The sequence below is a fragment of the Falsirhodobacter sp. 20TX0035 genome (genome assembly GCF_028307215.1).
Taxonomy (GTDB): Bacteria; Pseudomonadota; Alphaproteobacteria; order Rhodobacterales; family Rhodobacteraceae; genus Falsirhodobacter.
This window is the reverse complement of the sequence record NZ_JAQMHV010000011.1, coordinates 1-55,289: the sequence shown is the minus strand read 5'-3', so window position 1 is coordinate 55,289 and position 55,289 is coordinate 1. Positions and strand designations below refer to the sequence as shown.

Below are 55,289 nucleotides of genomic sequence, written 5' to 3'. Positions count from 1 at the left end.
GCCGGCCAGTTCGAACGCCTTGAACATGATCTCCGGCTTGTGGTTGCGGATCCCGCCCGAGATCAGTTCATACCCGTTGCAGGCAAGGTCGTACTGATAGGCGTGGACCGCCAGCGGGTCGCCCATCAGCGCCTCCATCCCGCCCTGCGGCATGGAGAAGGGGTTGTGGCTGAAGTCGATCTTGCCGTCGTCCGTCTTCTCGTACATCGGGAAATCGACGATCCACGCAAAGCGGAAGCAGTCCTTCTCGGTCAGGCCCAGTTCCTCGCCGATGACGTTACGGGCGCGGCCCGCCACCGCCTCGAACGCGTCGGGCTTGCCGCCGAGGAAGAAGGCGGCGTCGCCCTCGCCCAGACCTAGCTGCTGACGGACGGCTTCCGTCCGCTCCGGCCCGATGTTCTTGGCCAAGGGTCCAGCGGCTTCCATCGACCCATCCTCGGCCTTGCGCCAGAAGATGTAGCCCATACCCGGCAGGCCCTGCTGTTGGGCGAAGGCGTTCATCCGGTCGCAGAACTTGCGGCTGCCGCCCGTGGGCGCCGGGATGGCGCGGATCTCGGTCCCCTCCTGCTCCAGCAGTTTGGCGAATATGGCAAAGCCGGACCCGCGGAAATGCTCGGACACGTCCTGCATCTTGATCGGGTTGCGCAGGTCCGGCTTGTCCGACCCGTACCAGGCCAGCGCGTCGCGATAGGCGATCTTGGGCCAGTCGGCATACACGGTCTTCGTGGGCGCGAACTCCTCGAACAGCCCTTGGATCACCGGCTGGACGGCGTCGAACACGTCCTGCTGCTCCACGAACGACATCTCGATGTCCAGCTGGTAGAAGTCGGTGGGCGAACGGTCGGCGCGCGGATCCTCGTCGCGGAAGCAGGGCGCGATCTGGAAGTAGCGGTCAAAGCCCGCCACCATGATCAGCTGCTTGAACTGCTGCGGCGCCTGCGGCAGCGCGTAGAACTTGCCCGGATGCAGGCGCGACGGCACGAGGAAATCGCGCGCCCCTTCGGGCGAGGAGGCCGTGATGATCGGCGTCTGGAATTCGTTGAAGCCCTGATCCCACATGCGGTTGCGGATGGACCGCACCACGTTCGACCGCATCATCATGTTGCGGTGCAGCTTTTCACGCCGCAGATCCAGGAAGCGGTATGTCAGACGCGTTTCCTCGGGGTAGTCCACGTCGCCGAAGACGGGCATGGGCAACTCGGCGGCCTCGCCCAGCACCGTCACGGCTCGGGCATAAACCTCGATCTCCCCCGTCGGCAGCTTGGGGTTGACCAGCGACGCGTCGCGGCCCTTCACGGTGCCTTCGATGCGGATCACCCATTCAGCACGCACCTTTTCCAGATCGGCGAAGGCCGCGCTGTCGCTGTCGCAGATCACCTGCGTGATACCGTAATGGTCGCGCAGGTCGATGAACAGCACGCCGCCGTGGTCGCGCACGCGGTGCACCCAGCCCGACAGGCGGACATCGTTGCCGACATTCGCGGTGTTCAGATCGGCACAGGTATGGCTGCGATAGGCGTGCATCACGCTCCCCTTTCCACGAGGCTTTGGTTCGCGTCGGAGGAACACCGCCTGCGGCGAGGAGTCAAGTCGTCAAGGCGCTGTCACACTTCTATGTTCAAAGGCTCCGACCTTCAGGAGATAGTGCACATGGACGACACCTCTGCCCGCGACTGGCTGGAAGCCGAACTGGCCGACACCTTGGCCGAGGATTACGAGCTGGAGCTGGAAGACGCCCAACTGTCGGAAGAGATCGCGAAGATCTACAAGAAGGTCCATCCCGCCGGGATCGAGCGGATGGACTACTTCCGCAACCTGATCCGTCTGCAATCGGAACTGATCCGGCTGCAATCCTGGGTGCAGCACACCAAGGAAAAGGTCGTCGTCATCTTCGAAGGGCGCGATTCCGCCGGAAAGGGCGGCGTCATCAAGCGCATCACCCAGCGCCTGAACCCCCGCGTGGTGCGGACCGTCGCCCTGCCCGCTCCGTCCGACCGCGAAAAGACGCAGTGGTATTTCCAGCGCTACGTCCCCCACCTGCCGGCAGGTGGAGAGATCGTGCTCTTCGACCGCAGCTGGTACAACCGCGCCGGCGTGGAACGCGTGATGGGCTTCGCCTCCGAGGAGCAGGTGGAGCAGTTCTTCGAGGACGTCCCGGAGTTCGAGCGGATGCTGGTCCGGTCCGGCATCAAGGTGGTGAAATACTGGTTCTCCATCACCGACGAGGAGCAGCAGATGCGTTTCCTGATGCGGATCCACGATCCGATGAAGCAGTGGAAGCTGTCGCCGATGGACCTGCAATCCCGCGTCCGCTGGGAACAGTACACCATCGCCAAGGAACAGATGTTCGCCCGCACCAACATCCCCGAGGCGCCGTGGTACATCGTGGAAGGCAACGACAAGAAGCGCGCCCGCCTGAACTGCATCGACCACCTCCTGACGCTGTTCCCCTACGAGGATGTGCCGCATGAGGAGATCACGCTGCCCGAGCGCGTCTTCAACCCGGATTACGAGCGCAAGGTCCTGCCGCAGGAGCTCTACGTTCCGTCGAAATACTGAAGTTCCGGTGCGCCCTCAGAAGGGGCGCACCACGTTCCCGGCATAGAAGTAGATGCCAAGGCCCGCGATGAACACGATCACGCCGGCCACGCTGTGCATGACCCAGGCCATCGGAAAGCTGCGCCGGACGGCATGGGCCCAGGCAAAGGCCAACCCGCCCACGAAGGTCATCGCGACGACGATCCCGCTCCAGTACATCAGGTGGGCCAGCGCGAACAGCGCGGCGTTCAGCACCACGCCGCGGTGGCCCTTCGGCACCAGCCCGCGATAGCGCCGGAAGTACAGCGCGCGGAACACCACCTCTTGCGGCAGGGCCGACAAAAGGGGGTAGAGCACGGCGATCAGCAGCAGCCGTTCGGGGTGATCCAGCAGCGAGAACATCGATTGCGGCGCCATGACCTGCATCACGGCAAGGCTGGACACGAAGGTCAACGCCGCCAGCCCCGCCACCGCGAGCCAGCGGATCGCCCGCCATCCGCGGGTCAGTTCGCGCCAGCGAAAGCCAGGGGTGGCCGACAGAAGGCCAAGGCCCACCAGCATGAACAGGAACAGCCCAGCCAGCAGGCCCTCGGGTGGCAGCAGGCAGGCGGTCACCACGGGCGTCACGACATAGAACAGGACGAACTCGATCCTCAGGCGGCGCCCGCGGGCACCGGTCTTGGGCAGGGCAGGCATGGGACGTCCTTGAACGGGATTTCGGCGGGGGAGGCGACCGACAACGGCGCTTTTCCCAAGGAAGTTCCCGCCGGGATGCGTTCAGGGTTGCGCCAGCCCGCCGCTTCACGATAAACCGCGTCAATTTGCGAAAACCCTGCCCCGAATCCACCGCGTCCGCATGGGCTTCGGGTGCAGCCATATGGGGCCAGACATGCCGAAAAGAACCGATATCAAATCCATCATGATCATCGGCGCAGGCCCCATCGTCATCGGTCAGGCGTGCGAGTTCGATTATTCCGGCGCACAGGCCTGCAAGGCCCTGCGGGAGGAAGGCTACCGGGTCATCCTCGTGAACTCCAACCCCGCGACGATTATGACCGATCCGCAGCTGGCGGACGCCACCTATATCGAACCGATCACTCCCGAGGTCGTGGCCAAGATCATCGAGGCCGAACGCCCCGACGCGCTGCTGCCCACGATGGGCGGGCAGACCGGCCTGAACACCGCCCTGTCGCTGGCCGACATGGGCGTGCTGGAAAAGTTCAACGTCCAGCTGATCGGCGCCAACCGCGAGGCCATCGAGATGGCCGAGGACCGCAAGCTGTTCCGCGAAGCGATGGACCGTCTGGGGATCGAGAACCCCAAGGCCACCATCGTCGCCGCCCCGAAACTGCCGAACGGCAAGTACGACATCAACGCGGGCGTGGCCCAGGCCATGGCCGCGATCGAGGAGATCGGCCTGCCCGCCATCATCCGCCCCGCCTTCACGCTGGGCGGCACGGGCGGCGGCGTTGCCTACAACCGCGACGATTACGAACGCATCTGCCGGTCGGGGCTCGACGCCTCGCCCATGGCGCAGATCCTGGTCGATGAATCGCTGCTGGGCTGGAAAGAGTACGAGATGGAGGTCGTCCGCGACCGCAAGGACAACGCCATCATCGTCTGCGCGATCGAGAACGTGGACCCGATGGGCGTCCACACCGGCGACAGCATCACCGTGGCCCCGGCCCTGACCCTGACCGACCGTGAATACCAGGCAATGCGCAACGGATCGATCGCGGTGCTGCGCGAGATCGGGGTGGAAACCGGCGGATCCAACGTGCAGTGGGCGATCAACCCCGCCGACGGTCGCATGGTCGTGATCGAGATGAACCCCCGCGTGTCCCGCTCCTCGGCGCTGGCGTCGAAGGCCACGGGCTTCCCCATCGCCAAGATCGCGGCGAAGCTCGCCGTCGGCTACACGCTGGACGAGCTGGACAACGACATCACCAAGGTGACCCCCGCCAGCTTTGAGCCCTCCATCGACTATGTCGTGACCAAGATCCCGCGCTTCGCCTTCGAGAAGTTCCCGGGGAGCAAGCCCGACCTGACCACCGCCATGAAATCGGTGGGCGAGGTCATGGCCATTGGCCGGACGTTCCACGAATCCATGCAGAAGGCGCTGGCTTCGCTGGAAACCGGCCTGTCCGGCTTTGACGAGATCGCCATCGAAGGCGCGCCCGACAAGGTCGCCGTGGTCAAGGCCATCAGCGCACAGACCCCCGACCGTATCCGCCTGATCGCGCAGGCGATGCGCCACGGCCTGTCGAACGACGAGATCCAGTCCGCGACCTCCTTTGATCCGTGGTTCCTGGCCCGCATCCGCGAGATCATCGAGGAAGAGGCGAAGATCATCGCGAACGGCCTGCCCACCAGCGCCGAAGGCCTGCGCCGCCTGAAGATGTTCGGCTTCACCGACGCTCGTCTGGCCAGCCTGACCGCCCAATCGGAAACTGCCGTCCGCAAGGCGCGCCGCAACCTCGGCGTCACCGCCGTCTTCAAGCGCATCGACACCTGCGCGGCCGAGTTCGAGGCCCAGACCCCCTACATGTATTCGACCTACGAGACGCCCGTGATGGGCGAGGTCGAGGACGAGGCGCGCCCGTCGGACGCCAAGAAGGTCGTCATCCTTGGCGGCGGTCCGAACCGGATCGGTCAGGGGATCGAGTTCGACTATTGCTGCTGCCACGCCTGCTATGCCCTGTCGGACGCGGGCTACGAGACGATCATGGTCAACTGCAACCCGGAAACGGTGTCGACCGACTACGACACCTCGGACCGGCTGTATTTCGAACCGCTGACGCTGGAACACGTGCTGGAAATCCTGCGCGTGGAACAGGAAAACGGCACCCTGCACGGCGTGATCGTGCAGCTGGGCGGCCAGACGCCCCTGAAGCTGGCGCAGGCGCTGAAGGACGAAGGCATCCCGATCCTCGGCACCACGCCCGACGCCATCGATCTGGCCGAGGACCGCGAGCGGTTCCAGCAGCTGCTGAACGATCTGGACCTGAAGCAGCCGGTGAACGGCATCGCCTCCTCGGACGCGCAGGCGCTGGAGATCGCCGAACGAGTGGGCTTCCCGCTGGTGATCCGCCCCTCCTACGTGCTGGGGGGCCGCGCGATGGAGATCGTGCGCGACATGGATCAGCTGAAACGCTACATCACCAGCGCCGTGACGGTGTCCGGGAAAAGCCCGGTCCTGCTGGACAGCTACCTGTCCGGCGCGATCGAGGTGGATGTGGACTGCCTGTCCGACGGCCGGAACGTCCACGTCGCCGGCATCATGGAGCATATCGAGGAAGCGGGCGTTCATTCGGGCGACAGTGCCTGCTGCCTGCCGCCCCATTCGCTGAGCGCCGAGGTGATCGAGGAGCTGAAACGCCAGTCCGTCGCCATGGCCCGCGCGCTGAACGTGGTCGGCCTGATGAACGTGCAGTTCGCGATCAAGGACGGCACGATCTATGTGCTGGAAGTGAACCCCCGCGCCTCGCGCACCGTGCCCTTCGTGGCCAAGGCCACCGACAGCGCCATCGCGTCGATCGCCGCACGCCTGATGGCGGGCGAGACGCTGGACGCCTTCCCGCTGCGCGAACCCTATCCCGCGGGCGTCGGCCCCGACACCGCGCTGCCGCTGGCGGATGCGATGACGCTGGCCGACCCGATCACGCCGTGGTTCTCGGTCAAGGAATCGGTGCTGCCCTTTGCACGCTTCCCCGGCGTCGACACGCTGCTGGGCCCGGAAATGCGGTCGACCGGTGAGGTGATGGGCTGGGACCGCACCTTCCCGCTCGCCTTCCTGAAGGCGCAGATGGGGGCGGGCGTGCACCTGCCGGAAGAAGGCCGGGTGTTCCTGTCCGTGAAGGACGCCGACAAGACCGAAGCGCTGGCCGAGGCCGCACGCGGCCTGATCGCGCTGGGCTTCGAGATCCTGGCGACCAAGGGCACCGCCGGCTGGCTGACGGCGCAGGACGTGCCGTCGACGCTGGTGAACAAGGTCTATGAGGGCCGTCCGAACATCGTGGACCGGCTGAAGAACGGCGACATCGCGCTGGTGCTGAATACGACCGAAGGCGCGCAATCCGTGGCCGACAGCCGCGACATCCGGTCAGTCGCGCTGTACGGGAAGATCCCCTACTTCACGACCGCGGCGGGTTCCATCGCCGCCGTGGCCGCCATGCAGGCGCGGGACGAAGGGATCGGCGTCCGCACGCTTCAGGGTTGATCGGGAACCCCTCCCTTTCCGGCGCGTTGCCGCCGAAAGGGAGGGTTTGCCATGGCCTCGCGTCCGGTCTGGAAAGGCCAGCTTCGCATCTCGCTCGTCTCCATCGGGGTGGAGGTGCACAGCGCCACCCAGTCGGGGGCGCGCGTGTCGTTCCGCCAGATCCACGGCCCGACGGGCAAGCGGGTGAACTATGAAAAGACCGTGCCCGGCGTCGGGCGCATCAAGACCGACGACATCCTGAAGGGCTACGAGCTGGGGGACGACGAATACCTCCTCCTGAAGCCCGAGGAGATCGACGCGATCCGGCTGGAAACGAAGAAGACCTTCGAACTGGTGCAGTTCGTCGACAGCGCCGAAATCTCCCCCCTCTACTACGACAAGCCCTACTACGTGGTGCCGACCGACGATCTGGCCGAGGACGCCTATCGCGTGGTGCGCGACGCGCTGCGCAAGGCGGGCAAGGTGGGATTGGGCCAGCTGACCATGCGCGGGCGCGAATACCTTTGCGCCATCCGTCCCTGCGGCGACGGTCTGCTGATGGAAACCCTGTATTATGCGGACGAGATCAAGTCCGCCCATCCTCTGTTTTCGTCAATCGAGGATGAACCGGCCGACAAGGAACTCTTGGCCGTGGCCACCCAACTGATCGACCGCAAGACGGCGCCCTTTGACGCCAAGGTCTTCACCGACCATTACGACGCCGCCCTGCGCGAGCTGATCGAGAACAAGCGCAAGAACCGCAAGACGCCCCGCGCCACGGTGGGTGACAAGGCGTCGCCGAAGGGCGGCAACGTGGTCGACCTGATGGAAGCGCTGCGCCAAAGCCTCAAATCCGACGAGGCGCCGAAGAAGAAGACCAGCGCCCGCGCCAAGCCCGCGGCGAAACCCCGCAAGTCGGCCTGATGGACGCGCTGCGGACCTATCGCGAAAAGCGCGATTTCACCCGCACGTCCGAACCGCAGGGGGGAACGGGGGGCGGCCCGGCGCTGCGCTATTCCGTCCAGATGCACGATGCGACCCGGCTGCACTGGGATCTGCGGCTGGAATGGAACGGTGTTCTTCTGTCTTGGGCCGTCACGCGCGGGCCTTCGGCGAACCCCAAGGACAAGCGGCTGGCCGTCCGGACCGAGGATCATCCCTTCGACTACCTGACTTATGAGGGCGTCATCCCCAAGGGGGAATATGGCGCGGGCACCGTGATGCTGTGGGATCTGGGCTGGTGGCAGCCCTTTCACGACGTGGAGGAGGGCCTCGCCTCGGGCCATCTGCATTTCGCGCTGCACGGACGGCGGGGCATGGGCGGCTGGTCGCTGGTGCGCATGAAAGGCCGCGAAAAGCGCGAGAACTGGCTGATGATCAAGGAGGAGGACGCGGCGGCCTCGACCGCCCAGCCTCCCTTGGCCGAGGCTTTCGGCCGCAGCGTCCTGTCGCGCCGCACGCTGGCGCAGATCGCGGCGGACGAGGATCCCCCGCCGCCCGACCGGACCCGCACCGGCCCGGCCCCCGATTTCCGCAGCCCGCAACTGGCGCAACTGGTGGACGCGCCGCCCGAAGGAAAGGACTGGCTGCACGAGGTGAAGCTGGACGGCTACCGCGCGCAGATCGCCCTTGGCCGGGAAGGCACCATCATCCGCACCCGCAGCGGGCAGGACTGGTCCGACCGCTTCGCCGAGCTTCTGCCGCCCTTGTCCGAGATCCCGTGCGACACCGCGCTGATCGACGGGGAGATCGTGGCCGGTGCCGGGCTTCAGGGCTTTTCCGCGCTTCAGGCGGCGATCAAAGCGGGCGGGCCGTTCCTTTTCTACGCCTTCGACCTGCTGGAGCGTGACGGCGAGGATCTGGCCGACCGGCCCCTGACCGACCGCCGCGCCGCGCTGGAGGATCTTCTGGCCACCCTGCCCCCGCGCGGCCCCGTGCGCCTGTCCCCCGCCATCGACGGCAACGCGGCCGACGCGCTGGCCACGGTGTGCGAGGCGGGGGGCGAGGGCCTCATCTCGAAGCTGCCCGATGCGGGCTATCAGGGTGGCCGTTCCCCCGTCTGGCAAAAGGCAAAATGCGCGCGGCAGGCGGAGTTCCTGATCTGCGGCTGGCAGCCTTCGGACAAGCGGAACCGGCGGTTCGCCTCGCTTCTGATGGCGACGATGGAGGCGGGCAGGCTGACCTATCGCGGCAAAGTCGGCACCGGCTTCAACGAGGCGGCGCAGGACGATCTGGCCGCGAAGATGGAAGCGCTGACCCGCAAGACCACGCCCCTGCCGAAGGTCCCGCCCGGCATGCGCAAGGCGCGGTGGGTGGAGCCTGCGCTGGTGGCCGAGATCGCCTATGCCGAGCTGACGGCCGACGGGCAGCTGCGCCACGCCCGATTCGTGGAACTGCGCGAGGACAAGGCGCCCGCCGATGTGGCGATGGATCCCCCGACGGAGGTGTACATGGAACAGTCCGACCGCCCGAAGGTCGCCGGCATCGGCATCAGCCATCCCGAACGGGTGATGTTCCCGAAGCCCAAGGTCACGAAGCTGGATCTGGCCCGCTATTACGAGGGCGTGGCCGACCGGATGCTGCCGATGCTGGCCGGACGGCCCACCTCGCTCGTGCGCCTGCCCGAGGGGCTGGGGGGTGAGCGGTTCTTTCAGAAGCATGCGGGCAAAGGCTTTCCCGACGCCATCGGCAGCGTTCCGGTGGAGGAGTCCGACGGCCGCACCGCGCAATACCTGACGGTTCAGGACGCGGCCGGGCTGGTGGGCGCCGTTCAGATGGGCGCGGTGGAATTCCACCCCTGGGCCGCGCGGGAGGATCGTCTGGACCGCCCCGAACGCCTGATCTTCGACCTGGACCCGGACGAGGGGCTGTCCTTCACCCAGGTGCGGAACGCCGCGGTGGACCTGCGCGACTGGCTGGCCGATCTGGGGCTCGAATCCTGGCCCATGGTGTCGGGTGGCAAGGGCGTGCACGTGATCGTCCCCCTGCGGCGCACGGCCAGCTGGGACACGGTGAAGCTGTTTTCCCAGCTGGTCGCGACACTGATGGCGGAACGGGAACCGAAGCGCTTCGTCGCCACCATGTCCAAGGCCAAGCGCGAGGGGCGGATCTTCATCGACTGGCTGCGCAACGAACGCGGCGCGACGGCGGTGGCCCCGTTTTCGGTCCGCGCGCGCGAAGGCGCCCCGGTGGCGGTGCCCGTCACGTGGGACGAGCTGAAGACCCTGCGCCGGGCCAACGGCTTTTCCATGGCGCAGGCGCTGAAGCGCGATATGGTCGCGGTTCCCGAACCGCAAGGCCTGTCCATCAAACTTCTGGAAACGCTGGCCGCGCGGCAAGGATAGAAAGGGATGCCGCATGCGCCTGACCCATTGCCACAACTTCCACGACTTTCAGGAACTGGCGCGGCGTCGGCTGCCCTCGCCCATCTACAACTACATCGCGGGCGGCGCGGATGACGAGGTGACGCTGCGCCGCAACACGGCCAGCTTCGAGACGGTCGATCTTGTGCCGAACGTCCTGCGCGGGGTGGCGGATGTGGACCTGTCCACCACCGTCATGGGGCAAGGCATCGACCTGCCCGTCTACCTGTCGCCCACCGCGCTGCAACGCCTGTTCCACCACCGGGGCGAACGCGCCACGGCCGCGGCCGCGGAACGGTTCGGGACGATGTTCGGTGTCTCCTCCCTCGGCACCGTGTCGATGGAGGAGCTGGCGAGAAAGCACGCCAATCCGCAGGTCTACCAGTTCTATTTCCACAAGGACCGGGCGCTGAATTCGGCGATGATGGCGCGGGCGAAGGCCTCGGGCATCCGGGTGATGATGCTGACCGTGGACAGCATCACCGGCGGCAACCGCGAACGCGACCTGCGCACGGGCTTTTCCATCCCCTTCCGGCTGACACCCGCCGCGCTGGCGCAGTTCGTGATGAAGCCCGCTTGGGGCATCAACTATGTGACACACGAGCGGTTCTCGCTTCCGCAGCTGGACGCGCATATCGACATGAAGGGCGACACGCTGACCATCGGCCGGTATTTCACCGAGATGCTGGACCCGTCGATGACCTGGGACGACGTGGCGGCGATGGTGGCCGAATGGGACGGCCCCTTCTGCCTGAAGGGCGTGATGAGCGTGGAGGACGCCCGCCGCGCCGCCGACATCGGCTGTTCCGGGATCGTGCTGTCGAACCATGGCGGGCGGCAACTGGACGGCAGCCGCACCGGCTTCGACCAGCTGGAGGAGATCGTTCAGGCCGTGGGTGACCGGCTGGACGTGATGATGGACGGCGGCGTCACGCGCGGCACCCACGTGCTGAAGGCGCTGGCCCGGGGGGCGAAGGCGGTGGGCCTTGGCCGCTACTACCTGTTCCCGCTGGCCGCCGCGGGTCAGCCGGGGATCGAGCGGGCGCTGACGCAGATGAAGGCCGAACTGATCCGCGACATGCGCCTGATGGGATGCACCCGCATCGCGGACCTCACTCCCGACATGCTGCGCCACCGCCCGTGACGGGCGGTGGCCACGCTCAGCCGATCCGGTCGAGGTCGGTGTCGAGGTTCGACCCGTCCCCGTCGTAATCCTCGTGGTTGTCCTGATCGAGGAAGATGTCAGTGGTGAAGAAATCACCGTTGCTGTTCTTCTCGTACATCTCCTTGTTCTCCTTCAGCTCCGTCAGGAAGTGGTCCACCTCGTCGCTGCGATAGTCGAAGATGCTGATCCCGTCCGGCGCGTCGCGCTGGCCATAGCTGGTCATGTAGGCTTCCAGGAAGCGGAACTTGTCCAGCCCGTCCTCGGCCAGCAGACCTTCCTGGTCCAGCTGCTTGAAGAAGTCGCGCATGTCGTCGCGGTAGGTGTTGATCTGGTCCGTGCGCTTCACGTCGTTGATGATGTCGGGGATCAGCGTCGCCAGCGACAGCACGGCCGACACGAAGAAGGACGGCGCCGCCGCAGCCTTGATGAAGCTGAGCCCTTTCACGAGGCCGAGCGACGAGGCAAAGCCCCCTGCAAGCCCGAAGCCGCCCGCCGCGACCTGAAGCGCCCCCTTCGACGTCGTCACGTCGTCGCCCGAGGCGAGGCCCTTCTTGATCGTCAGCGCGCCGATCGCGATGTCGGCCGCGCCCGCAAAGGTGTCGGCCCCCGCGCTCATCACCAGAAGCGCGGCGGAGGCGCCCTTGTGCCAGCCCTTGGCGGGGGTTCCGTCAGCGGCGGTGATCTCGGGGCGGACCTGATAGCCGTCCTCGACCCCCTTGATCAGCTTGCCATATTCCTCGTCCGTCATGTCCTTGATGATGGAGTTCTTGTAGGTGTCGGCCTTCGAGGAGTCGTTCAGCGCCGTCTCGAACGCCTCCTCGAACTTCCTCACGTCCTTGTTGGGGCCGGTGGTCACCTCGGACGGCGGCTTCAGGAGGTCGTCCAGCGTCTTGTCGAGGCCGAGGAGCGACTCGGTCGGCGTCTTCTTCAGCCGGTCGACGTCGATGTCCCAGGTGTTGTCCTTGTACTTCGCCTCGATCTCTTCGTTGTATTTCTGGACGTTCTTGTTGTGCTCGCCGATGATGTGGTTCGCCAGATCGCCGAAATGCTTGCCCGCGCCCACGAAGCTGACGAAGTCCTTGGCGATGGACAGCCGCTCCTCGGGCGTGTCGGCCAGCGTGCCGCCCTTGCCCGCCAGCTGGTAGATCGCCGAGGCCAGAGACACCGCCCCGCCGAGCGAGCCGATGATGCCGGACTTCGTCAGTTCCTCGAACATCCCGCGGATGGAAGACGTCTCGAGCGCGGGGTACTGCCCCTTGCCCAGCACCTTCTCCACATCCTTGGTGGTGACTTCGCCGGTCTGTGCGTATTTCGCGCCCAGTTCCTGCAGCGCCTGCCCGAACTCCTTGGCGGTCTTCTTGTCGCCCAGCATTCCTTCCAGGAACTTCTGCGCCTCGGCCGCGCGGCGGCCCAGATCGAGGCCGCCCTTCTTGATCAGCGTCAGCAGCATCTTGCCGGTGTCGCTGCCGGCCAGTGCAAGATCCTCGTCGCTGATCTTGGACGGGTCCGCCATCAGGGCGTCCAGTTCCATCGTCAGCGTGTCGATCTGCATGTTCTTGGCGAAGGAAGCCGCAGCATCGGGATCGACCGCCAGAAGCGAGGTGTAGGTGGCCGCGATGTCATCCTCGGCCAGCTGCTTCTTGTTCGGGTCCTTGCTCAACTCCTGAATATACAGGGCGTATTCCGTGCTGCTGGCCATGTCCTTCAGCTCGGTCACCAGCTTGTCGCCGCCTTCGACCTTGGTCAGCGCGTCGGTGCGGGCTTTGGTGATGTCCTTGGACACGGCCTCGGATTCCATCAGGGTCGCGATCTTCTCGTCGACCTTGCCGCCGTCGATGATCGCCTCGAAGTCCTTGCCCTCGGCGGGCTTGACGGCCACGCCCGTGCCGATGTCCAGCCCGTAGACGCCCGCCCCCTGATCCAGATAGGCGCCGGCCTTCAGCGCGTTGTAAAGCTTGGCCCGGTCATCGTCGGCCTTGATGGTGCCGTTCTCGATCCCGGTCTTCCACTCCGCCATGGTGTTCTTCCAGGCGAGGTCGGTGACGGTCAGCGCCTTGCCGTCCGTTCCCGTTTCCGAGGTTTCGAGGTTCGCGATGTCCAGCTTCGATAAGGGCGGCAGGCCGGCCTCCTCCCGCGCGGCGTTGACGGCGTCGGCCCGTTCCTTTTCGTTCCCGGCCTCCACCTCCGCGGTGACGGTGTCCTTCATCTCGCCCTTCAGGGCGCTGAACCCGGTCTTGCCGAAGTCCTGCAGGCGGCCCGCTTCCGTGCCGTGCTTGGCCTCACCGCTCTTGGTGACGCCGTCGATCCGGCCGTTGTCGACATCGCCGCCGGTGATGCTGTTGCCGGTGCCGTCCAGCGTCTCGATATGCTCCAGCACCTGGCTGGCGCGGAAGGCGGCGTCGGCGTCCGTCTCGAAATCGCCGACCTGTTCCTTCAGCATGTCCCGGATGTCGGACTGGTTGCCGAGGTTCTTCAGCAGTGGGTCCTTGTCGATGATCTCCTGCGCGGTGCGGTCGTCGCCCTCCAGCCGGACCCAGTGGATTCCCAGCGCCTCGGCCTGCTTCTTCGCCTCTTCGTTCCCGCCGGCGTCCGCGCTGTCGCGCATCTTGCCCTTCAGGCTTTCGAAGCCTTTCTTGCCGAAGTCCTGCAGGCGGCCGGCTTCGGTGCCGTGCTTGGCCTCGCCGCCCTTGGTGAAGCCGTTGACCTCGCCATTGCCGATGTCGTTGCCAGCCAGACGGTTGCCGTCGGCGTCGAAGGTCTCGATATGCTCCAGAACCTGCGCCGCGCGGTGGGCGGCGTCGGCATCCGTTTCGAAATCGCCGACCTGCTCCTTCAGCATGTCCTTCACGTGGCTCTGGTTGCCCAGCTTGGCCAGCAGCGGGTTGTCCTTGATGATCTCTTCGGCCGAGCGCGTGTCGCCTTCGGGGCGCACCCATTCGATGCCCAGCGCCTCGGCCGCCTCGCGCGATTTGGGATCCTCGGCCGCGGTGGTGATGTGCTGAAGTTCGCCGTTCAGGTTCGCGAAGCCGTATTTGCCGAAGTCCTGAAGACGGCCGGCTTCAGTGCCGTTCTTGGCCTCACCCCCCTTGGTGAAGCCGTTGATCTGGCCGTTGTCCACATCGCCGCCCACCAGCCGGTCGCCCTTCTGGTCGAAGCGCTCGATATGCTCCAGCACCTGAAGGGCACGGAAGGCCGCGTCGGCGTCCGTTTCGATGTCGCCGCCCACGCGCTTTTCCAGCGATTCGCGCACGCCAGCCTGGTTGCCCAGCTTCTTCAGGATCGGATTCTCGTCGATGATCTCCTTGGCCGAACGGGTGTCCCCTTCGGGGCGTTCCCACAGGATGCCCGCGTCCTTGGCCTGCTGCTTGGCATCTTCCCAGGCGCCGACATTGTTCGGATCGACCGAGGACGGATCGACGGGGGCGGAAGCGGCGACATTGGCCATCGGGAACACCTTCTTTGGACTTCGGACGGGGCGAGGTTAACGGGAGGTGTATGACCCCCGTGTGACGTTGCATGGTGCGGGGCGGGATCCCGCCGGTCAGAAGACCCGGACCTTCGCCCCGATGCGCACGCGTTCGTAGAGATCGGCCACATCGCTGTTGGTCATGCGGAAGCACCCCGAGGAGGCGGCATCCCCCACCGTTTCCGGCTCGTTCGAGCCGTGAATGCGGTAAAGCGTTTGGCCGAGATAAAGCGCGCGGGCCCCCATCGGATTGTCCGGGCCGCCGGGCACGAAAGCCGGCAGATCAGGGCGGCGGGCGCGCATGTCGGCGGGCGGGCGCCAGTCGGGCCATTCGCGCTTGGCGCTGATGGTTTCCGTGCCGAACCAGCCGAAGCCTTCCCGCCCCACGCCCACGGCATAGGCGATGGCGGTTCCGCCCGGTTCGACCAGGAACAGGCGGCGGGCGGCGGTGTCGATCAGGATCGTGCCGGGCGGTTCTGTCGTGGGATAGGGCACCCGCTGCGGCGCGGGGGGCGGCTCCGCCGGGGCCGCGCCCTGCCCGCCCATCGGCGCATAAAGGAAATCGAGATAACCCTGCGCCCCCGCCGCCCCGGGCGCCAGAAGCAGCCCCGCCAGAAGCATGCGTCGCGAAAGGTCCGTCATGTCGTTCCCCTAGATGAGCCGGGCCGCGACCAGAAGGTCGGCCACGGGCTGGAAGGTCGCGGGGGGCACAGGCTCCCCCGTGCGGGCGGCGCGGGCGATGGCGGCGGCCAAGGGGCCATCGGCGATCACGGGCATCCGCAGCGTTCCCGCCTCGGCCAGCATCGCGGCCGCGGCCTCGGGCCCCGCGCGGCAGACCACCATCGGCACCGCCGTCTCCCCCCGGACATAGCGGATGCCGACCGCCCATCCATCCCCCACCCCCACCATCATCGAGGCGCGGGCGATCCCTGTGCGGGTGCCGTGGGCGTGCATCTCGCGCCGCTGCTTGCGGCGCTGCTGCTGGATGGCGGGGTCGCCTTCGGAATCCTTCCGTTCGCGCTTCTGTTCCGACTTCGTCATCTTCATGTCCCGCTTGAACAGCCAGTTCTGCACCAGCACGTCAAAGGTGCCGACGAACAGGAAGATCACGATCGCCGTCACGATCAGCGGGCGCAAAAGCCCCTCCACGCTGGCCCGCACGCAGGAGGCGCCGCAGGTGGACGACTGCATCAGGGGCTGCAACCCCGCCCGGAACACCAGCACGAAGGCGGTGGCGAGGACGGAGATCTTGAACAGCGCCTTCAGGAACTCCACGAGGCTGCGCATGGAAAAGATGCGCTTGGCGCCCTCCACCGGGCTGATCTTCTCGAACTTCGGGGTCAAGGGTTCGACGGCGAAGACGAAGCCCTTCATTACGGCCAGGTTGGTCGCGATCATGGTGGCGGCCGTCACCGCCAGAAGCGGAACGGCAAGGCCCAGAAGGATCTCGGCCGCGCGCAGCCGGATCTCGGGCCACAGGGCCGCAAGGGGCTCGGTCCAGGCGCGGCGGGCCACCATCTGCAACAGCGCCTCTACCTTCACCTGCTGGTCGGCCATGGAAAAGCCGAGGAAGATCACCGCGACCAGCAGCACCATCCCCGTCACGAGGTCCTGGCTTTTCGCCGTTTGCCCCTTCTGGCGCGCGTCCCGCAGCTTCTTGTCGGAGGCGGCGAGGGTCTTTTCCTCGGATGTCCCACTCATCCCCGTGGCACCGGGGCGGCAGACGTTGCCTTCACGAGGGGGCCTCCATAGAATGCCCCCGACCCGAAGGAGAGACGATGCGCCCTGTTCTTGCCCTGACCGCCCTTCCGCTGATCCTCGCGGCCTGCGCCTCGCCCGACGGCACCCGCCCCGCGACCGGAGAGGAAGCGAAGATGATCCGTCTGGCGCAGGACATCCAGGCGCGGGGCGACGCGGCCACGGCGGCGGGCCTTTACGCGCAGGCGGCCCAGCAGTCCACCGATCCGGTGGGCGCGAACATCCGTCTGGGCGAGGCGCTGATGGCGGCGGGCGATCCCGAAGGCGCCGCCCGCCCCTTCCGCACCGCGCTGAACGCCGATCCCGACAACGGGGCCGCGCTCTTGGGCCTTGGCACCGCGCAGCTGCGCGCCGATCAGGTGCAGGGCGCCGCGCGCACGCTGGCCGTGGCCGCGCCGAAGGTGCGCAGCGGAACCGCCTACAACCGCCTTGGGACCGCGCTGATCCTTTCGGGCGACACGGCGGGGGCCGAAGCCGCCTTCCGCAATGCGGCAGGGCTGGAGCCTGCGAACCTCGACACCCAAAGCAACATCGCCCTGGCCGAGGCCGTGGCCGGCCGCAACGCCGAGGCCGTCGCCACCGCCCGCGCCGTCACCACCTCTCCCCGCTCGGAACTGCGCCATTTCCGCAACCTGATGCTGGTGCTGATGATGGGCGGGCAGGACACGGCCGCCGCCGCCGTGCAGGTGCCCGACTGGCCCGAAGCCGAGAAGCGCGCCTTCCTGACGGAGGCGCGGAAGATCCGCGGCATTCCCACCGCCGCAGGCAAGGCCCGCGCAATCGGGCTTCTGGCCGCGGGCTGACATCAGCGCAGGATCCGCGTGGTCGATAGCACCTCGTCCTCGGACGCGGCGGGCGGGGGTTCGGTGCCGTCGATCACCTGCCGCGCGGCGCGGGCCGCGGGCGCGCCCATCGCCGGGCCCGGCGTGCGTCCGCGGACCAGATCGGACTGGTTCACCACCATCTGCTGCAGGTTCACAGCATTGGCGCAGCCGGGCGGCAGATACATGGGGTCCGCCGCCACATCGGGCGTGGTGCAGGCGTCCGGCACGAGCCGCCCTTGCGGCGCGTCATATCCCTTGCGGATCACCCCCGCCGGCGCCCCGCCGATGTAGTGGTAGTTCGGTGAATAGGGCAGCGGGTCGCGCGCGGGCGCGTTGCATCCGGCCAAGGCGATCAGGCCGACAAGAACGATCTTACTGGACATAGAACCCGAACCCCGCATTCGTCTTGGGCCGGTTGGCGGCCGCGATCGGCCCGCTCAGCGTGCCCGAGGGACTGTCAAGCGGGGTCTTCAGGCTTCGCTCGTTCACCGGCTGCACCAGATAGGGCGTGATGAGGATCACCAGCTCCGTCTCGTTCCTCTGGAACCGGCTGGAGCGGAAGAGCTGGCCAAGGATCGGCACGTCGCCCAGAAGCGGCACCTTGTCCACCGACTGCGAAGCGTCGCGCTGGAACAGGCCCGCGATGGCGAAGGTCTGGCCGCTCCCCACCTCCACCGTGGTGTCGGCGCGGCGGACGCGCAGGGACGGAACCTGCAGGTTCGCGATCTCCACCATGCCTTCGGAGGACAGGCTGCTCACCTCCGGGCGGACGCGCATGGAGATGCGGCCCGTGGGCAGAAGCGTCGGCGTGAAGAGGAGCGAGACGCCGAACTGCTTGTATTCGATGCCCACCTGGTTTTCCGTGACCGGCACCGGGATCGGCACCTCGCCCCCCGCGAGGAAGCTGGCGGTCTTGCCCGTGACGGCGGTGATGTTGGGTTCGGCCAGGATGGTCAGGATGCCGTTCTGCTGCAGCGCGTCCAGCAGAACGTCGATGCGCCCGTCGCTCCACGTCCGGCTGGCGGACAGAAGCGCGCTGCCCGCGGCCGGCGTGGTTCCGGTGACAAGCCCGAAGGAGAATTCGCCGCCGCTGAGGGCGTTCCAGCTGACGCCGTAGCGCAGAAGCTGATCGCGCGACACTTCGGCAAAGCGGACGCGGATGTTGATCTGGTTCGCGCCCTGCATCGTGGTGTTGTTGAACACCGGCTCGTCCCCTTCGGCATTGGCCTCCAGCACGTCGGCAGTGTCCAGCGCCTCTTGCAGGTCGCGCGCCTGTCCGCTGGCCGCCGGGGCCGACCCGAAGAGGCGGAGCGAGATGGTGCTGGTCGGCTGCGCCGCGCGCTGGTCGGCGGCAAGATCGCCCGCGTTCTCCGTCACGCGCAGGTCCACGTTGCCCACCGTCACCTCATCCTCGCTGATGGCCATCAGGTTGCTGTGCCCGACCCGCAGCGCGTGGATATACACCATCTGGGGGGAGATCACGCGCACATCGGCGATGTCCGCATCCGCAAGGAACACCTGCGACACGGGCGCGTCAAAGCGCAGGATGCGGCCGTCGCCCACCGACAGGCGCAGCATCTCACCCGCGCGCGCGTCCAGCGTCTGGGCGTGAAGAACGGAGGGAAGCAGGCACAGCAGCAGAAGAAGAAAGGCGGTGCCGAAGCGGCGTTTCATCGGAAGGGTCGTCCTTTTGGTTCAGGCGGGGTCGGCCGCGCGGGACAGGGGCGCGGGGCGCCGCTGCGCGCCCATCGTCACCGGCTGAAGCGATTGCACGGAATAGTCGGCGGCGATTTCCTGATAGGACAGCACCGGCATCTCGATCCCGTGGCGAAGAAGGAAGTGGCGCAACACGAAGCGCAGGTCCATCGCGGTCAAAAGAACGGGCCGCGCCTCGCCCTCGTCGCGGCGCAACTGCTCCAGCAACTGGCGCGAGGCGGCGTCGCCCAGCAGCAGGCTGGGGCCGAGGCCGGTCTGCTTGACCGATCCGCGCAGCGTCTCCTCGGCCGGGCGGGTGGTGACATAGGCCGCCAGCACCCGGTTCATCTGCGCGTGGCGGTGGCAGATCTGGCGGGCCAGCGCCGCGCGCACGCGTTCGGTCAGGGACAGGGTGTCGGCGTCGCGCGGGGCCCATTCGATCAGCGCTTCCAGGATGGCGCGCATGTTGGCGATGGGCACGTCCTCCTCCACCAGCCGGCGCAGGATGTCGGACAGGCGGTTCAGGGGCACGACGCGGTTCATCTCGCGCACCAGCTCGCCGTATTCCGCTTCCATCCGCGTCAGCAATTCGCGCGTTTCCTGAATGCCGATGAAGTTCGCGGCATAGCGGCGCAGCGACTGGCCAAGGCAGCGGGTCAGAACCTCGGGCTGCGAAAGGACGCCGACGCCGGCCTCCTCCAGCGCGGGAAGATGGTCGTCGGCCACCCAGACGGTGCGCGCCTGACCGGCCATTGCGGGGCCCTGCCGCCACGGGACGCGCATCATGTCCAGATGCATCGTCTCATCGTTCAGCAGCAACATGCCCTGCGGCAGGTCGCCTTCGCCGATGGGCACGCCGTCAAGGTCGATCTGGAAACGTTCGGCCGCCAGCGACGGGTTCATCCGCAGCTCCACCGCCGGGAAATCGAGGCCGAGGTCGGCCTGAAGATCGGCGCGCAGGTCGTTGGTGTCGCGGCGGAAACGGTCGGACCAAATGGTGCGGGCCAGCGACGGGCCGATCTGCACCACCACCTTGTGGCGCATGGAACCGTCGGACACGATCACGTCCTGCACCGGCTCCTCGGCCGATTCCTCGACCTCGGCCAGGGGGGGTGCGGCCTCGGTGGTGGCGACGGCCTTGCGGCGGCGCACGATGCCGAAGGCCAGCCCGCCGAACAGCGCGGCCAGCGCAAGGAAGATCAGCGTCGGAAAGCCCGGCACCAGCGCGGCCCCGCCCAGCACCACGGCGGCCAGAACCAGCGGCCGCTCGCTGGAGCCGAGCTGCTGCATGATCTCCGTCCCCAGATCGCGGTCGGAATCGCTCGCGACCCGCGTGACCACCGTGCCCGCGGCGAGGGAGATCATCAGCGACGGGATCTGCGCGATCAGCCCGTCGCCCACCGTCAGCAGGGAATAGGTGTGGCCCGCGTCGGCAAAGGTCATCCCGTGATTGACCATGCCCACGACCAGCCCGCCGATCAGGTTGACGAACACGATGATCAGGCCGGTGATCGCGTCGCCCTTCACGAACTTCATCGCGCCGTCCATCGCGCCGTAAAGCTGACTTTCGCGCTCCAGCCGCGACCGGCGCAGGCGCGCCTCCGCCGTGTCGATGTCCCCGTTGCGCAGGTCGTTGTCGATCGACATCTGCTTGCCCGGCATGGCGTCCAGCGTGAAGCGGGCCGCGACCTCGGCCACACGCTCCGCCCCCTTGGTGATGACGATGAACTGCGCCGCAGTGATGATCAGGAACACCACGAGGCCGACGATGATCTGCCCGCCGATCACGAATTCGCCGAAGGTCTGCACGATGGATCCCGCATCCGCCTGCAGCAGGATCAGCCGCGTCGTGGTGATGGACAGCGCAAGGCGGAACAGCGTCGCCAGCAGGATGATCGGCGGCAGGGTGGAGAATTCGGCCGGCCGCCCGATGTAGAAGGCCACCACCAGCACCAGAAGGCTGAGCGCGATGTTGATCGCGATCAGCGCGTCCACCAACAGCGTGGGCAGCGGGATGATCATCATCACCATCGCCAGCATCATGAAGGTGGCCACGATGATGTCCGACCGGCCCGAGGCCGCCCGCGCCAGCGCCGTCAGGGGACCAAGCACGCGGTTCATGCCGCGCCCCGCGTGGCCACGTAGTCGTTGAAGCAGCGCCGCGCCTCGTCCTCGCTTCCCAGCATCCACAGGGCGCGGGCGCGCAGCAGAAGCGCGGCCTGCCCGTGATCGGGTTCCAGTTCCGCCAGCCGGTCCAGCGCCGACAGCGCGCGCTGCGAGGATCCGTTCTCGATCAGGGCCGCCGTCAGGGTGCGCAGGATGCCGCCGCTGTCCGGCTCCATCTGGTTGGCCAGAAGCAGAAGGACCAGCGCCCGCCGCCCCTGCCCGGCGCGCAGGTAAAGATAGCCCAGCGAATGGAGGAGATCGGCCGAATCGGTGCGCTTGCCGCTCATGGGGTGCCTTCGCCGATGCGGTCCTGGATCTCGCGCTGGTTCGCGATCTCCTCCTCCAGCATCGCTTGGGTGATGGCCAGCACGTCCTCGGTCATGTCCAGCCGGGGCAGGATTTCTCCGATCACATGGGCCAGCAGGTCCGTCATGCGGCCCGAGGCGAAGATGCCGGGATCGCCGACCTCTGGCATGGTCAGGGCCTCGATCTCGTCCCGCAGCGAACGACCGGAGGTGGTCCGCCGGCGCTGGCGCAGGATGCTTTCGAAGGTGGCGATCTGGGCGCGCGTGACCGGATCTGCGCCCTGCCCCGCGGAAACGAGGGCGCTGTCAAGGCGATGCCGCTCGACGGGGCCGTGACGGGAAATCCGGCTCATGCGGAAAGTCTGGTGGTCATAGGGTCAGCGCGAAGTCCGTGCCATTGCGCGAAACGGTGATGCGGCCGGGCTCGATCGTCTTCAGCATCCAGCCGTCCTGAAGCGAGGCGCCGGGATAGCGGCGCTCTCCCCGCGCGTCGATCACGTAGGGGTCCGCGCCGAACCACACCGCCTGGAACGAGAAGTCGGGCGTCGCGGCGGGGGCGGCGGCGGTCACGCGGCTGGTCAGGACGTAGCGCGCGCCATAGGTGCGGTCGAACCAGCGCTGCACCTCCTGCCAGCCCGGGCGGTCGGCTTCGGCCAGAGCGCCATGCACTTCGACATGGCTGCCCGATCCGGTGACGGTCAGGCCGGGAAGGCCGGCCTCGGCCAGTTGGGCGCGCAGCGCGTCGGGAACGGGGCTGTCGGCCGGGGCTGTCACAGGGGGCACGGGCGGCAGGGAATGGGCCATGGGGCGTTCGGGCGCGCCCGAGGATTGCGAGGACAGAAGGATCACGCCGACCACGCCCGCCAGCGTCAACCCGCCAATGGGCAGCCAGCGGGCCAGAAGCCCGGCGGGCCGGGTGTCGCGGCGGATCTGAAGGCGCGCCTCGCCCAGAGTCAGCGTCACGGGAAGAAGGGTGCGGCAGCCATGGCCTTGGGGCACGGGCTCGCGCCCCTCGATCCCGACCTCGCCGCCGATGGCGTCAATGGCCACCTGGCGGCCATAGAAGCGCAGGCGCAGGTGGTCGGGGGCTACGCGCGGATCGGCCAGCACCACGTCGCAATGGCTTGCAGCGCCGATGGTGCAGCCTTCGGGCGCGATGGCGGCGTCCACCCCCTGATGCAGACCGCCCAGCACCGACAGGATCAGCCCGCCGGGTGCCGCGGGCAGCGGCAGACGGGTCGGGGCGGCGGTTGCGGGGGTCATCATGGGGGACACCTTGGAATGTCACGGGGTCGGCGCAGGCGGAACCGAAGCCCGCCTGCGCCTGAAGGATCAGTTCTGCGGACGCTGTTTCGTGGCGTCGAGCTCGGTCTTCTTCTCGGTCGTGATCTCGGTGATCTTTGCCGATTTCTCGATGGCGGCGTCGAACGCGGCCTCCATCTTCGCGATCGCGGCGTCGGAGCTGCTGGAGGTCGTGGGGGTGACGGCGTCGGCCATGGGGAAACTCCTTGATTCGGTTCGGTCGTACTGCGTTGAGGGCGGGGCCTTTTGGCCGGAAGCCCGGACGAACCACGCGTTTTCGCAGTCGTCGGATGCTAAACAACCCGTTAACTGTAACATCCCTGCGACAGTTTCCGGGCTGTCGGCGGAAACCTGCAAAAAGGTTAACCTGTCATAATTTCGTGCAAATTTCGGTGTTGAAGGGGGACCATGACCTTGTGGCCACCCTTCTCCTTCCGGCTGTCGGCCCTGGCCTGCGCGCTGTGCGCGGCGGGGCTGTCGCCGGCCGCCGCCGCTATCCCGCCCTGGGCCGGGCTGCCCTACGACTATGTCGTGCTGGATCAGGACATCCGCACCGCGCTGACCGAATTCGGCCGGAACATGGGCGTGGCCGTGGCGCTGACGGACGGCGTGAAGGGCCGCGTGCACGGGCGGATCGAGGCGCCGAACGCCGTCGGCTTCCTGGACGCCATTGCGAACGCCAACGGCCTTGTCTGGTATTACGACGGCGCCGTGCTGAACGTCAGTGCCGCATCCGAATACGCCACCCGCACCCTGTCCTCCGGCCGAATGACCGGCGCCGCCGTCACGCGCGAGATGGAGGGGATGGGCCTTGCCGATCCGCGATTTGGCCTGCGCGGATCGGAGGACGGGCGCATGATCCTCGTGTCCGGCCCGCCCGCCTATGTCGCGATGGTGGAGGCGTTCGTGCGCGACATGCAGCCCGCCGAAGGCCCCGTCGGCGACGATCCGCGCGTCCGCGTCTATCGCGGCGGCAAGGGCGTGGAGGATGTGGCCACCCTGACCACCCAAGACGACCCCCAACCCTGAAGGAGAGACACCATGGCGACCACCCCGATCAGCGGCAGCGACTCCACCACCCCGGCCACCAATGACGAGGCGCAGTTCAACGCCGCAGTCGACAACGCCCAGAACGGCGGCATGACGCCGGAGCTGGAGGAGATGATGGTCTCCGGCGCCATCTCCATCGGCGGGCAGATGATCATCATGCCGCGCGCCAACGACATCCTGAACGAGGCGATGTCGGACGAATGATCCCGAGGCGGGGGGCCGGCGCCCCCCGCATCCCAGCCCGGAGAACACCATGAGCATCGACGCCGCGGCCGCCGCCGCACCCATTCAGGTTGACGGACAGGCCAACGCGCAGAACCTGTTCGAACACGCCGCGGCCCATGCCAAGGGCCTGCCCGAAAGCGCAAGCCCCGGCCAGCTCGGCTCCGAGGTGATGCAGGGGTTGCAAGGGTATGCCGAACGCAGCACGTCGCTGGCCGAACGGGCCGGACGGCTGACGGGCGGCGTGCCCGAGGCACCGGGATCGTCGCTGGTCAGCCTCTCGTCTGACCCCGGGGCGATGCCCGCGCCGCCGCAGAAGGCGCCGGTGGACGGCAGCCAGATGGACCGGGCGATCGAATCGCTGGGCATGATGTTCGACCACGCGATCGAAACGCAGCTGGTGGTGCGCGGCGCCACGCAGGTTGCCGGTGCGGCCAACACGTTGCTGCGCGGCCAATGAAACATCGCCTTTGCCTTCTAGCGCTGACCGCCCTTCTGACGCTGGCCGGCTGCAAGGAGGATCTTTACACCAACCTGGACGAGCATGAGGCGAACCTGATCGTCGCCACGCTGGGACAGGAAGGCATTCCCGCCCGCCGTATCCGTCAGGAAGACGGCCAGATGACGGTGACGGTGGACGAGGCGCGCTTCCCCCAAGCCGTGGCCCTGCTGGAGGAGGCGGGCCTGCCGCGGCAGAAGTTCGCCTCCATGGGCGAGGTGTTCAAGCAGGAAGGGCTGGTGTCCACCCCCACGCAGGAACGCGCGCGCATGCTTTACGCCCTGTCCGAGGAGCTGTCGCGCACGGTGTCGGAGATCGACGGCATCCTGTCGGCCCGCGTCCACATCGTGCTGCCCGACAACGATCCGCTGCGCAGCGATCTTCAGCCTTCCTCGGCCTCGGTCTTCGTGCGGCACGAGGCGGGGCTGGACGCCGCGGCGCTGATCCCGCGCATCAAGACGCTGGTGGCCAATGGCATCGCGGGGCTGACCTATGATGCGGTGTCGGTTGTCACGGTGGCCGCGCCCCCGCCCCGGACGGACGCGCGCACCCAGCCGATGGTGCAGCTTCTGGGCGTCTGGGTGCTGGAGACGAGCTATGCCCGCGCCGTGACCATTCTGGCGGTGCTGGCCGGGGCTTGCGTGGCACTGGCGGGGCTTCTGGCCTTTGTCCTCTGGCGGCGCAGGACGCAGGTCCGCAACTACCGGCTGGAGGTGCTGGATTGACCGCGATCCACCCGTCCCGCCTGCGCCTGCTGTTCGACCCGCCCTTGCCCGACGCCGTCGCCGCGCGCCTTCGGGCCGAGCCACGCTTTGCGGACCGCATCGCCGCCATGGCCGGTCCCGATCCGCTGGACGGTGCCGATCCCGCCGACCGCGCCCTTCTGGCGATGGGCCGCGAGGGGCTGGAGACGCTGGCCCTGCGCGCCGGTGTCGTCCTGCACGCCCGCGCCCTTCTGCGCGAGATCCGCGGCCCCGTCATCGCCGCCCTCGCCGCGCGGTTCGGAGAAGGGGCGCTGACGGACGCGCGCCGGCATCTGGACCTTTCCCCCGACCGCACCGATCTGGCCGAGCCGGAGCGGATTGCGGCCGACGGCACCGCCTGCCTGTCGGCGTGGCTGGACACCCTGCCGCCCGCCCTGCGCGATCATGCCGCGCTGGCATGGCCCGACAACCTGCCACCGGGCGATGAGGTGACGCGCACCCACGGCCCCGCCATTCTGCGCCGGCTGGCGGAGGCTTGATGACCGACCTGCCCGACCGCCCCCTGTCCCGCATTCTTCGCCCGGCCGAAGCCGAGGCGTGGCAGAACGGATTCGTTTTTCTGGAACGTGCGCGCGCCAAGGCGGAGTCTATCCGCGCCACGGCTGAGGCCGAGGTCGCCGCTGCCCGCGCCCAAGGCCATGCCGAGGGTCGCGCGGCAGGGGAAGCCGAGGCCGCGGGCCTGCTGCTGACCACCCATGCCGGCGTCGATCGCTATCTTGCGGGGATCGAGCCGGGGGTGGCCGACCTCGTCACCTCTATCCTCCGCACGCTGCTGGACGGGCTGGAGGATGCGGAGGCGGTCGCCGCCGCCACCCGCCGCGCCGTTGCCAGCTTCCGCGCCGAAGGGGAGATCACGCTGTCGGTGCCCCTGCCCCTTGTGGCCGAGGTGGAGGCACGGATCGACCTGCCGACGCTGCGGGTGGTGGGCGACCGCCTGCTGACCGGGCGGCAATGCATCCTGACCAGCCCACTCAGCAGCATCGACATCAGCCTGGACGCGCAGCTTGCCGTTCTGCGCGCGGCGATGGGGGCCGCGCCCGATGCGTGACCTGGACGCGATCCTGCCGCGGCTGGCGGGCGCCGCCGCCGCCGCCGACCCCCGCCCCGTTCGCGGCCGCATCCGCGAAATCCGCGGGATCATCGTGCATGCGAGCCTTCCGGCCGCCCGCATCGGCGAGCTGTGCCAGCTGCGCGATCCCGCCAGCGGGCGGCTGGTTCCGGCCGAGGTCATCGGCTTTCAGGACGACCGCGCCGTGCTGACGGCGGTGGGCGACCTTCAGGGCCTGTCCGCCCGGTGCGAGGTGGTGCCCACGGGCCGAAGCCTGCACATCCCCGTGGGCGAGGCGCTTCTGGGCCGGGTCATCGACCCGATGGGGCGGCCGCTGGATGGCGGGGCGCCCCTTATGGGCGATCTTCGCCCTGTGCTGGCCGACCCGCCGCCCGCCCTGTCGCGCGATGTGATCCGCCAGCCGCTGGCGCTGGGTCTGCGCGCCATCGACGGGCTTCTGACGGTGGCGCGGGGGCAGCGCGTCGGCATCTTCGGCGGGCCGGGGGTGGGGAAATCCTCGCTCCTGTCCTCCATCATCGCGGGAACGGAGGCGGATGTCGTCGTTCTTGGCCTTGTGGGCGAACGGGGGCGCGAGGTACGCGAGCTGCTGGAGGGCCACATCCCCCCCGACGCGCGGGCGCGCACGGTGGCGGTCGTCGCCACCTCGGACCGGCCGGCGATCGAGCGGGCGAAGGCCGCCCATGCCGCCACCACCGTGGCCGAGTATTTCCGCGACCGCGGGCGCAACGTGCTGCTGCTGATCGATTCCGTCACGCGCTTTGCCCGCGCCCAGCGCGAGATCGGGTTGGCCGCGGGCGAACCGCCCACCCGCCGGGGCTTTCCGCCGTCGTTCTTCTCCGCGTTGCCGCGGCTTCTGGAGCGGGCGGGCCCGGGCCGCGGCGGGTCGATCACCGGGCTTTACACCGTGCTGACCGAAGGGGATGCGGGCCTTGATCCGGTGGCCGAGGAGGTGATGTCGATCCTGGACGGCCATGTGGTGCTGTCTGCCGAACAGGCGCAGCGCGGCATCTTCCCCGCCATCGACATCCTGCAAAGCCGCAGCCGGCTGATGAACGCCGTGGCCTCTCCGCGTCACCGCGAACTGGCCTCGATCCTCCGCGAAAGCCTTGCCGCGCATGAGGAGGTGAAGCTGCTGCTGCGGATCGGCGAATACGCCGCCGGAAGCGACCCTGCGATCGACGCGGCCATCGCCCGACAGCCCGCGATCGAGGCGTTTCTACGGCAGGCCGCGCCCGAAGGCAGCATCGCCGAAGCGGTCGCCCGGATGGAGGAGATCTGCGCATGACCAGCGACCTTGACCGCTTGCGCGCGCTGCGGGCCCTGCGCGAACGCCGCGCCGAAGCTGCCGCCGCCGGGGCGCGCGCCCGTGCCGCCGCCGCCGCCGCCGCCGAGGCCCGCGCCCGCAACGCCATCCGGGCCCATGACGAGGCCGAGGCCGCGCGCGACGCCATGGCCCATGACGCGCTTCTGTCCCGCGGCTTTTCCCACGCGGATCTGCTGGAGGCGGAAGCCCGCGCCCAGCACGCGGCGCAGGGCCGCGACGGGCTGACGCGGGGGCTGGCCGAAGCCGCCGCCGCCTTTACTCATGCCCACGAACAGCAGCGCGAAGCCGAAGACGTCCTGCACCGCGCCGCCCGCCGCCACGCCGCCATCGGCACGCTGGCGGACCGGACGGACGCCGCCGCCCGCCGCCGGACCGAAGCGCTGTCCGACACCGAATCCGAGGATGACGCCGCCCGATGATGGAGCTTTCGCCCACCCTGCGGCTGCTGGCCGACCGGCTGGCGCCGGCCCCCGACCTCGATCCGCTGCACCGCCTTCTGGCGCCCCGCGCGCCTTTGGCGCTGCGCCTTGGCGGCCGGGACGTCACCCTGTCGGTGGCTGCGGGGGCGGATACGGGCGGCACGGCCTTTCGCATCGGCGGCAGCGTCCTGCACCTGCCGGGCCCCCTGATCGAATGGCTACTTCAGCCGCTGAAACTGGAGGCCGTGCCGGAAGACCCGGCACATCAGGCGATGCTTCTGGAACTGGCGGTGCTGGACCTTCTGCCCGCGCTGGAAGACAGCCTCGGGCCGCTGCGGCTGGAACCGGTAAACGCACCGCCGCCGACCCTGACGCTGGTGCTGGGCACCGTGGGCAAGACCTTCACCGCCGGCCTGACGCCGGATGCGGAGCTTGCGGACCATCTTGACGCCCTGTCCCCCCCGCACGGCCCCGACCTGACCGCCCTGCCCGTGGGCATGGCGATCCGGCTGGGCCGTCAGGTCCTGACGCGGGACGAGGCGGCCTCCCTCCGCCCCGGCGACATCGTGATGCTGGAACCCGGCCCCCCGCTTGCCGTGGCGGAAGGCGAGTTCGGGGCCGCGCTGGACCTTGAGCCGCAGGGTGCGATCCTCCGCTCCGAGCTTTTGCCGTTGCCCCTGCGCGAGGCGGGCGAGGGCATGATCGACGTCACCGCGGAACTGGCGCGCACGACGCTGACCTTTGGCGCGCTGGCGGCCCTGAAACCCGGCGACATCCTGCCCGTAGCGGCTTTTGGCGCGGCCGACCTTCGCCTAGGCGGCACCCTTGCCGGCCGGGGGGAGCGGGTGACGCTGGGCACCGGCACCGGCCTGCGCATCCTTTACCTTTCCGGAACATCATGACCGAATTCCAACCGAACCTTCTGGCCATCATCATCGTCATCTCCACCATCGGCCTCTTGCCGCTGGCGATCGTGACGATGACGGGGTTCCTCAAGATCTCGGTCGTGCTGTTCCTGATCCGGAACGCTTTGGGGGTGCAGGCTTCGCCGCCGAACCTCGTCCTCTACGGCATCGCGCTGATCCTGACTGTCTATGTCACGACGCCGCTGGTCGGGAACATGTACCGCGAGCTCGAAACCCACCCGGTGCAGATCGAGACGGTGGAGGGCATCCAGAGCGCGGCCGAAACGCTGGCCGGGCCCCTGCGCGACTACCTCAGCCGCTTTGCCGAGGAGCGGGAGCGGCAGTTCTTCATGGACGCCTCCTCCTCCGTCTGGTCGGAAGAGGCGCGGGCCACGCTGAAATCGGACGACCTGATCGTGCTGATCCCGGCCTTCGTCGCCTCCGAACTGACCCGCGCGTTCGAGATCGGGTTCCTCCTCTACATCCCGTTTCTGGTTGTGGACCTCATCGTGGCCAACGTCCTGATGGCGATGGGGATGATGATGGTGTCGCCGACCCTGATCTCCATCCCGCTGAAGATCTTCCTGTTTGTCGCGGTGGAGGGCTGGTCGCGCCTGATGCACGGCCTGATCCTGAGTTACGGGGGCTGAACCGTGGGCAACGAGGTCTTTCTGGCCGAGATGAACCGCGCGCTGATCGTGGTGCTGATGGTGTCGGCGCCCGCGCTGGTGGTGGCCATCGTCATCGGCGTGATCGTGGGCCTGTTGCAGGCGCTGACGCAGATCCAGGACCAGACGCTGCCGCAGGCGGTGAAGCTGATCGCGGTGATGCTGGTCCTGCTGCTGGTGGGCGGGCTGATGGCGGTGCAGGTCGGCAACCTTGCTGGGCGGATGCTGGACAGCTTTCCCATGCTGACGCGGTAGATGGACCTGACCGCCGTCACCACGGCCCTGACCGGGCTGACCTATCCCCTGCTGGTGGCGACTTCGGTCGCGATGGCGCGGGCCATGGGGATGATCATGCTGACGCCGGCCTTCACGCGGCTGGGCCTGACGGGGATGATCCGCTCGGCGGTGGCCTTCGCCATCTCCCTGCCCGTCGTGCCGGGGCTGTTCGTGGACCTGCAGGGGATGGGCACGCCCTCCGTCTTGGGCCTGTCCGGCCTTGTCGCGAAGGAACTGGCGGTGGGAGCGGTGATCGGCCTTATCTTCGGCATCCCCTTCTGGGCGGCCGAGGTGGCGGGAGAGCTGATCGATCTTCAGCGCGGATCGACCATGTCGCAACTGGTGGATCCGCTGTCGGCGGGCGAAAGCTCCGTCACGTCCACCTTCCTCAGCATCGCGATGGTCGCGCTGTTCTTCATGTCGGGCGGGTTTCTGTTCCTGCTGGACGGGCTTTACGGCAGCTACGGGCTGTGGCCGGCCGGCGCGATGATGCCCGTGATGAACGCCGCCACGGCCGAGGCGATGCTGTCGGTGCTGGACCGGATCCTGCAGGTGGGGCTGGTGCTGGTCAGCCCGATCGTCATAGCGATCCTGATCACGGACGTGATGATGGCCTTCCTGTCGCGGATGGCGCCGCAGCTTCACATCTTCGATCTGTCGCTGGCGGTGAAGAACCTGCTCTACTCGGCGCTGATCACGGTCTATGTCGTGTTCCTGACGCCGCTGATGTTCCAGCAGGTGATGGCGCTGGACGGGCGGCTGGAGATGCTCCGCCGCCTCGTCCTGCCGTGATCAGTTCTGCGGGCGCTGCTTGGAGGCGTCGAGTTCGGTCTTCGCCTCGGTCGTCAGTTCCGTGATCTGGGCCGACTTGCCGATGGCGCGATCGAAGGCATCCTCCATTGAGGCGATGGCCGAGATGGCGGTCCCGTCAAGGCCGCCCTTCGCCGCCCAGTCAAAGTTCCAGGTGCCCGACAGGTTGTCGGCGCCCGCCACGTCATGCGTTTCGATCGCGGTGAAGACATCCTCGTGGCGGATCATGTAGGAGGCGGCGGCGGAAACTTCCGACGACACGTCACCGCCCGGGTTGTCGGCCAGCGCCTGAAGCCCGTCCTTCGTGATCGCGCCCTGCCCCGTCTCGTTCATGTAGGAGGAGATGATCTGGCTCGACTTCGCGATGTTCAGGTTCGCCTCGAACTGCGCGTTCTGAGAATCGGAGCCGACGGTCGGTGTGCCACTGGCGGGAAGGGAGATGGACATGATGAATCTCTTGTTAAGGATGGCGCCAAGGTGACGGATCAATGCAACAACGGCATGAAGCGGGCGCAGAGGAGAAAGGTGCCGACGCGGGCTTCAGACACCATTCTGCCTGTCTTCCGGGCCGGAAGATCGACCTGCGATGCAGTGTTACCTGCCCCTGTCCTCATCTGCCGGCGTTCGGAACCCCGGAAATGCAGGAGGCTTAACGCCGTGGGAAGGTGTCGGGAGAGGTAGGATGCCGGGTTGCGGAAGCATGTCTTACAAACTGTTTCCACATGGCTCGTGCCCCGATCCTGTTGGAGCGATAACCACGCTCTGTCAGCATCCAGCCCGTATCGGGCCGGCGGCCGACAACCACTCTGGGTCCGTGTGAACATTGACTGGACCCGCAGCTATAGGGACCCGCCGGCAGGCATTCGGGCGGCCGGGAGTCTCAGTGACGGTGAGGAACAGGATGAGCTTGACGCTCGTCGCGACGCATTGCGTTCCCGTGATCGAAACTACTGCCGTGCCGATTTATGGCAACGGGCCTCGCGAAATACCTCACCCGGGCCCTGCAAAGAACTGGGCTGGTGCCTGCTGATCACCAGCGATCTTTACCGTGGCCATGATGCACGCGTTGGTCTGGCGCGCCCGGACCATCGGCAAGATGAAGCGGGTGGACTTGGGGAGCAGCTGTTGAACCCGCACTCGCGCCGCGATCAGCCCAACTGATCCTTCAGGCGGTCCAGAAAGGCCGCCGCCACGGGCGAGGGCGGACGCCGTGCCGGTTCCAGCAGATAAAGCGTACGCCACAGGTCCAGGTCCCCGATCCGCAGGAACGCGATCCGGGGGTCGCGGAACAGGCTGACCGCGTTCTGCGGCAGCAGCGCCACCCCCATCCCGGCGCGGATCATGCACAGCTGCGCCACGGTGGAATGCGCCGTCAGCCGGGGGTGCAGCGTCGCGTCGGGCAAGCCGCTGCGCGCCAGGATCTGGTGGGTGCCCGTGTCGGGTGCGACCGCGATCAACGGCAGGCTCTCCAGGTCAGCCAGCGTCACCCGCGCCTTTTCCGTCAGCGGGTGGTCGATCCGGCAGGCCAGCCCGAACGGATCGCGCAGGATCGCCCGTTGCCGCAGATCGGGCGAAGGATGGGCGCTACCTGCGACGGCCATGTCCAGCTGCCCATCCGCCACCATGCTCGCCAGCCGTTCGGCGATGTCGTCATGGAGGTGGCAGCGGATCTGCGGCCGCTTGGCCAGAAAGGTCACTAGCAGTGGCGCCAGCAGTTCCGAGATGGCCGAGGGCGAGGTGCCGATCGACAGCGAACCCACCTCCAACCCCGCCGACTGGCGCAGCCGGGTGACCGCGAGGTCAAGGCCGTCCAGATGCGGTTCCGTCTCGGTCAGGAACTGGCGGGCCAGCGGCGTCATGCGGGGCGGGCGCTGCGCCCGGTCGAACAGTGCACCACCCACCGCCTCCTCCATCTGGCGGACAAGCTCCGACAGGGCCGAGGGCACGACGCCAAGACTGGCGGCCGCCGCGCTGAAAGTCCCCTCGCGCGCTATGGCGTGAAGGGCGCGCAGGTGGCGCAGGTTCAAATTCAGGTTTTCTGAATTCAGCTTCATGTCTTTCCGTTTTCGCGAAGTGCGCATCCGTGGTCAACTGCCGGAACGACGGAGGCGCACCCATGCTCGACATTCCCACCGACGGCCCCGCCCGGGCCCTTTCCCTTGCCGGTTTTCGCGGCGACATCGACACCGACAGCGCCCTGCGCGCGGCCATGTCCACCGACAATTCCGTCTACCAGATCACGCCGGACCTGATCGTGGCCCCACGCGACGCGGAAGACCTTCTGACGCTGATGCGCGTGATGGTGAAGTTTCCGGATCTTGCGATCACCGCGCGCGGGGGCGGCACCGGCACGAACGGGCAAAGCCTGAACCGCGGCGTCGTTGTCGACCTGCGCCGCCACATGAACGGACTTTTGGCGGTGGACGTCACGGAAGGCTGGGCCGATGTCCAGCCCGGCCTCGTGCTGGACGACCTGAACGAGCGGCTGCGCCCCACCGGCTGGTTCTTCGCGCCCGAAACCTCCACCTCCAGCCGCTGCACGATCGGGGGGATGGTGTCGACGGACGCCTCGGGCAAGGGCTCGCGCATCTATGGCAAGACCTCGGACAACATCCTAGGACTGGAGGTCGCGCGGCCCGAAGGCCTGCTGGACAGCCTGATCGCGCCGCCCGCTTGGGCCCACGACATGCTGGCCTCCGCCGAAACCGCCGCCCGTCAGGGCCGCGACGCCTTCGTCGCCAACACCCCCCGCCTGAACCGCCGCTTCACCGGATACGATCTGGAACGCGCGTGCCCCCCGGGCGGGGGCTTCGAATGGTGGCGCCTGTTCCTCGGGGCGGAGGGGACGCTTGGCCTCATCACCCGGATCCGCGTGAAGCTGCGCCGGATCGAGAAGGAAAAGCGCCTGATCGTCGCCGGCTTCGACAGCTTCCGCAATGCGCTGGCGGCCGCCTCCCCCCTGATCGCCGCCGGCCCCACGGCGGTGGAGGTGATGGACGAAACCGTGCAGGGCATCGCCGACCGCGCCGGCATCCTGACCCGCCTGCCCCCCGGCCTGCGCGCCGCCCCCGGCCAGCCCGTTGCCTATGTGTTCATCGAACTGAACGGCGACGATCCCGTGCCTCTGGCAGCGAAGCTGGACCATTGCCGCGCGATCCTCGCCACCCTGCCCGGCCTTGGCGCCACCCACACCGCCGCCGACCTGGCCGAGATCCGGGAGCTTTGGGCCGTCCGTTCGGCCGGCGTGGGCCTGCTGGGCAAGGTGGACGGCCCCGCCCGCCCCATCGCCTTCGTGGAGGATACGGTCGTTCCGCCCGAAAACCTGCCCGCCTTTGTCGACGACTTTCTGGGCGTGCTGTCGCAAAACGGCCTCGGCTTCGGGATCTATGGCCATGTGGACGTGGGCTGCCTGCACATCCGCCCCGCCCTGAACATCGACAGCCCCGCCGACCGTGAGCGGCTGGTGGCCGTGTCCGACGCCATCTACGATCTGACGCGCAAGCATGGCGGCATCTTCTGGGGCGAACACGGCAAGGGGGTGCGCGGCGCCTATCTGAAGGACTGGATCGGGCCCGAGGCCTATGCCGCCCTGCAGGGCGTCAAGGCCGCTTTCGATCCCGAAGGGCGGTTCAACCCCGGCAAGCTGGTCAGCAACGCCGCCCCCATCATGGGCATCGCGACCACGCCCTTCCGCGCCTTCAACGCGCCCGAGGGTGATCCCCTGACCCTCGCCTTCCGGTGCAACGGCAACGCCCAGTGCCTCAGCTACGCCCGGACCACGCCGATGTGCCCCAGCTTCAAGGCGACGGGCGACGTGCGCCACAGCCCGAAAGGGCGGGCCGATGCCTTGCGTGCTTGGCACGGGGCGCGCAAGGCCGACGCCCCAGACCTTGCGGCGCGAGAGGCGGACCTGATGGGCGCGCTGGACACCTGCCTTGGCTGCAAGGCCTGCGCGTCGTCCTGCCCCGTGCAGGTGGACATCCCGACCATGCGCAGCGCCTTTTACGCCGACGTCTTCGCCCGGCGGTCCCGCCCCTTGGCCGACCGGCTGACGCTGGCGGCGGAACGGTTCAGCCCGCAGGTCGTCCGCCTGGCCCCGGTGATCGCACCGTTCTGGCCGTTGGCCGCGCGGGTGGGCGAATGGCTGACCGCCACGCGCGACCTGCCACGGGCGCTGGCCCGGACAAAGGCGCGCACCCTGCCGGACACGCTGCCCCCGAACGCCGTCATCCTGGTGCAGGATTGGTTCACCGCGCTTTTCGACGCCGAGGTGCAGACGCAGGTCGCCGCTGGCTTCGCCGCCCTTGGCTATCACCCCGTCCTGCTGCCGATGCGCCCGGCGGGGAAGGCCGCGCTTGGCGCAGGTGACATGGCGGGGTTCCGGCGGATGGCGGGGGCGCTGGCCGAACAGCTGTCCCGCGCCGCGGCGACGGGCGCGCCCCTGATCGCGCTGGACCCGGCGCTGGCGATGATGCTGCGACAGGATTACCCCAAGGCCGGCATCTCCACCCCCAAGGTGCTGCTGCCGCAGGAATTCCTTGCCGCCGAGGCCGCGACCCGATCCTTTCCGCAGGCCCACCACATGACAGAGGCCACGCTCCTCTCCCACTGCACCGAGGTGACGGGCCAGCCCAACGCCGGCGCCTTGTGGGCCGAGGTGTTCGCGGCGGTGGGTCTGCCCCTGTCCACCCCCGCCACGGGCTGCTGCGGCATGGCCGGGCTGTACGGCCATCAGGAGCGTCACCAGCCCTCCTCCCGCACCCTTTTCGACCTGTCATGGCGCGCGCATGTGGAGGGCAGAGGCCCTGTGCTCGCCACCGGCTTTTCCTGCCGCTGTCAGGCAAAACGTCTGGCGGACGTCACCCCCGCCCACCCGCTGGGGCTGATCGCAAAGGCGCTGGCGGGATGAGCCGGGCGCGCCCCGGCTTGTCCGCGCCCCTGCCCGCGCCTAGCCTGCTCGGGAACGGAGGAAGACCCATGCCCGCGAGTATCCGCCACCTGAGGATGTTCATGACGTTGGGGCGCACCAATTCCGTCACGCGCACAGCCGAGATCAACCACGTTTCCCAACCCGCCGTAACGCAGGCGATGGCGAAGCTGACGCGGGAATGCGGCCACGCGTTGTTCCGCCGCAGCCCGCAAGGTCTCTTCCTGACCGAGGCCGGGGAGTTGCTGCATGCGCGCGCCACGCGTGCGCTGCGGATGCTGGACGCGGCCACAACCGACATGCACCACGCGATCCGCGTGCAGGCGACGTGGCAACAGCTGCTCAGCCTCGTCGCGGTGACGGAAACGGAAAGCTTCACCCTTGCCGCCCACCGGCTGGGGCTGGCGCAGCCGACCGTCCACCGCTCCACCACCCTGCTGGAGGAGGCGGCGGGCGCCGTCTTCTTCCAGCGCACCGTGCATGGCATGATCTCCACCCGGCCGGCGCTGCAACTGGCGCAGGCGGCGCGGCTGGCGCTGGCGGAACTGGATCAGGCCGAATCCGACATGGCCACCTTGGACGGACGCGAAGTCGGGCGCATCGTCATCGGCGCGCTGCCCTTGTCGCGGTCGGGCTGGCTGCCGCGCGCGATCCTCGCCTTCCGGAAGCTGCGGCCAAACTTCCCCTTCCATGTCATCGACGGGCGTTATGACGAACTGCTTCTGGGCCTGCGCCGCGGTGAGATCGACATGATGCTGGGCGCGCTGCGCCTGCCCACCCCGATCGAAGACATCGCGCAGGAACGCCTGTTCGACGACGAGGTGGTGGCCGTTGCCCGGCGCGACCATCCGCTGATGGCGCGCGCCAAGGTCGAGTTTCAGGATCTGGTGGCGCATCCATGGGTAATGCCGCGCCGCTCGACCCCTCTGCGCGGGATCCTCGACGCCTTTTTTGCCGAACGTTCGCCGGCCGATGTGATCGAGACGTCGTCCGTCATCATGATGCGCGAAATCCTGCGCGAAAGCGACTACCTCGGCGGCCTGTCCCGCATGCAGGCGGAGGTGGAGGCCGAAGTGCTGTCCATCCTCCCCATCACCCTGCCCAACGCGATGCGTCCCATCGGCGTCACGATCCGCAAGGGGTGGGAGCCGACGCGGGCGCAGCAGGACTTTCTGGACCTGCTGCGCAAGACGGCCGCTCAGCTGGCCTGATCGTCCAGCCGGCCAAGGATGGCATCGGCGCGGTCGGGATAGCTGTCCGCGCCCGCCGGCAAGGTCAGGTCGCCGATGCGCTGTTGCCAGTCCGCCGTGGCGCTCGCCAGCGCGTTGGGCAGACCAAGCTCGGACAGGGTGGCCGCGACCTCGCGCATCTCCGACGCGCGACGGCGGCCATGGACCATCATCCGTTCCAGGTTATAGGCGGCCTGCTTCGGCCAGTCGATATTCGGGTTCGACGCGGTCAGGGAGGTCAGCACCCGGTCCTCGATCCCGGCGCGACGGGCGGCCAGCAGGCACTCGGCGGTCAGGGCTTCCATGCCCTTGATCATGACCGAACGGATCATCTTGATCGCCGATGCCTCGCCGACGCGATCACCCGCGATGCGCGGCTCCATCCCAAGCGCCCGAAGCAGCGCTTCCGCGTCTTCGGCATGGGGGCCGGCGATCAGCAGTGGCGTCTTGTGCATCCTGGGATACACCGGCGCCATGATGGCGACATCGACATAGCGGCCCCCCACCCCTTCGATGATCGCGGCCGACTGGCGCTTGGCACCGGGGGAGCAGCTGTTGCCGTCGAACCAGAAGGCGCCCGCCTCCAGATACGGCGCCGCCTGTTCGGCCGCAAGGACCGCCCGGTCGGCGGTCACGAGGCAGAAGACCGCCTGCGCCCCCGCAAGCGCCCCCACACGGTCCGTCAACGCCACGCCCGCAGCCTCCGCCCGCCCCTGCGGCACGGCGGCCGTGGCGGGATCGTCGCGTTTTTCATCATAAGCACGCAGATGATCCGGGGCGCCGGTGCCCCACCCCTTAGCAAACGCTTCGGCAGCCTCGCCGAAACCGACAAACGCGATGTCCTGCATCGTGGTCTCCTCCCCCTCCGTTGCGGGAACAGGATGAGGGGAAACGGCATAAGCGCAAGCCGGTATAGCCTGCACTTATGGTCCTTCCCGTGGTTCGAAATGCTATCAGCCGGGCCATGGCGTTCGGGATCAGCCGCGTTCTGTGGAACGAGAGTCATGAACAGCTCCACGGGCACCGCGAGAAGGGCATGGCGGCCTTGCACCGTCGTCATCGGCACGACTTCAAGCAACCGGCAACACGCACACGTTCCGCGATAGCGATAACGTTACCATCCCCATTTCGCTCAAAGCGACACCGAACCAAGTCAGGTCAGACCCCAGCGACGTGACGACCGGATGGAGATCACCAGCATCGAAAGGACAATCGCTACCCTTTGAGAGGCAGGGATGATGGCGATCACTGCCCTAAACGTCTGGGCCTCCCGCCCCTCGCCCGGAAAATCCAAATCCGTATCAAGGCCAGAAACAGCTTCGATACATTTGCCCGATCACGATCATGTAGAGCATAGCCAGGATCTTGAGCATGTCCATCACAGCCTTCGCGATCCCTACGCCTGTCGGCTGCGTGTATATGATGGCAGGGCGCACTGTATGGCGCGCCCTACCCGATCTTATGGCAGCGGCAATCCCAGAAGCCGTTCAAACAGCAGCACCGCGATCAGCCAGACCCCGGCCGCCGTGGCCGCGGCGCGGACCAGTCGCCCTCTTCCCGCGAACAACAGCGTGACCACTGCCGCAGCCAGAGCGAGCGCCGGCGCCAAACCCAGCCAAGGCACCACTGCAAGACAGATGGCGAAGATGGCGAAGGCGGCCAGCGCGCGGTGGCTTTCGGTGAATTCGGGCCGCTCCTCGGCAAAGCCTCCGCGCAGGGCGGTCAGCAGGTAGACGGCCGAACAGATGATGCCGAAGATGCCGATCTGCTTGGGCAAGGCACCCGGCCCCACATCGCCCGTGGAATGGCCCGCCGGAAGCGCGAAGGCCAGCACGAGGAACGCGATGCAGCCTGCAAGGCAGATCAGCCCGGTGATCAGGTCGCTGAAGGGGATCCCCCGGTTCGGAGGCACCTCGGGCGCGCCCATCATTGCACAAAGCCTGCGGATTTCAGGAACTCCGCCTGCTCGGCCAGATCCTTCTGGACACGCTCGGTGAATTCGGCCTCGGCCCAGTCGGGGCTGTCCTGGAACTGCTCTTCCTGGAATGTCTTCCATTCCTCCGAGGCGGTCACCGTGTCGATCGCCGCCTGGATCGCATCCACGGCGTCGTCGGGCGTGCCCGCCTTCACCGCGATGCCACGCCAGATCGCGCCCTCGATGTCATAGCCCTGCTCCTTGAAGGTTGGCGCGTCGGGCAGGAAGGGCGAGCGTTCGGCCGTGCTGACGCCCAGCAGGCGGATCTCGCCGCTTTTGACCTGCGACAGGGCGGTGGAGGGCGTCATCATCGCGGCGTCGATGTGATGGCCCAGCAGCGCCAGCGTGACCTTGCCCGACGCGTCATGCGGGATCCATCCGCTTTCGAACCCGCCCTGCTTCATCAGCTGATACAGCATGTACTGATGGAACCCGCCCGAGGAATGGCCGCCGACGCGCAGCTCGTTCGGATGCTCCTTCATGTAGGTCACGAAGTCGTCCACGGTCTGGAACGCGCTGTCGTTCATGACGGCCAGCGAGGACGGCTCGGACTGCATGGCGCGCAGCAGGCGAAGATCCTCCAGCTTGAACGGGATCAGGCCCTGCGCGATCCCGAAGGTCAGCGTGCCGGTCAGCACGAGGATGTTGTAGCCGTCGGCGGGCTGGGTCACGATCTGCGACAGGCCGACGGCGCCGCTTCCGCCGGGACGGTTGTCGACCTTGACGGTCCACCCGGCCTCCCGCTCCAGCAATTCCGCCAGCTTGCGGCCATAGGTGTCAAGCGAGCCGCCCGCCCCCGACCACACGACCAGCGTCACGGGCTTTTCCGGAAATTCCGCCGCCGCGGTTTGCGGCAGGGCCAGCGCGGTGCCCGCCATCAGGCACAGGACCGCCATCGTGCGCCGGATGAACCGGCCCGTGAAGGTCATCTCTCGTTGCATCGTTTTCCTCCCAGAAATGATGTCGTGGTCAGGCGCCCTGCCCTCCCCGGACAGGGCGTTTGGCGCGCCAGGCGCGGCGCACGGGAACCAGGATGCTGACAAGGCTCAGCAGCAGGAACAGCACGCTGATCGGGTCGGTCAGGAACACCATGTAGTCGCCTTGGGACGAGACCAGCGCCGTGCGGTAGTTGGATTCCACGAGGTATCCCAGAACCATCGCGAGGATCACCGGCGCGACGGGAAAATTCAGCTTCTTCATGGCATATCCGACAAGGCCGAAGGCCAGCGTCATCCAGACGTCGAACATCAGGTTGCGGATGGCAAAGGCGCCCAGCACCGCGAAGGTCAGGATGCCCGCCGCGATCACGCCGTCGGGCAGCAGCACCGTCCGGGCCATGATCGGCAGGAACAACGAACCGACGAGGTATTGCACCAGCGACGCGATGATGACGCCGAAAAGGATCGCGTAGACGAGCGTCGGCTGTTCGGCAAACAGCTGCGGGCCGGGATGCAGGCCATGCATGATCAGCGCGCCCATCATGATGGCGGTGGTCGGCGATCCCGGCACGCCCAGCGACAGCAGCGGCACCAGCGCGCCGCCGACGGTCGCGTTGTTGGACGCTTCGGGGGCCGCGATGCCGTTGGCGGCACCCTTGCCATAGGTCTCGGGATGGGGATCGCGGGCGCGGGCATAGTCGCGGGCGACCCAGCAGGCGATGTTGCCCCCCACGCCGGGCAGGATGCCCAACAGCGTGCCGATGACGGAGCCCGACAACATCGAGCGCCACGTTTCCTTCCAAACCGCCGCCGACATGAACACGTGACCGACGCGGCTCTTGTTCATGGGCGCCTTGCAGGCATGCTTTTCGGCCAAAGCCATCGCCTCGGACACGGCAAAGAGACCGATCAGCGCCGCCAGGAACGGTACCCCTTCGTAAAGCTCGAAATGGCCGAAGGTGAAACGGGGCGTGCCTGCGATGGGATCGATCCCCACCGTCGCCAGCCCAAGGCCGAACGCGGCCCCCAGCAAGCCCTTCACCAGCGACCCGCCCGACAGCGCCGCCACCGACGTCAGCCCGAAGAGCCCGACCGCGAAATATCCTGCCGGCCCGAATTGCAGCGCCAGTTTCGCCAGCGGCATGGCCAGAAGCAAGAGCGCGAGGCCCCCCAGCACGCCCCCCACGGTGGACGCGGTGAGAGAGATCGAAATCGCCTCGTTTGCCTGCCCTTTCTGCGCCATGGCGTAGCCGTCGATCGCCGTCGCCGCCGCCGCCGCGGTTCCCGGCGTGGACAGCAGGATCGCACTGATCGAACCGCCATATTCCGCGGAGGTGTAGAGCGAGATCATCAGCAGCATGCTGAGTTCGGGCGACATCGAGTAGGTGAAGGGGATCAGCAGGCTCAGCCCGATCGAGGGCCCGAGCCCCGGCAGCGCCCCGATCACGATCCCCAGCAACGCACCGATCAGCAGCACGACCAGACCCGACAGGCTGAAGATCACCCCGAGCGATTGAATGACGCCGTCCATAAGGCCCTCCCAAGCCAGTTCGGCGGCTCCGGCATCCCCCTCCGGAACCGCCTACTTTCTCTTGTGTGCTTTCGGAGGTGGTGACCACAATTCAGAACCGGGGCTTTTTGCATAACGTTAAGCTATTAGATATCGAACTATCTCCCGGAAGCACGGAGAACACGCGGCCGATCTCGCGGCTTTGTTGTCCGGGTCGCGTGAATGAGCCATGCTGCGAATACAGTAGCTTGGAAAGCTTTCCCGAGATCGATCGGCAGCATCGTTCGGGAGCGTTATCGGCTGATGCCCCCTGCTGCGGGGAACGGGCGCCTACCTGACGGCGCCATTTGCGTGGCATCCGGTTCCTGCGTCTAAGTGCTGCGCTGCGCCTTGGCTCGCTGCGTCGCGAAAATGACGGACAAAGGCCGCGTTTCGCAGTTCCAAGCGCCAATCACGGCCATGCCAGCGACGCTCGGCCCCTGCAATCCGTGGACGTGGGCCTCCGGCATCGGGACATCGACGCGCTCTTCTGGATGTAGGTGACGGCGCCTCTGGGCGGGGCGTTGAGATACTCCGAGGCCTCCCCCCGCGTTCTGCACGAGGCATCGGATCCCCTACGTGGCCCGCCGTGGCTCGGCCCGGGTTGGCTTCAACAGCTTCACCCCCTTCAGCCAAATCGCCCCACACCTGATGGACCTCAGGCACCGGCGCTTCGCCGCAATCTTCCAGCCGCAGGAGACCAACAATCGGGTGGAAGCGCCCCTTCAGCGCATCGAGAACGCGCTCAGGCGTGCGGGTCTGTGGCCGTCTTCGGAAAACCTGCGCGGTCTTCCAGCATGGCTTCGACGGCAAGACGTTCATCGAGCGGATGGTCGCCACCGCAATCGTCTGCGACAACGATGCTCCATCGTGCGACGAAGCGGCAGGACGTTGGGGGCCGAAGGCGCGCTCGCTTACAGGCTTGGGCGTGCTCGCCCTTCCGTCGCTCCGCTGTCGCTGACGACGATGCAGGTCGACAACACCCAGCCCGGAGTGGAGGCTGCGCTCTTGACGCTGACGGCAGATTGCTGGCCTCCGCGCGGGCAAGCGGTGGGTTTGAAGGTGCAGCAGCAACGCTGCCGCGCGAGGCCGCCCGTCAGTCTGGCGGAGAGGTGAACATCCTTGTATACTAGTCCCCGACCTTGAGCGAGCCAGACCAGATGACCCATGTCCCGCCCCTTGGGAGGATCTCCGAAAATCGTCCGATGCAATTCGCGCCACCGACGGTCGCGGCGATCCGCGATGCGATCCGCAGGGACATCATCACCCTCAAGCTGCTTCCCGGCGCCAAGGTCTCGGAGAACGACCTCGCCCGCCGTTTCGGAACCAGCCGGACCCCCGTGCGCGAGGCGGTGCTGGGGCTGGTGGACCAAGGGCTCGTCGATGTGCGTCCGCAACGCGGCACCTACATCACCTTCATCTCGCTCCGCAGCGTGAAGCGGGCACGGTTCCTGCGCATCGCGCTGGAGATCGCGATTTTCCGCAAGGCAGCAGAGGATGGGCTCCACCCCGCCCGGCTGGCCGAGGCGCAAGCCGACATCGACGAGCAGGTGGCCCATTGCGACGACCCCGAACGCTTCACCCGCGCCGACGACGCCTTCCACCGCCGTTTTGCCGACGGCATCGATCTGGGCGATGTCTGGTCGATTCTGGAGCAGGAAAAGTCCCAGTTCGACCGGCTGCGCTTTCTGAGCCTGCCGAACGTCACGCCGGTGGAAACGCTGATCGCCCAGCACCGGGCGATGCTGCAGGCCGTTGTTGCACGCGATCCCGACGCGGCGGAGCGTGCGGTGAACGATCACCTGTCCGAGGTGCTGAAGGTGACGGACAAACTGGCCGCCCGTCACCCGGACTTCATCGTCAACGACGTGTGAGCACGCGCCGGCCGCTGTCGGCAATCTCGTCACCGTTCGCGAACAGCGGCCGCCAGGCAGCCACGCCGCGCGCCACATCCGGCCCGCTGACGGCCGAGGAGAACCCCTCCACCCCGATCAGCTTGTCGTAGCCCGCCGCCTTCAACCGCGAAAGGTAGGGCGCAAAGTCGATATGCCCGCGGTCGAGCAGGCCGCGGTCGTTCTGGTCCAGTTCGAAATAGGCGAGATGCGGCAGGGCACAGTCCAGCGCCGCCAGCGGGTCCACCTCCTCGATGTTCATGTGGAAGGTGTCCAGATGCAGCCACAGGTTCGCCGGCCGCCCCACGAGGTCGAGATAGGCCAACCCCTCATTCACCGTGGTCAGCATGTTCGTCTCGTAGCGGTTCAGGAGTTCGATCGCGAGGCGCAGGCCCATGCCGGCGGCCTCCTCCGACAGGACCGCCATTGCCTCGGCGCTGCGGATGCGCATGTCGGCGGTCGCGGCGGCATCGGCCTTTCCGAACAGGCCGTAGGTCGCGCCGCCCACATGCACCGCCCCCATGTCCCGTGCCAGCCGAAGCGAGTTGCGGTGCCGCGCCAGCCCCGCCGTCCGAATGGCCGGGTCCGCGCTGGAGATGTCGGCGTCGGGAAGCTGATTGGCCGAGCAGACGGCAGTGATGCCGTGGGCGGTGAAGCTGTGGGCGATGGCGGCCGCGTCGATCGCCGCATGATCGCGCAGCGGCACCACGACGTGGTCATAACCCGCCTGCGCGGCACGGGGTGCGACATGATCCGCCGCCTCCGCCGACCATCCGGGGATCCAGCAGAAGGAGTGGATCGACAGGTTCCGCATCACGCGCCCTCGATCTGGTCCACCGCCGCCATGACGCCCCGCAGTTCGGCCAAGCCCCGCAGCCGCCCGATGATGGGATAGCCGGGGAAGGTCGGGCGCGCCGCGTCGTCGATCAGCGCGTGGCCGTGATCGGGGCGCATGGGGATCTGCCAGTCGGCGCGACCCTCGGCCCGGCGGCGGCGTTCCTCGGCCATCAGGACGCGGATCAGCTTCACCATGTCGGTGTCGCCGCCCAGATGCTCCGCCTCCATGAAGGATCCGTCGGGATCCTTGGCCACGTTGCGCAGATGGGCGAAGTGGACGCGGTCGGCAAAGCGCGCGGCGATCCCCGGCACATCGTTCGCGGGGTTGGCACCCAGCGAGCCCGAGCACAGCGTCAGCCCGTTGGCCCGCGACGGCACGGCGTTCAGGATGAAGGCGATGTCGTCCTCGGTCGACACGATCCGGTCCAGCCCGAACAAGGCGCGCGGGGGATCGTCGGGATGGACGCACATGCGGATGCCGCATTCCTCGGCCGTGGGGATGACCTCCTCCAGGAACCGGGCATAGTTCGCCCGAAGGTCATCGCGCGAGATGTCGTCGTAACGGCGCAGCATCTCGCGCAATTGGGGAATGTCGTAGCGGTCGTAGGCGCCGGGAAGGCCCGCCATGATGTTGGCCAGCAGCCGGTCGCGGTCCCCCTCGGTGGAGGCCTGGAACCACACCGCAGCCTGCGTCAGCACCTCGGGCGGCACGCCTTCGTCCGCGCCGGGGCGCTTCAGCATGTGCAGGTCGAAAGCCACGTATTCGTGGTGGTTGAACCGCAGGGCCGTTCCGCCCCCCGGCAGGGGCGCGTCCAGCTGCGTCCGCGTCCAGTCGAGGATCGGCATGAAGTTGTAGCAGATAACGTTCACCCCGGCGGCGGCGAGGTTGCGCATGGAGGTGCGGTAGTTGTCGAAGATCGTGGACAGGTCGCCGTCGCCCAGCTTCACCCGTTCGTGGATCGGCAGGCTTTCCACCACGCTCCACCGCAGGCCATGGGCCGGGTCTTCGACGATAGCCTTGCGGGTGGCGATCGCCTCGGGGGTCCACACCTCGCCATAGGGGATCTGGTGCAGGGCGGTGACGACGCCGGTCGCGCCCGCCTGCACGATGTGATGAAGGCCCACGGCATCGTCGGGGCCGAACCAGCGCCAGGTCTGTTCCATACGCGTCTCCTCAGCCGGCAAGGGCGCGCAGCGTGGCGCGGACCCCGTCGCGGGCCAGTTTGTGATGTTGGTCTTCGATCGCCGCCACGAAGGCGGGATCCTGACCCAGGGGGCCGAAGATTTGCGGCAGGGCCATCATCTCGCGCGCGGTGCCGCCCAGAAGCGGGGCCAGCGGGTCCGAGATGCGCAGGGCCGTCCCGTCATCCGCCACCCCTTGGGCGTGGCGCAGGAAGGCCGCGACCACAAGCGCCAGCCGCGTCCAGTCCTGCCCCGCCGCCCTCCGGTCGCGGATGGGTCCAAGAATGCGCTGCGGCAACTTCTGCGACCCGTCGCTCGCGATCTGCGCGGTCAGGTGCCGCATCCCGGGATTGGCGTAGCGGGCGCGCAGGTCGGCCGCATAGGCGTGCAGGTCCGTGCCGTGGACGGTCGGGATGATCTCCTCCCACAGGGCGTCGATGAAGGGGCCGATGTCGGGGTCGGTGATGGCTTCGCCCACCGTCTGCACCCCCGCCAGCGTGCCCAGCCAGGCCATCGCGGAATGGGTGCCGTTCAGCATCCGCAGCTTCATCAGCTCCCACGGTTCGACGTTGTCGGTCATCTGCGCGCCGGCCAGATGCCAGTCGGGACGGCCTTGGGGGAAGGTGTCCTCGATCACCCACTGGCCGAAAGGTTCGTGCAAGACGCAGGCCTCGTCCCGCAAGCCGATCAGGGCGGCGGTCTCGGCCAGCACATCCTCGGTCACCGCGGGCACGATCCGGTCCACCATGGTGGAGGGGAAGGCCACGTTGTCTTTGATCCACGTGGCCAGCGCCTCGTCCCGCAGCGCTGCGAAGCCGCTCACGACCTGACGGGTGACGCGGCCGTTCTGCGGAAGGTTGTCGCAGCAGAGGACCGTGAAGGGGGCGGCACCCGCCGCCCGCCGCGCGGCCAGCGCCGCGACGATCAGCCCCGGCGCCGTGCGGGGCGTGTCGGAGGCCAGATCGGCCACCACATCGGGATGGTCCGGCCGCAGATAGCCGGTCGCCGGATCGTGGCAATAGCCCTTTTCTGTGATGGTCAGGGACACGATCCGGGTCTCGGGCGCGGTCAGCAGCCCCATCATCCGTCCGTGTTCGGTGGGTGCGTGGATCGCGGCGGTCAGGCTGCCGAGGATGCGGGCGCGGGTGTCGGCCCCGCGTTCCACTGCTGTGAACAGCGCGTCCTGCGGGCTCAGCCGGGCGGTCGGATCGGAGCTGCGCAGGCTGACGCCTGCGATGCCCCAGGACAGGTCGCCCGACGCCTCCATCGCGTCGTCGTTGAAGGCGGTGACATGGGCGCGCATGAACGCGCCAAGGCCGAGATGCACGATCCCGGTGCCCACCGCCGCCGGATCGAAACGCGGCAAGCGGGCGTGGGCGCGGGGCAGAGTGGTGCGGGACAAACGTTCCATCAGTCAAACATCATGCTGGGCAGCCAGAGCGAGATGGCCGGAATGAACGACACCAGCATCAGCACGATGATGTTGCACAGAAGGAAGGGCACCACCTCGCGCGCGACGGTGCCGAGGGGGACCCGCGCGATGTTGCCCGCGACGAACAGGCAGATGCCTACGGGTGGCGTCGTCAGGCCCAGCATCAGGTTGATGACCGCGATCATCGCGAAGTGGATCGGGTCGATCCCCACCGCGGTCGCCACCGCCAGCAGGGGCGGGAACAGGATGATCAGGGCCGCGATGGTTTCCATGAAGGTGCCGACGATCAGCAGCAGCGCGTTCACCATCAGGATGATGAGATACTTGTTCTCGGTCAGCGACAGCATGTAAGCCGCGATCGCCTGCGGGATCTGTTCGGAGGTGAGGATCCAGCCGAAGAGGTTGGCGAAGCCGACCAGCAGGATCAGCGCCCCCGACCCGATGGCGCTGTTCAAGAGGATGCGCGGCAGGTCGCGCAGGGTGAACCCCTTGTAGATGAACATGCCCACCAGGAAGGCGTAGATCGACGCGACGATGGACGCCTCGGTCGGGGTGAAGATGCCGCCGACGATGCCGTAAAGGATGATCGCCGTCATCAGGATCGCCCAGAACGCGGCCTTGCCCGACCGGAAGATCTCGGCGAAGCCCGCCCACTTGCCCTTGGGGTAGTTGCGGCGACGGGCGATGATGTAGCAGGTCAGCATCATGCCAAGGCCCATCAGGATGCCCGGAATGGCCCCCGCCATGAACATCCGCCCCACCGACAGGCCCGTCAGCGTGCCCACGATGATCATCGGAACCGACGGCGGAATGATCGGACCCACGGTGGAGGCCGAGGCCGTCAGCGCCGCCGCGAACCCGCCGGAATAGCCCGCCTTCTTCATCGCGGGGATCATGACCGCGCCGATGGAGGCGGTTTCCGACACCGCGGTGCCGGAGATGCCCGCGAAGATCATGGACCCGCCCACGTTGGCCAGCCCCAGGCCGCCCCTGATATGCCCCAGCACGGCGCTGGAGAAACGGACGATCTGGTCGGTGATCCCGCCGCCGTTCATCAGGTTGCCCGCCAGCACGAAGCCGGGGATGCACAGCAGCACGAAGCTGTCCATGCCCGCATACATGAACTGCGGCACGACCGAGAGGTCGATACCTTCCAGCAGAAGATACACCATGGAGGCGAGGGCGAGCGAGATCGCCACCGGCACGCCAAGCATGAGGGAGACAGCAAAGGTGCCGAACAGGACGGCGACAAGCATCAGACGAGCTCCTCCAGCGTGGGGGTGCGGCCATAGCCGATCAGCCGGGCGAACCCGAAGAAGGCGAGGCTGACGGGAATGATCAGGACGATCACGTAGGAGATGACCATCGGCGCGTCGAAGGACCGCGTGCGTTCCCCCATGCTGAACGCGAGGTAGAGCCAGGAACTGGGGATCATCGCCAGCGCGAAGACGATGATGATCACGTCGACGATCTTCGACACCGCCGCCCGCACCGGGTCGGGCAGCAGGGAGGTGACGAGGTCGACGTTCACCATCTCTCCGTCCAGAAGGGCGAGCCCGCAGGAGAAGGCCACGAGGTGCAGCAGCGCGAAGCGCGAGATCTCCTCGGTCCAGGCGGGCATGGTGACGCCGGGCGTCCGGCCGATCACCTGCATGGTGACGACGGTGATCAGGACCGCGAAGGCAAGGACGGTGCCGGTGCGGCAGATCCAGATCATCGCGGAAAGCAGGGTTTCGAACAGGGTGCGCATGGCGGCCTCCGGTTGGGGCGCGGGCGTGCCGCCCGCGCAGCCGTCACTTCGTGGCGACGATCTCGTCGTAAAGCGGGCGCAGCTCGTCACCAAGCGCCTCGGACACGGCCTTGGACCCGGCCTCGGCGAAGGCGGCCTTGTCGACCTCCACGAACTCCATCCCGGCCTGTTCAAGGGCGGCGCGGTCGTCCTGCTCGTTCTTCAGGAACAGTTCACGCTCGTAAGTCTGGGCGATCCGCGCGGCCTCGCGGATGGCCTGCTGTTGTTCTTCGGTCAGCTTGTTGAAGTTGCGCTCGCTGACGGCAAGGTAGATCCAGCTGCGGACATGGTCGGTCATGTTCACGTAGTGCTGCACCTCGGAGAAGGAGGCGGAGCGGATCAGGGCGAGCGGGTTCTCCTGCGCCTCGATCACGTGGCTTTGCAGGCCGGTGAAGACTTCGGAGAAGGCCATCGGCGTGGCCTTGGCGCCCACCGCGTTCCAGTAGGTGACGTGCAGCGGCACGTTCGACACGCGCAGCTTCAGCCCGTTCAAGTCCGCCGGCGTCTTGATCTGGCGGTTCGACGTCAGCTCGCGCGCGCCGCGGGCGAACCAGGTCAGCGGGATGACGCGGACCTTCTCCTGGATCTCCTCGGCGATCTTCTGGCCGACGGGGCCGTTCACGACCTTTTCCATGTGGTCCAGATCGCGGATCGCGTAAGGCACCGCCAGAAGCGAGGCGTAGGGCGTCCAGTTCTGCATCGATTCACCGGTGATAGTGAAGTCGACGGTGCCGAACTGCATCCCCTTGATCAGGTCCACTTCCTTGCCCAGCGTGTCGTTCGGGAAGATCTGGATCGTGATCTCGCCGTTCGTGCGGGCCTTCACCTCCTCGGCGAACTTGAGCGAGGCGAGATGCCACGAGTTCGTCTCGTTCGCGAGATGGCCCAGCTTCATGACGGTTTCGGCCTGTGCGGCGGCGGTCATCGCCAGCGCGCAGGCGCCGGCCAGAATGGCGGTCTTGAGTGTCGAAAGCATGGTGATCCTCCCCAGGTTCATGCGTGTCGTGCGGCCCTCCCGGCCGTGTCAGTCGAAATCGAGCTGTATCTTGATGGTCCGACCCGGCTCGTTCTCGAAAAGGGCAAAGGCCGCAGCGGCGTCGGTGGCGGCAAAGGTCTGCGTGATCATCGCCTCGGGCTTCAGGCGGCCGCTTTCCAGCCAGCCCACCACCTCGGGCAGAAGGCGCCGGTTCAGGCGCGAGCCGTAGAGCGTGAGCTCCTTCTTCACGATCTCCTGCTGCGAGATGTTGCAGGGCGCGGGCGAGAACCCCATGATCCCGATCCGCCCGGCAGGGGAGGCGACGCGGCACGCCTCCTCCAGCAATGCGGGCACGCCGGCGCAGTCGATGACGATGGTGGGGCCAAGGCCGTCCGTTTCGCCTGCGACCTGCGCCGGAATGTCGTCATGGCCCGACCGCAGCACGCGGTCCGCGCCGAAGGTCAGCGCGCGTTCCAGCCGGGCGGCGTCGGGGTCGGCCACGATCACGCGCGCGCCGCTGACCTTGGCCACCTGCATCACCGTCACCCCCACGGTTCCCGCGCCATAGAGCAGGACCGTATCCTCCGGCCCGCAACCGGTGCGGCCCAGGATGTTCGCGGCGATGGAGAACGGCTCGGCCAGCGCGCCGATCGCGATGGGCGTCTCCGGGCGAAGCTTGATGGCGTTGGCGGCGGGCACGGCCACGACGCTGCGGAACCCGCCGTCGCGATGGACGCCCATCACCTCAAGGTTTGCGCAAACGTTCGGGCGTCCGATGCGGCAGGGGTAGCAGTGCCCGCAGGCGATGACCGGATCCACCACTACATTGTCGCCGACCAGGAATCCGGTCGCCCCCTCGCCCAATCCGATCACCTCGCCTGCGAATTCGTGGCCGATGACGCGAGGATATTTCGCGAAGGGGTTGGACCCGTGCAGGATGTGCAGGTCCGATCCACAAATCCCCGCCCGCCGAACGCGCACCAGAAGTTCATTCGGACCGACCTTTGGCGCGTCGGCTTCCTTCACGCGCAAGTCGAACGGCTTGGCCACCGAGATCGAAATCATTCCGCCTCCTCCACAGGGCTTGCAGGCATATGATACACTAGTATGCAAGATGTCAATGTGTATGATGATGACGTGAGAAATACGGTTGTGATCTCCGTTCTGCCCGCGCAGCCATGCCTCCTGCATCATGTCTCCGCCTTGGCGTGGCCGCCGAGCATCCGGTGAGCGATGCTCGGCCCTGCCAGCGCGGCTCCCCCGCCCTGCAGGATCCGCATTTGGTCCTGCGGCGGAAGGGTGAGGATTTTCTTCGCTCTAGACGTCCACCCCTATGAACGCTGAGCCGGAGCGCTATCGCCGGAGCTCCGACTTAGCCCCCCGGAAGCTAAGGGGAAGCAGCCCCTTTCGCTCGCCCCCTCGCACGAAGCGACCGCAGCCGCCCCGGCAACTTGTGTCGGAACGGTAACGACACTCAGGGCAGCAGCTTGGCGAAGTCCGCGTCAAGCCGGGCCAGAGAATCGTCGATACGGGCACGACGTTCCGCGATCCACGCGTCCTGCGCGGTCAGCCGGTCACGGGCGGCGGTCAGCATCCGCTCCATCTCGGCCGGTTGCGGCCCGCCGGAGGTGGCGCGGGCGCGGATGATGGCGGCGGGATCAAGGGCGGCGCGGAACGCGTCCTCGGTGATGGGCAGGTCCTGCGGGTAATCCGTGTCCGCGACCGCTTCGGCATAGATGCGCTGCGCCTCGGCATAGGGGAAGTCCAGCGGGCCAAGACCCTCCTGCCGCGCATGCGTCACGATCTCGGAGGCGAAGTGGTGCCCGACGCGGAACGGCATGCCATGTTCGCGCATCAGCAGATCCGCCAGTTCCTGCGAGGCGGTCCAGTCGCTGTTCAGCTCCTCCATCGCCCGTTCGGGGTTGATGTTCAGCGCATGAAGGATGTCGTCCAGCCCTTCCAGCGTGCCGGTCGCGGCCTCCAGCATTTTGGTGTTGCGGTCGGGGCTTTTCGCATCGCTCATCCCCGGCGGCAGGTTGTGCTGCTGCAGGATCGGCCCCATCGCCAGCGTCAGCGCCTCGGAAGCGTCGCTGCGGGTGGAGTTCAGGATGCCCGGATTGCGCTTCTGCGGCATCGCCGAGGACACGTAGGTGTTGTCACCCCCTTCCCGCAGCAGGATCCACGGGCGGGTCTGGCCATACTGGCCCATCACATCCTCGATGAAGCTGCCCGAATGCAGCGCGACGGAGGAAACGATGGACCCCAGTTCCACCGCCAGATCCACGGGCGAGATCTGCGCCGCGTCATAGGCATTCTCGACCACGCCGGAAAAGCCGAGGTAGTCGGCCATCCGCTCGCGGTTCAGCGGCCAGCTGGTGCCGTTCAGCACCGTCGTGCCCATCGCCGAGCGGTCGAGCCGCACATAGGCCTCGCGGATGCGCTGCGCGTCGCGGTCAAGGCCTGCCGCATGGCCCAGCAGCGCGTGGCCGTAGCTGTTGGGCTGCGCCGCCACCCCGTTGGTGTAGTTCGGAACGATCGTGTCCACATGGCGGGCTGCCAACTCCACCATCGTGCGGGAGGTGGTGTTCAACTGCTCGGCCAGCGCCAGCAGATGATCGCGCAGGATGGCGGCGCGGGCGGTGGACAGCATGTCCTGACTGGACCGACCGGCGTGAAGCAGCGTGACGTCCTGCCCCCCGGCGTCGATCAGCAACGGTTCAAAGGTGATGACGCTTTGCGGGCGTTTGGCCCCCGGCTGGTTGCCATCCTCCAGCACCTTCACAAGTGCGGCGGCGATGCCCGGCGTCATGGCCGGATCAAGCAGCCCTTCCTCGGTGTTGATCACGGCGCTGGCCTTGTTGATCTCGCCGATCCAGAAGAAGCTGTCGCGGGTTCCGGCACCTTGGGCAAGTGCAAGCGTGGGCAGGCAGGTCAAGGCGATCCCCATGATGGTGTTGCGAAGCGGCCCTTGGCGCCGCTTGTGTGCTGGATATGTCATTGTTTCCTCCTCCGGAACCGGACGCGCCGCACGGGCGCCCCGACATCTCTCGCCGGTGCAGCCGTCCGCGTTCATTGTTCGCCCGATCCCGGCTCAGGGCAAGGAAGCTTCTTGCGAAGCCGTGCCCGATGAACCACCTGCGTGCCATGACCAATCAGGATCTGCCCCTTGCCACCACCCTGTCAGCCCTGCCGTGAAAGGCGCATCGGCGTCATTTCCGATACCCATGGCCTGCTCCGCCCGGAGGCGCTGGAGGCGCTGGAGGGTGTCGACCGCATCCTGCATGCGGGCGACATAGGCGATCCCGACCATCTTGACGCGCTGGCCCGGATCGCGCCGGTGACGGCGATCCGCGGCAACATCGACCGCGGCCACTGGGCCCGGGCGCTGCCTGAGACGGTCAGCCTGACCATCGGGGGAATGCGGATCCACATGATCCACGACCGCAAGACCCTGAAAGCCGATCCGGAAGCCGAAGGGTGGGACGTCGTGATCTCCGGCCACTCCCACAAGCCAAGCATTGAGAAGAACGGCCGTACCCTCTGGCTGAACCCCGGCGCGGCCGGACCCCGCCGCTTCCGGCTTCCGGTCACGATCGCATATCTTTGGAAAGAGGCCGGTAGGCCCCGCGCCTCTATTCAAGCATTGCCTGTCTGACTGGCCTTTCGGTAGGGAAGGCAATGGAAGCGTCTGCTGAAGGCTGATCGTCATCAGCACAAGATTTCCCCAGACTCATACCGATATCGAGACATTCCTCCGAGAGAACCCGCCGAATGAGTTTTCCACCTCGGAGTAGGATATCGCCGACAGTCGCCAATCGCAGAACTTCCAGATCATTTTTCACTAAGTCGTCCCAGTGTTAGGATCAGCAGGAGAATGCTCGCGCAGATGAGGGCGATGCCGCCGCTTCGCGCCATGTCAACCGCTCGCAGAAGACAAGGAACGAGACGATCCGCGTGAACACCATCTCGATCTGGCCAAGTGCGCGAACATAGGCCACGTTCTGCAGGGCAAAGGCGAAGAACCAGAACAGCGATCCCCATGTTCCCCTGATGCCGACCCAGACCGTCCGCTGCTAATTGGTAAAAACGCGCTTCCTCACTAAGGCGCCACAGCCAAAGGCGATCGTATGGGACTAAGCGATCATTAGCGGCAGACATTTCCGGCCGTTTACCAGAGGCTCCGACTGTCACTGGCAGTAAACGCGGCGATGCTGCGCAACACCTCGCTTGTCAACCTTGCGGATGGATGCGCCCTGGCGCTGCCGACGCCAAGCCTCCTTCCCGCGTGGTCGATGACGATGCTCGTCGGCCGACATGGCGGCGCCGCGAGTCTGCTCGCTACAGCGCGTCGCGTCGCGCGCTGAGCGGCAGCCGGCGTAGAAATGGCCTGCCAGTAGGAAATCGTCGGTCGAAAAGTGTCCCGAGTGCTCTGGGAAAAGGTGGAATAGATCTTCCCAGACCGATGGCGCGTTCGAACGCCGGAAACGATATCAGCACGAGGCTCCAGACCCTCAACTGGAAGGTCCGCCACGCCCATGCAGCTACCCTGCAGAGACTTGGTCAGTCGAATTATCTTGAACCAGACGCGCTTAGGCTGGAACAGGCGCTTCTGGCTGACAATTCGCTCCTTGCTCTAGGTCACCCGAGGCGACAGTGGGAGAGGTGGTGGCAAGTGCGACAGACACGGCATGGGTAGCCCTGCTGACCCTGCGCCGTCCAGAGCGGCGGCACCGGCGATGACCGCCTCATCCAGCGTCAGACGGCCTTAGACGTCGATCTAGACCTGTTCGCCACTGCGCTCGAAATGCCAGCGGAGCAAGGCCCCGTTCGGCAGACGCACCCGGATGCAGTCTCGGGTCAGCAGGTCAGCGGGGTCCGGATGCTCCGCCAGCCATTCAGGCGAGGCGACGACCGAGAATTGCTGCGGCTTGCCGAAGGGCAGCGCGATCATGTCGCGCGGGACCAGATCGGCAGGGCGTATGCCCAGATCGAAGCCCTCAGCCACGATATCGACCAGCCGCCCCTCGGTCACCAGATCGACCTGCATCTCGGGAAGCGGCGCGTGTAAGACAGCACTACCGGCGTGATCGCGTGTCCCGCCTGAACCAAGGTATTGATACGCAGCAGCCCCGTGGGCGTCTCGTGTTGCGAGGAGTATGTCGCGGAACGCAACCGGCTCAAGGCCTCCCCCGATGCAGGCCGGGCCGATCTGGAACGCGAACTGGTCCGTGTCACCCGCGATCACGGCAAGCAGGTGGGCGCGATCGTGGCCGGGGTTCCGGCGGATCAGGTAAAGGATCGGATGATCGCGCTGGATGCATGCCGGAAGGAGCTGGAGGCGGACCTCGGGGTGGCCCCTGCCCCGGATCCGATGCGTATTCATCCCGGCATGGCGCAGACCTGACGCGACCGGTCGGTGCCCTGATCCGAGGCCTTGGGGACGCAGAGGAGATGGACGCGGCGAAGGAGGCGCTGCGGGGCCTTGTGGACCGGATCGAGCTTGTGCCGGAGCCGGGACCTGAGGACCAGCCGCGGCTCGCGGTGCACCTTCATGGGGCTTTGGCGGGGCTTCTTCAGCTGGCGACCGGCGCGCCGGTGGGGGAGGCTTCAGCACATCCCGCCTGCGCGTCGGCGTATGGAACGCAGAACGGCCTCGGGCGAAGACGGCGAGGCGGGGTATTGTGATGGTGTTGAAGTATTTTTGGTTGCGGGAGCAGGATTTGAACCTGCGACCTTCAGGTTATGAGCCTGACGAGCTACCGGGCTGCTCCATCCCGC

The 55,289-nt window shown here is 67.3% G+C and carries 50 protein-coding genes (1 of these 50 running past the window's edge); 23 read left to right on the top strand and 27 right to left on the bottom strand.

Annotated features, from left to right (window positions below; all coding sequences use genetic code 11):
• A protein-coding gene (gene aspS, locus PIJ50_RS12200) for an aspartate--tRNA ligase (RefSeq protein ID WP_271975636.1) crosses the window boundary here: on the bottom strand, positions 1 to 1,524 show its 5' portion. 252 nt of this gene lie to the left of the window's left edge; the window shows 1,524 of its 1,776 coding nt (coding positions 1-1,524); the start codon lies at positions 1,522 to 1,524; its stop codon lies off the left edge, out of view.
• A gap of 126 nt (positions 1,525 to 1,650) precedes the next feature.
• Between aspS and ppk2 the strand changes: the two genes are divergently transcribed.
• The gene (gene ppk2, locus PIJ50_RS12195) at positions 1,651 to 2,559 is read left to right on the top strand and encodes a polyphosphate kinase 2 (protein ID WP_271975634.1); all 909 of its coding nucleotides are present in this window, start codon (positions 1,651 to 1,653) and stop codon (positions 2,557 to 2,559) included.
• Between the two features lie 15 nt (positions 2,560 to 2,574).
• On the opposite strand, the gene PIJ50_RS12190 is transcribed toward ppk2, so the two are convergent.
• Positions 2,575 to 3,234 (bottom strand): CPBP family intramembrane glutamic endopeptidase, encoded by a 660-nt coding sequence (locus PIJ50_RS12190; protein WP_271975633.1) that lies wholly within the window; start codon positions 3,232 to 3,234, stop codon positions 2,575 to 2,577.
• 193 nt (positions 3,235 to 3,427) lie between these two features.
• Between PIJ50_RS12190 and carB the strand changes: the two genes are divergently transcribed.
• Genes carB through PIJ50_RS12170 form a run of 4 tightly spaced genes read left to right on the top strand, consistent with a single transcriptional unit; the run spans position 3,428 to position 11,242 of the window.
• On the top strand, positions 3,428 to 6,757 hold the full coding sequence (carB, locus tag PIJ50_RS12185; RefSeq protein WP_271975631.1) for a carbamoyl-phosphate synthase large subunit: 3,330 nt from the start codon (positions 3,428 to 3,430) through the stop codon (positions 6,755 to 6,757).
• A 51-nt stretch (positions 6,758 to 6,808) separates the two neighbouring features.
• Entirely contained in the window at positions 6,809 to 7,660 is an 852-nt protein-coding gene (gene ku / locus PIJ50_RS12180) for a non-homologous end joining protein Ku (protein WP_271975630.1), read from the top strand.
• Positions 7,660 to 10,080 (top strand): DNA ligase D, encoded by a 2,421-nt coding sequence (gene ligD / locus PIJ50_RS12175; protein WP_271975629.1) that lies wholly within the window; start codon positions 7,660 to 7,662, stop codon positions 10,078 to 10,080. Before ku ends, ligD begins: the two co-directional genes overlap by 1 nt.
• 13 nt (positions 10,081 to 10,093) lie before the next feature.
• Positions 10,094 to 11,242 (top strand): alpha-hydroxy acid oxidase, encoded by a 1,149-nt coding sequence (locus PIJ50_RS12170; protein ID WP_271975628.1) that lies wholly within the window; start codon positions 10,094 to 10,096, stop codon positions 11,240 to 11,242.
• Between the two features lie 16 nt (positions 11,243 to 11,258).
• Here PIJ50_RS12170 and PIJ50_RS12165 read toward each other — a convergent pair whose 3' ends face one another.
• The 3 genes from PIJ50_RS12165 to PIJ50_RS12155 form a co-directional block, all read right to left on the bottom strand.
• A complete protein-coding gene (locus PIJ50_RS12165) occupies positions 11,259 to 14,708 on the bottom strand; it encodes a type III effector HrpK domain-containing protein (protein WP_271975626.1) in 3,450 nt (1,149 codons plus the stop codon).
• A gap of 96 nt (positions 14,709 to 14,804) precedes the next feature.
• A complete protein-coding gene (locus tag PIJ50_RS12160; RefSeq protein WP_334212727.1) occupies positions 14,805 to 15,371 on the bottom strand; it encodes a L,D-transpeptidase in 567 nt (188 codons plus the stop codon).
• A gap of 9 nt (positions 15,372 to 15,380) precedes the next feature.
• Positions 15,381 to 16,430 (bottom strand): EscU/YscU/HrcU family type III secretion system export apparatus switch protein, encoded by a 1,050-nt coding sequence (locus PIJ50_RS12155; RefSeq protein ID WP_271975625.1) that lies wholly within the window; start codon positions 16,428 to 16,430, stop codon positions 15,381 to 15,383.
• Between the two features lie 77 nt (positions 16,431 to 16,507).
• Between PIJ50_RS12155 and PIJ50_RS12150 the strand changes: the two genes are divergently transcribed.
• Positions 16,508 to 17,290: a tetratricopeptide repeat protein gene (locus tag PIJ50_RS12150; RefSeq protein WP_271975624.1), complete on the top strand. Its 783-nt coding sequence runs from the start codon at positions 16,508 to 16,510 to the stop codon at positions 17,288 to 17,290.
• Between the two features lie 2 nt (positions 17,291 to 17,292).
• Here PIJ50_RS12150 and PIJ50_RS12145 read toward each other — a convergent pair whose 3' ends face one another.
• The 7 genes from PIJ50_RS12145 to PIJ50_RS12115 all read right to left on the bottom strand — a co-directional run bounded on the left by PIJ50_RS12145 (position 17,293) and on the right by PIJ50_RS12115 (position 22,974).
• Positions 17,293 to 17,694: a hypothetical protein gene (locus tag PIJ50_RS12145; protein ID WP_271975623.1), complete on the bottom strand. Its 402-nt coding sequence runs from the start codon at positions 17,692 to 17,694 to the stop codon at positions 17,293 to 17,295.
• Complete coding sequence (locus PIJ50_RS12140) at positions 17,684 to 18,985, bottom strand: type II and III secretion system protein family protein (RefSeq protein WP_271975621.1); 1,302 nt, start codon at positions 18,983 to 18,985, stop codon at positions 17,684 to 17,686. The genes PIJ50_RS12145 and PIJ50_RS12140 overlap by 11 nt, the downstream gene beginning before the upstream one ends.
• Positions 18,986 to 19,006: 21 nt before the next feature.
• A complete protein-coding gene (gene sctV, locus PIJ50_RS12135; protein WP_271975619.1) occupies positions 19,007 to 21,127 on the bottom strand; it encodes a type III secretion system export apparatus subunit SctV in 2,121 nt (706 codons plus the stop codon).
• Positions 21,124 to 21,459 (bottom strand): type III secretion apparatus assembly chaperone SctY, encoded by a 336-nt coding sequence (gene sctY / locus PIJ50_RS12130; RefSeq protein ID WP_271975617.1) that lies wholly within the window; start codon positions 21,457 to 21,459, stop codon positions 21,124 to 21,126. The genes sctV and sctY overlap by 4 nt, the downstream gene beginning before the upstream one ends.
• A complete protein-coding gene (locus tag PIJ50_RS12125) occupies positions 21,456 to 21,830 on the bottom strand; it encodes a hypothetical protein (protein WP_271975615.1) in 375 nt (124 codons plus the stop codon). Before PIJ50_RS12125 ends, sctY begins: the two co-directional genes overlap by 4 nt.
• Before the next feature lie 16 nt (positions 21,831 to 21,846).
• On the bottom strand, positions 21,847 to 22,743 hold the full coding sequence (locus tag PIJ50_RS12120; RefSeq protein ID WP_271975614.1) for a SctD/MshK family protein: 897 nt from the start codon (positions 22,741 to 22,743) through the stop codon (positions 21,847 to 21,849).
• 66 nt (positions 22,744 to 22,809) lie between these two features.
• Entirely contained in the window at positions 22,810 to 22,974 is a 165-nt protein-coding gene (locus tag PIJ50_RS12115) for a hypothetical protein (RefSeq protein ID WP_271975612.1), read from the bottom strand.
• A gap of 213 nt (positions 22,975 to 23,187) precedes the next feature.
• On the opposite strand from PIJ50_RS12115, the gene PIJ50_RS12110 reads away from it, so the two are divergent.
• From PIJ50_RS12110 to sctT, 12 genes are read left to right on the top strand one after another with little or no spacing between them, the layout of a single operon-like run.
• Positions 23,188 to 23,808, top strand: coding sequence for a hypothetical protein (locus PIJ50_RS12110; protein ID WP_271975610.1), 621 nt, complete (start codon positions 23,188 to 23,190; stop codon positions 23,806 to 23,808).
• A 12-nt stretch (positions 23,809 to 23,820) separates the two neighbouring features.
• Positions 23,821 to 24,033, top strand: coding sequence for a hypothetical protein (locus PIJ50_RS12105; protein WP_271975608.1), 213 nt, complete (start codon positions 23,821 to 23,823; stop codon positions 24,031 to 24,033).
• Positions 24,034 to 24,082: 49 nt separating this feature from the next.
• Positions 24,083 to 24,511 carry a hypothetical protein gene (locus PIJ50_RS12100; RefSeq protein ID WP_271975606.1) on the top strand — a complete coding sequence of 143 codons (429 nt, stop codon included), beginning with the start codon at positions 24,083 to 24,085 and terminating at the stop codon, positions 24,509 to 24,511.
• Complete coding sequence (gene sctJ / locus PIJ50_RS12095) at positions 24,508 to 25,275, top strand: type III secretion system inner membrane ring lipoprotein SctJ (RefSeq protein ID WP_271975604.1); 768 nt, start codon at positions 24,508 to 24,510, stop codon at positions 25,273 to 25,275. Before PIJ50_RS12100 ends, sctJ begins: the two co-directional genes overlap by 4 nt.
• Complete coding sequence (locus tag PIJ50_RS12090; protein ID WP_271975601.1) at positions 25,272 to 25,793, top strand: hypothetical protein; 522 nt, start codon at positions 25,272 to 25,274, stop codon at positions 25,791 to 25,793. The genes sctJ and PIJ50_RS12090 overlap by 4 nt, the downstream gene beginning before the upstream one ends.
• Positions 25,793 to 26,362, top strand: coding sequence for a hypothetical protein (locus PIJ50_RS12085; protein WP_271975599.1), 570 nt, complete (start codon positions 25,793 to 25,795; stop codon positions 26,360 to 26,362). Before PIJ50_RS12090 ends, PIJ50_RS12085 begins: the two co-directional genes overlap by 1 nt.
• Positions 26,355 to 27,668 carry a FliI/YscN family ATPase gene (locus tag PIJ50_RS12080; RefSeq protein WP_271975597.1) on the top strand — a complete coding sequence of 438 codons (1,314 nt, stop codon included), beginning with the start codon at positions 26,355 to 26,357 and terminating at the stop codon, positions 27,666 to 27,668. Before PIJ50_RS12085 ends, PIJ50_RS12080 begins: the two co-directional genes overlap by 8 nt.
• Complete coding sequence (locus tag PIJ50_RS12075; RefSeq protein ID WP_271975595.1) at positions 27,665 to 28,126, top strand: hypothetical protein; 462 nt, start codon at positions 27,665 to 27,667, stop codon at positions 28,124 to 28,126. Before PIJ50_RS12080 ends, PIJ50_RS12075 begins: the two co-directional genes overlap by 4 nt.
• The gene (locus PIJ50_RS12070) at positions 28,123 to 29,028 is read left to right on the top strand and encodes a FliM/FliN family flagellar motor switch protein (protein ID WP_271975593.1); all 906 of its coding nucleotides are present in this window, start codon (positions 28,123 to 28,125) and stop codon (positions 29,026 to 29,028) included. The genes PIJ50_RS12075 and PIJ50_RS12070 overlap by 4 nt, the downstream gene beginning before the upstream one ends.
• The gene (gene sctR / locus PIJ50_RS12065) at positions 29,025 to 29,681 is read left to right on the top strand and encodes a type III secretion system export apparatus subunit SctR (protein ID WP_271975592.1); all 657 of its coding nucleotides are present in this window, start codon (positions 29,025 to 29,027) and stop codon (positions 29,679 to 29,681) included. The genes PIJ50_RS12070 and sctR overlap by 4 nt, the downstream gene beginning before the upstream one ends.
• A gap of 3 nt (positions 29,682 to 29,684) precedes the next feature.
• Entirely contained in the window at positions 29,685 to 29,954 is a 270-nt protein-coding gene (locus PIJ50_RS12060; protein WP_271975590.1) for an EscS/YscS/HrcS family type III secretion system export apparatus protein, read from the top strand.
• A complete protein-coding gene (gene sctT / locus PIJ50_RS12055; RefSeq protein WP_271975588.1) occupies positions 29,955 to 30,767 on the top strand; it encodes a type III secretion system export apparatus subunit SctT in 813 nt (270 codons plus the stop codon).
• Here sctT and PIJ50_RS12050 read toward each other — a convergent pair whose 3' ends face one another.
• Together PIJ50_RS12050 and PIJ50_RS12045 are read right to left on the bottom strand one after the other, a co-directional pair.
• Entirely contained in the window at positions 30,768 to 31,232 is a 465-nt protein-coding gene (locus tag PIJ50_RS12050) for a hypothetical protein (RefSeq protein WP_271975586.1), read from the bottom strand.
• 701 nt (positions 31,233 to 31,933) lie between these two features.
• The gene (locus tag PIJ50_RS12045; RefSeq protein WP_271975584.1) at positions 31,934 to 32,839 is read right to left on the bottom strand and encodes a LysR family transcriptional regulator; all 906 of its coding nucleotides are present in this window, start codon (positions 32,837 to 32,839) and stop codon (positions 31,934 to 31,936) included.
• Between the two features lie 62 nt (positions 32,840 to 32,901).
• Here PIJ50_RS12045 and PIJ50_RS12040 point away from each other — a divergent pair, with 62 nt between their 5' ends.
• Both PIJ50_RS12040 and PIJ50_RS12035 read left to right on the top strand, forming a co-directional pair.
• A complete protein-coding gene (locus PIJ50_RS12040; protein ID WP_271975582.1) occupies positions 32,902 to 35,694 on the top strand; it encodes an FAD-binding and (Fe-S)-binding domain-containing protein in 2,793 nt (930 codons plus the stop codon).
• 68 nt (positions 35,695 to 35,762) lie between these two features.
• Positions 35,763 to 36,923 carry a LysR family transcriptional regulator gene (locus PIJ50_RS12035; RefSeq protein WP_271975581.1) on the top strand — a complete coding sequence of 387 codons (1,161 nt, stop codon included), beginning with the start codon at positions 35,763 to 35,765 and terminating at the stop codon, positions 36,921 to 36,923.
• Here the strand turns inward: PIJ50_RS12035 and PIJ50_RS12030 are convergent.
• The 4 genes from PIJ50_RS12030 to PIJ50_RS12015 all read right to left on the bottom strand — a co-directional run bounded on the left by PIJ50_RS12030 (position 36,911) and on the right by PIJ50_RS12015 (position 41,385).
• A complete protein-coding gene (locus PIJ50_RS12030) occupies positions 36,911 to 37,789 on the bottom strand; it encodes an NAD(P)-dependent oxidoreductase (protein ID WP_271975580.1) in 879 nt (292 codons plus the stop codon). The two genes, PIJ50_RS12035 and PIJ50_RS12030, sit on opposite strands and share 13 nt — an antisense overlap.
• Before the next feature lie 611 nt (positions 37,790 to 38,400).
• Complete coding sequence (locus PIJ50_RS12025; RefSeq protein ID WP_271975578.1) at positions 38,401 to 38,871, bottom strand: tripartite tricarboxylate transporter TctB family protein; 471 nt, start codon at positions 38,869 to 38,871, stop codon at positions 38,401 to 38,403.
• Positions 38,868 to 39,857: a Bug family tripartite tricarboxylate transporter substrate binding protein gene (locus PIJ50_RS12020; protein WP_271975577.1), complete on the bottom strand. Its 990-nt coding sequence runs from the start codon at positions 39,855 to 39,857 to the stop codon at positions 38,868 to 38,870. Before PIJ50_RS12020 ends, PIJ50_RS12025 begins: the two co-directional genes overlap by 4 nt.
• Positions 39,858 to 39,885: 28 nt before the next feature.
• On the bottom strand, positions 39,886 to 41,385 hold the full coding sequence (locus PIJ50_RS12015) for a tripartite tricarboxylate transporter permease (RefSeq protein ID WP_271975576.1): 1,500 nt from the start codon (positions 41,383 to 41,385) through the stop codon (positions 39,886 to 39,888).
• A gap of 1,223 nt (positions 41,386 to 42,608) precedes the next feature.
• On the opposite strand from PIJ50_RS12015, the gene PIJ50_RS12010 reads away from it, so the two are divergent.
• Positions 42,609 to 43,277: a GntR family transcriptional regulator gene (locus PIJ50_RS12010; RefSeq protein WP_271975573.1), complete on the top strand. Its 669-nt coding sequence runs from the start codon at positions 42,609 to 42,611 to the stop codon at positions 43,275 to 43,277.
• Here the strand turns inward: PIJ50_RS12010 and PIJ50_RS12005 are convergent.
• The 8 genes from PIJ50_RS12005 to PIJ50_RS11970 form a co-directional block, all read right to left on the bottom strand.
• Positions 43,264 to 44,109, bottom strand: a complete 846-nt coding sequence (locus tag PIJ50_RS12005) for a sugar phosphate isomerase/epimerase family protein (RefSeq protein ID WP_271975572.1) — start codon at positions 44,107 to 44,109, stop codon at positions 43,264 to 43,266. The two genes, PIJ50_RS12010 and PIJ50_RS12005, sit on opposite strands and share 14 nt — an antisense overlap.
• Positions 44,109 to 45,296 (bottom strand): mannonate dehydratase, encoded by a 1,188-nt coding sequence (gene uxuA / locus PIJ50_RS12000; protein ID WP_271975570.1) that lies wholly within the window; start codon positions 45,294 to 45,296, stop codon positions 44,109 to 44,111. Before uxuA ends, PIJ50_RS12005 begins: the two co-directional genes overlap by 1 nt.
• Positions 45,297 to 45,306: 10 nt before the next feature.
• Complete coding sequence (locus tag PIJ50_RS11995) at positions 45,307 to 46,725, bottom strand: mannitol dehydrogenase family protein (RefSeq protein ID WP_271975568.1); 1,419 nt, start codon at positions 46,723 to 46,725, stop codon at positions 45,307 to 45,309.
• Positions 46,725 to 48,002 (bottom strand): TRAP transporter large permease, encoded by a 1,278-nt coding sequence (locus PIJ50_RS11990; protein ID WP_271975566.1) that lies wholly within the window; start codon positions 48,000 to 48,002, stop codon positions 46,725 to 46,727. The genes PIJ50_RS11995 and PIJ50_RS11990 overlap by 1 nt, the downstream gene beginning before the upstream one ends.
• The gene (locus PIJ50_RS11985) at positions 48,002 to 48,496 is read right to left on the bottom strand and encodes a TRAP transporter small permease (protein WP_271975565.1); all 495 of its coding nucleotides are present in this window, start codon (positions 48,494 to 48,496) and stop codon (positions 48,002 to 48,004) included. The genes PIJ50_RS11990 and PIJ50_RS11985 overlap by 1 nt, the downstream gene beginning before the upstream one ends.
• Before the next feature lie 43 nt (positions 48,497 to 48,539).
• Positions 48,540 to 49,511, bottom strand: coding sequence for a TRAP transporter substrate-binding protein (locus PIJ50_RS11980; protein ID WP_334212726.1), 972 nt, complete (start codon positions 49,509 to 49,511; stop codon positions 48,540 to 48,542).
• Positions 49,512 to 49,559: 48 nt separating this feature from the next.
• Positions 49,560 to 50,576: a Zn-dependent oxidoreductase gene (locus PIJ50_RS11975; protein ID WP_271975563.1), complete on the bottom strand. Its 1,017-nt coding sequence runs from the start codon at positions 50,574 to 50,576 to the stop codon at positions 49,560 to 49,562.
• A gap of 409 nt (positions 50,577 to 50,985) precedes the next feature.
• Positions 50,986 to 52,509, bottom strand: coding sequence for an argininosuccinate lyase (locus PIJ50_RS11970; protein ID WP_271975561.1), 1,524 nt, complete (start codon positions 52,507 to 52,509; stop codon positions 50,986 to 50,988).
• A 168-nt stretch (positions 52,510 to 52,677) separates the two neighbouring features.
• On the opposite strand from PIJ50_RS11970, the gene PIJ50_RS11965 reads away from it, so the two are divergent.
• Positions 52,678 to 53,166, top strand: a complete 489-nt coding sequence (locus PIJ50_RS11965) for a metallophosphoesterase family protein (RefSeq protein WP_271975560.1) — start codon at positions 52,678 to 52,680, stop codon at positions 53,164 to 53,166.
• 1,122 nt (positions 53,167 to 54,288) lie between these two features.
• Here PIJ50_RS11965 and PIJ50_RS11960 read toward each other — a convergent pair.
• The gene (locus tag PIJ50_RS11960) at positions 54,289 to 54,558 is read right to left on the bottom strand and encodes a LysR substrate-binding domain-containing protein (protein ID WP_271975558.1); all 270 of its coding nucleotides are present in this window, start codon (positions 54,556 to 54,558) and stop codon (positions 54,289 to 54,291) included.
• An 84-nt stretch (positions 54,559 to 54,642) separates the two neighbouring features.
• On the opposite strand from PIJ50_RS11960, the gene PIJ50_RS11955 reads away from it, so the two are divergent.
• Positions 54,643 to 54,915, top strand: coding sequence for a hypothetical protein (locus PIJ50_RS11955; protein ID WP_271975556.1), 273 nt, complete (start codon positions 54,643 to 54,645; stop codon positions 54,913 to 54,915).
• Positions 54,916 to 55,289: the final 374 nt, after the last annotated feature.

Excerpts from the sequence above, each read along its gene's own strand:
- PIJ50_RS12040 (WP_271975582.1), top strand. The coding sequence starts at position 32,902 with ATGCTCGACATTCCCACCGACGGCCCCGCCCGGGCCCTTTCCCTTGCC.
- PIJ50_RS12170 (WP_271975628.1), top strand. The coding sequence starts at position 10,094 with ATGCGCCTGACCCATTGCCACAACTTCCACGACTTTCAGGAACTGGCG.
- PIJ50_RS12045 (WP_271975584.1), bottom strand. The coding sequence starts at position 32,839 with ATGAAGCTGAATTCAGAAAACCTGAATTTGAACCTGCGCCACCTGCGC.
- PIJ50_RS12120 (WP_271975614.1), bottom strand. The coding sequence starts at position 22,743 with ATGATGACCCCCGCAACCGCCGCCCCGACCCGTCTGCCGCTGCCCGCG.
- PIJ50_RS11990 (WP_271975566.1), bottom strand. The coding sequence starts at position 48,002 with ATGCTTGTCGCCGTCCTGTTCGGCACCTTTGCTGTCTCCCTCATGCTT.
- PIJ50_RS11960 (WP_271975558.1), bottom strand. The coding sequence starts at position 54,558 with ATGCAGGTCGATCTGGTGACCGAGGGGCGGCTGGTCGATATCGTGGCT.
- PIJ50_RS12140 (WP_271975621.1), bottom strand. The coding sequence starts at position 18,985 with ATGAAACGCCGCTTCGGCACCGCCTTTCTTCTTCTGCTGCTGTGCCTG.
- PIJ50_RS12160 (WP_334212727.1), bottom strand. The coding sequence starts at position 15,371 with ATGACGGACCTTTCGCGACGCATGCTTCTGGCGGGGCTGCTTCTGGCG.
- PIJ50_RS12155 (WP_271975625.1), bottom strand. The coding sequence starts at position 16,430 with ATGAGTGGGACATCCGAGGAAAAGACCCTCGCCGCCTCCGACAAGAAG.
- uxuA (WP_271975570.1), bottom strand. The coding sequence starts at position 45,296 with ATGGAACAGACCTGGCGCTGGTTCGGCCCCGACGATGCCGTGGGCCTT.
- PIJ50_RS12025 (WP_271975578.1), bottom strand. The coding sequence starts at position 38,871 with ATGATGGGCGCGCCCGAGGTGCCTCCGAACCGGGGGATCCCCTTCAGC.
- PIJ50_RS12070 (WP_271975593.1), top strand. The coding sequence starts at position 28,123 with ATGATGGAGCTTTCGCCCACCCTGCGGCTGCTGGCCGACCGGCTGGCG.
- PIJ50_RS11995 (WP_271975568.1), bottom strand. The coding sequence starts at position 46,725 with ATGGAACGTTTGTCCCGCACCACTCTGCCCCGCGCCCACGCCCGCTTG.
- sctJ (WP_271975604.1), top strand. The coding sequence starts at position 24,508 with ATGAAACATCGCCTTTGCCTTCTAGCGCTGACCGCCCTTCTGACGCTG.
- PIJ50_RS12015 (WP_271975576.1), bottom strand. The coding sequence starts at position 41,385 with ATGGACGGCGTCATTCAATCGCTCGGGGTGATCTTCAGCCTGTCGGGT.
- sctT (WP_271975588.1), top strand. The coding sequence starts at position 29,955 with ATGGACCTGACCGCCGTCACCACGGCCCTGACCGGGCTGACCTATCCC.
- PIJ50_RS12105 (WP_271975608.1), top strand. The coding sequence starts at position 23,821 with ATGGCGACCACCCCGATCAGCGGCAGCGACTCCACCACCCCGGCCACC.
- PIJ50_RS12005 (WP_271975572.1), bottom strand. The coding sequence starts at position 44,109 with ATGCGGAACCTGTCGATCCACTCCTTCTGCTGGATCCCCGGATGGTCG.
- sctY (WP_271975617.1), bottom strand. The coding sequence starts at position 21,459 with ATGAGCGGCAAGCGCACCGATTCGGCCGATCTCCTCCATTCGCTGGGC.
- PIJ50_RS12100 (WP_271975606.1), top strand. The coding sequence starts at position 24,083 with ATGAGCATCGACGCCGCGGCCGCCGCCGCACCCATTCAGGTTGACGGA.
- ku (WP_271975630.1), top strand. The coding sequence starts at position 6,809 with ATGGCCTCGCGTCCGGTCTGGAAAGGCCAGCTTCGCATCTCGCTCGTC.
- PIJ50_RS12030 (WP_271975580.1), bottom strand. The coding sequence starts at position 37,789 with ATGCAGGACATCGCGTTTGTCGGTTTCGGCGAGGCTGCCGAAGCGTTT.
- PIJ50_RS12165 (WP_271975626.1), bottom strand. The coding sequence starts at position 14,708 with ATGGCCAATGTCGCCGCTTCCGCCCCCGTCGATCCGTCCTCGGTCGAT.
- PIJ50_RS12115 (WP_271975612.1), bottom strand. The coding sequence starts at position 22,974 with ATGGCCGACGCCGTCACCCCCACGACCTCCAGCAGCTCCGACGCCGCG.
- PIJ50_RS12010 (WP_271975573.1), top strand. The coding sequence starts at position 42,609 with ATGCAATTCGCGCCACCGACGGTCGCGGCGATCCGCGATGCGATCCGC.
- PIJ50_RS12150 (WP_271975624.1), top strand. The coding sequence starts at position 16,508 with ATGCGCCCTGTTCTTGCCCTGACCGCCCTTCCGCTGATCCTCGCGGCC.
- PIJ50_RS12125 (WP_271975615.1), bottom strand. The coding sequence starts at position 21,830 with ATGAGCCGGATTTCCCGTCACGGCCCCGTCGAGCGGCATCGCCTTGAC.
- PIJ50_RS11980 (WP_334212726.1), bottom strand. The coding sequence starts at position 49,511 with ATGCTTTCGACACTCAAGACCGCCATTCTGGCCGGCGCCTGCGCGCTG.
- PIJ50_RS12110 (WP_271975610.1), top strand. The coding sequence starts at position 23,188 with ATGACCTTGTGGCCACCCTTCTCCTTCCGGCTGTCGGCCCTGGCCTGC.
- ppk2 (WP_271975634.1), top strand. The coding sequence starts at position 1,651 with ATGGACGACACCTCTGCCCGCGACTGGCTGGAAGCCGAACTGGCCGAC.
- carB (WP_271975631.1), top strand. The coding sequence starts at position 3,428 with ATGCCGAAAAGAACCGATATCAAATCCATCATGATCATCGGCGCAGGC.
- PIJ50_RS12050 (WP_271975586.1), bottom strand. The coding sequence starts at position 31,232 with ATGTCCATCTCCCTTCCCGCCAGTGGCACACCGACCGTCGGCTCCGAT.
- PIJ50_RS12190 (WP_271975633.1), bottom strand. The coding sequence starts at position 3,234 with ATGCCTGCCCTGCCCAAGACCGGTGCCCGCGGGCGCCGCCTGAGGATC.
- PIJ50_RS11985 (WP_271975565.1), bottom strand. The coding sequence starts at position 48,496 with ATGCGCACCCTGTTCGAAACCCTGCTTTCCGCGATGATCTGGATCTGC.
- sctR (WP_271975592.1), top strand. The coding sequence starts at position 29,025 with ATGACCGAATTCCAACCGAACCTTCTGGCCATCATCATCGTCATCTCC.
- PIJ50_RS12020 (WP_271975577.1), bottom strand. The coding sequence starts at position 39,857 with ATGCAACGAGAGATGACCTTCACGGGCCGGTTCATCCGGCGCACGATG.
- PIJ50_RS11975 (WP_271975563.1), bottom strand. The coding sequence starts at position 50,576 with ATGATTTCGATCTCGGTGGCCAAGCCGTTCGACTTGCGCGTGAAGGAA.
- PIJ50_RS12085 (WP_271975599.1), top strand. The coding sequence starts at position 25,793 with ATGACCGACCTGCCCGACCGCCCCCTGTCCCGCATTCTTCGCCCGGCC.
- PIJ50_RS11970 (WP_271975561.1), bottom strand. The coding sequence starts at position 52,509 with ATGACATATCCAGCACACAAGCGGCGCCAAGGGCCGCTTCGCAACACC.
- PIJ50_RS12145 (WP_271975623.1), bottom strand. The coding sequence starts at position 17,694 with ATGTCCAGTAAGATCGTTCTTGTCGGCCTGATCGCCTTGGCCGGATGC.
- PIJ50_RS12035 (WP_271975581.1), top strand. The coding sequence starts at position 35,763 with ATGCCCGCGAGTATCCGCCACCTGAGGATGTTCATGACGTTGGGGCGC.
- sctV (WP_271975619.1), bottom strand. The coding sequence starts at position 21,127 with ATGAACCGCGTGCTTGGTCCCCTGACGGCGCTGGCGCGGGCGGCCTCG.
- ligD (WP_271975629.1), top strand. The coding sequence starts at position 7,660 with ATGGACGCGCTGCGGACCTATCGCGAAAAGCGCGATTTCACCCGCACG.
- PIJ50_RS12075 (WP_271975595.1), top strand. The coding sequence starts at position 27,665 with ATGACCAGCGACCTTGACCGCTTGCGCGCGCTGCGGGCCCTGCGCGAA.
- PIJ50_RS12080 (WP_271975597.1), top strand. The coding sequence starts at position 26,355 with ATGCGTGACCTGGACGCGATCCTGCCGCGGCTGGCGGGCGCCGCCGCC.